This window comes from Streptomyces sp. NPDC017676 (assembly GCF_044329325.1).
Classification (GTDB): Bacteria; Actinomycetota; Actinomycetes; order Streptomycetales; family Streptomycetaceae; genus Streptomyces.
This window is the reverse complement of the sequence record NZ_JBIRJA010000013.1, coordinates 57307-112393: the sequence shown is the minus strand read 5'-3', so window position 1 is coordinate 112393 and position 55087 is coordinate 57307. Positions and strand designations below refer to the sequence as shown.

Annotated in this window: 56 protein-coding genes, 1 pseudogene and 1 riboswitch (2 of these 58 running past the window's edge); of the genes and pseudogenes, 26 read left to right on the top strand and 31 right to left on the bottom strand. The window is 71.0% G+C overall.

Annotated features, from left to right (window positions below; translation table 11 throughout):
• From ACH4LD_RS27470 to ACH4LD_RS27460, 3 genes are all read right to left on the bottom strand, one after another.
• On the bottom strand, window positions 1–828 hold the 5' end (the start) of the coding sequence (locus ACH4LD_RS27470; RefSeq protein ID WP_398056094.1) for a trypsin-like peptidase domain-containing protein. 1740 nt of this gene lie to the left of the window's left edge; only the first 828 of its 2568 coding nucleotides appear in the window; its start codon is at window positions 826–828; the stop codon falls past the left edge of the window.
• On the bottom strand, window positions 825–1235 hold the full coding sequence (locus tag ACH4LD_RS27465) for a CU044_2847 family protein (protein ID WP_398056095.1): 411 nt from the start codon (window positions 1233–1235) through the stop codon (window positions 825–827). Before ACH4LD_RS27465 ends, ACH4LD_RS27470 begins: the two co-directional genes overlap by 4 nt.
• A gap of 135 nt (window positions 1236–1370) precedes the next feature.
• On the bottom strand, window positions 1371–1550 hold the full coding sequence (locus tag ACH4LD_RS27460; RefSeq protein ID WP_014674941.1) for a DUF6104 family protein: 180 nt from the start codon (window positions 1548–1550) through the stop codon (window positions 1371–1373).
• A gap of 266 nt (window positions 1551–1816) precedes the next feature.
• On the opposite strand from ACH4LD_RS27460, the gene ACH4LD_RS27455 reads away from it, so the two are divergent.
• Together ACH4LD_RS27455 and ACH4LD_RS27450 are read left to right on the top strand one after the other, a co-directional pair.
• Window positions 1817–2797, top strand: a complete 981-nt coding sequence (locus ACH4LD_RS27455; RefSeq protein ID WP_398056096.1) for a DUF4097 family beta strand repeat-containing protein — start codon at window positions 1817–1819, stop codon at window positions 2795–2797.
• A gap of 1 nt (window position 2798) precedes the next feature.
• The gene (locus tag ACH4LD_RS27450; protein WP_398056097.1) at window positions 2799–3821 is read left to right on the top strand and encodes a PadR family transcriptional regulator; all 1023 of its coding nucleotides are present in this window, start codon (window positions 2799–2801) and stop codon (window positions 3819–3821) included.
• A 139-nt stretch (window positions 3822–3960) separates the two neighbouring features.
• Here the strand turns inward: ACH4LD_RS27450 and ACH4LD_RS27445 are convergent, their stop codons facing one another.
• From ACH4LD_RS27445 to ACH4LD_RS27430, 4 genes are all read right to left on the bottom strand, one after another.
• On the bottom strand, window positions 3961–4536 hold the full coding sequence (locus ACH4LD_RS27445) for a Clp protease N-terminal domain-containing protein (RefSeq protein ID WP_398056098.1): 576 nt from the start codon (window positions 4534–4536) through the stop codon (window positions 3961–3963).
• Window positions 4536–4745 (bottom strand): helix-turn-helix domain-containing protein, encoded by a 210-nt coding sequence (locus ACH4LD_RS27440; protein ID WP_014674937.1) that lies wholly within the window; start codon window positions 4743–4745, stop codon window positions 4536–4538. Before ACH4LD_RS27440 ends, ACH4LD_RS27445 begins: the two co-directional genes overlap by 1 nt.
• 154 nt (window positions 4746–4899) lie before the next feature.
• Entirely contained in the window at window positions 4900–5865 is a 966-nt protein-coding gene (locus ACH4LD_RS27435) for a zinc-binding dehydrogenase (RefSeq protein ID WP_030992977.1), read from the bottom strand.
• A 242-nt stretch (window positions 5866–6107) separates the two neighbouring features.
• Window positions 6108–7331, bottom strand: a complete 1224-nt coding sequence (locus tag ACH4LD_RS27430) for an NADP-dependent malic enzyme (protein WP_132788604.1) — start codon at window positions 7329–7331, stop codon at window positions 6108–6110.
• Window positions 7332–7918: 587 nt separating this feature from the next.
• On the opposite strand from ACH4LD_RS27430, the gene ACH4LD_RS27425 reads away from it, so the two are divergent.
• Genes ACH4LD_RS27425 through ACH4LD_RS27415 form a run of 3 tightly spaced genes read left to right on the top strand, consistent with a single transcriptional unit; the run spans window position 7919 to window position 10644 of the window.
• Window positions 7919–8878: an ABC transporter substrate-binding protein gene (locus ACH4LD_RS27425; protein ID WP_398056099.1), complete on the top strand. Its 960-nt coding sequence runs from the start codon at window positions 7919–7921 to the stop codon at window positions 8876–8878.
• 36 nt (window positions 8879–8914) lie between these two features.
• Window positions 8915–9850, top strand: coding sequence for an amino acid ABC transporter permease (locus tag ACH4LD_RS27420; protein WP_014674933.1), 936 nt, complete (start codon window positions 8915–8917; stop codon window positions 9848–9850).
• Between the two features lie 41 nt (window positions 9851–9891).
• Window positions 9892–10644 (top strand): amino acid ABC transporter ATP-binding protein, encoded by a 753-nt coding sequence (locus ACH4LD_RS27415; RefSeq protein WP_398056188.1) that lies wholly within the window; start codon window positions 9892–9894, stop codon window positions 10642–10644.
• Window positions 10645–11015: 371 nt separating this feature from the next.
• On the opposite strand, the gene ACH4LD_RS27410 is transcribed toward ACH4LD_RS27415, so the two are convergent.
• Entirely contained in the window at window positions 11016–11774 is a 759-nt protein-coding gene (locus ACH4LD_RS27410; RefSeq protein ID WP_132788602.1) for a class I SAM-dependent methyltransferase, read from the bottom strand.
• A gap of 100 nt (window positions 11775–11874) precedes the next feature.
• Between ACH4LD_RS27410 and ACH4LD_RS27405 the strand changes: the two genes are divergently transcribed.
• Window positions 11875–12504: a CGNR zinc finger domain-containing protein gene (locus tag ACH4LD_RS27405; protein ID WP_132788601.1), complete on the top strand. Its 630-nt coding sequence runs from the start codon at window positions 11875–11877 to the stop codon at window positions 12502–12504.
• Here ACH4LD_RS27405 and sodX read toward each other — a convergent pair.
• The gene (sodX, locus tag ACH4LD_RS27400; RefSeq protein ID WP_132788722.1) at window positions 12408–12842 is read right to left on the bottom strand and encodes a nickel-type superoxide dismutase maturation protease; all 435 of its coding nucleotides are present in this window, start codon (window positions 12840–12842) and stop codon (window positions 12408–12410) included. The two genes, ACH4LD_RS27405 and sodX, sit on opposite strands and share 97 nt — an antisense overlap.
• Before the next feature lie 145 nt (window positions 12843–12987).
• Here sodX and sodN point away from each other — a divergent pair, with 145 nt between their 5' ends.
• On the top strand, window positions 12988–13383 hold the full coding sequence (gene sodN / locus ACH4LD_RS27395; RefSeq protein ID WP_014674929.1) for a superoxide dismutase, Ni: 396 nt from the start codon (window positions 12988–12990) through the stop codon (window positions 13381–13383).
• Window positions 13384–13513: 130 nt separating this feature from the next.
• On the opposite strand, the gene ACH4LD_RS27390 is transcribed toward sodN, so the two are convergent.
• Both ACH4LD_RS27390 and ACH4LD_RS27385 read right to left on the bottom strand, forming a co-directional pair.
• Entirely contained in the window at window positions 13514–13738 is a 225-nt protein-coding gene (locus ACH4LD_RS27390) for a hypothetical protein (protein WP_398056100.1), read from the bottom strand.
• Between the two features lie 16 nt (window positions 13739–13754).
• The gene (locus ACH4LD_RS27385) at window positions 13755–14909 is read right to left on the bottom strand and encodes an anion permease (RefSeq protein ID WP_398056101.1); all 1155 of its coding nucleotides are present in this window, start codon (window positions 14907–14909) and stop codon (window positions 13755–13757) included.
• Between the two features lie 103 nt (window positions 14910–15012).
• Here ACH4LD_RS27385 and ACH4LD_RS27380 point away from each other — a divergent pair, with 103 nt between their 5' ends.
• From ACH4LD_RS27380 to ACH4LD_RS27370, 3 genes are all read left to right on the top strand, one after another.
• Complete coding sequence (locus ACH4LD_RS27380; RefSeq protein ID WP_398056102.1) at window positions 15013–15414, top strand: helix-turn-helix transcriptional regulator; 402 nt, start codon at window positions 15013–15015, stop codon at window positions 15412–15414.
• 34 nt (window positions 15415–15448) lie between these two features.
• Window positions 15449–15865, top strand: coding sequence for a VOC family protein (locus tag ACH4LD_RS27375; RefSeq protein WP_132788597.1), 417 nt, complete (start codon window positions 15449–15451; stop codon window positions 15863–15865).
• A gap of 92 nt (window positions 15866–15957) precedes the next feature.
• On the top strand, window positions 15958–16725 hold the full coding sequence (locus ACH4LD_RS27370; RefSeq protein ID WP_398056103.1) for a VOC family protein: 768 nt from the start codon (window positions 15958–15960) through the stop codon (window positions 16723–16725).
• 44 nt (window positions 16726–16769) lie between these two features.
• Here ACH4LD_RS27370 and ACH4LD_RS27365 read toward each other — a convergent pair whose 3' ends face one another.
• From ACH4LD_RS27365 to ACH4LD_RS27350, 4 genes are all read right to left on the bottom strand, one after another.
• Window positions 16770–17102: a DUF952 domain-containing protein gene (locus tag ACH4LD_RS27365; RefSeq protein ID WP_398056104.1), complete on the bottom strand. Its 333-nt coding sequence runs from the start codon at window positions 17100–17102 to the stop codon at window positions 16770–16772.
• Window positions 17103–17138: 36 nt separating this feature from the next.
• Entirely contained in the window at window positions 17139–17393 is a 255-nt protein-coding gene (locus tag ACH4LD_RS27360; RefSeq protein ID WP_398056105.1) for a hypothetical protein, read from the bottom strand.
• Window positions 17394–17593: 200 nt separating this feature from the next.
• Complete coding sequence (locus ACH4LD_RS27355; protein WP_398056106.1) at window positions 17594–18739, bottom strand: family 2 encapsulin nanocompartment cargo protein polyprenyl transferase; 1146 nt, start codon at window positions 18737–18739, stop codon at window positions 17594–17596.
• A 112-nt stretch (window positions 18740–18851) separates the two neighbouring features.
• A complete protein-coding gene (locus ACH4LD_RS27350; RefSeq protein ID WP_103812525.1) occupies window positions 18852–20258 on the bottom strand; it encodes a family 2B encapsulin nanocompartment shell protein in 1407 nt (468 codons plus the stop codon).
• A gap of 298 nt (window positions 20259–20556) precedes the next feature.
• On the opposite strand from ACH4LD_RS27350, the gene ACH4LD_RS27345 reads away from it, so the two are divergent.
• Complete coding sequence (locus ACH4LD_RS27345) at window positions 20557–21150, top strand: N-acetylmuramoyl-L-alanine amidase (protein ID WP_132788592.1); 594 nt, start codon at window positions 20557–20559, stop codon at window positions 21148–21150.
• 411 nt (window positions 21151–21561) lie between these two features.
• Window positions 21562–22482 (top strand): 1-aminocyclopropane-1-carboxylate deaminase/D-cysteine desulfhydrase, encoded by a 921-nt coding sequence (locus ACH4LD_RS27340; protein WP_398056107.1) that lies wholly within the window; start codon window positions 21562–21564, stop codon window positions 22480–22482.
• Here ACH4LD_RS27340 and ACH4LD_RS27335 read toward each other — a convergent pair.
• Window positions 22479–24062, bottom strand: coding sequence for a Na+/H+ antiporter (locus ACH4LD_RS27335; protein ID WP_398056108.1), 1584 nt, complete (start codon window positions 24060–24062; stop codon window positions 22479–22481). The two genes, ACH4LD_RS27340 and ACH4LD_RS27335, sit on opposite strands and share 4 nt — an antisense overlap.
• A gap of 61 nt (window positions 24063–24123) precedes the next feature.
• Here ACH4LD_RS27335 and ACH4LD_RS27330 point away from each other — a divergent pair, with 61 nt between their 5' ends.
• The 3 genes from ACH4LD_RS27330 to ACH4LD_RS27320 all read left to right on the top strand — a co-directional run bounded on the left by ACH4LD_RS27330 (window position 24124) and on the right by ACH4LD_RS27320 (window position 26305).
• Window positions 24124–24384, top strand: a complete 261-nt coding sequence (locus tag ACH4LD_RS27330; protein WP_132788589.1) for a UBP-type zinc finger domain-containing protein — start codon at window positions 24124–24126, stop codon at window positions 24382–24384.
• A 377-nt stretch (window positions 24385–24761) separates the two neighbouring features.
• Entirely contained in the window at window positions 24762–25178 is a 417-nt protein-coding gene (locus ACH4LD_RS27325; protein WP_009190566.1) for an anti-sigma regulatory factor, read from the top strand.
• A gap of 17 nt (window positions 25179–25195) precedes the next feature.
• On the top strand, window positions 25196–26305 hold the full coding sequence (locus ACH4LD_RS27320; RefSeq protein WP_398056109.1) for an RNA polymerase sigma factor SigF: 1110 nt from the start codon (window positions 25196–25198) through the stop codon (window positions 26303–26305).
• Between the two features lie 57 nt (window positions 26306–26362).
• On the opposite strand, the gene ACH4LD_RS27315 is transcribed toward ACH4LD_RS27320, so the two are convergent.
• Window positions 26363–26833: a hypothetical protein gene (locus ACH4LD_RS27315; RefSeq protein ID WP_132788587.1), complete on the bottom strand. Its 471-nt coding sequence runs from the start codon at window positions 26831–26833 to the stop codon at window positions 26363–26365.
• A gap of 136 nt (window positions 26834–26969) precedes the next feature.
• Between ACH4LD_RS27315 and ACH4LD_RS27310 the strand changes: the two genes are divergently transcribed.
• Together ACH4LD_RS27310 and ACH4LD_RS27305 are read left to right on the top strand one after the other, a co-directional pair.
• On the top strand, window positions 26970–27938 hold the full coding sequence (locus tag ACH4LD_RS27310) for a diacylglycerol kinase family protein (RefSeq protein WP_132788586.1): 969 nt from the start codon (window positions 26970–26972) through the stop codon (window positions 27936–27938).
• A 321-nt stretch (window positions 27939–28259) separates the two neighbouring features.
• Entirely contained in the window at window positions 28260–28517 is a 258-nt protein-coding gene (locus ACH4LD_RS27305) for a WhiB family transcriptional regulator (RefSeq protein WP_003992873.1), read from the top strand.
• A gap of 191 nt (window positions 28518–28708) precedes the next feature.
• On the opposite strand, the gene ACH4LD_RS27300 is transcribed toward ACH4LD_RS27305, so the two are convergent.
• Together ACH4LD_RS27300 and ACH4LD_RS27295 are read right to left on the bottom strand one after the other, a co-directional pair.
• Entirely contained in the window at window positions 28709–30184 is a 1476-nt protein-coding gene (locus ACH4LD_RS27300; RefSeq protein WP_398056110.1) for a sensor histidine kinase, read from the bottom strand.
• 325 nt (window positions 30185–30509) lie between these two features.
• A complete protein-coding gene (locus ACH4LD_RS27295; protein ID WP_398056111.1) occupies window positions 30510–31139 on the bottom strand; it encodes a TetR/AcrR family transcriptional regulator in 630 nt (209 codons plus the stop codon).
• 93 nt (window positions 31140–31232) lie between these two features.
• On the opposite strand from ACH4LD_RS27295, the gene ACH4LD_RS27290 reads away from it, so the two are divergent.
• From ACH4LD_RS27290 to mctP, 5 genes are all read left to right on the top strand, one after another.
• Entirely contained in the window at window positions 31233–31985 is a 753-nt protein-coding gene (locus ACH4LD_RS27290) for an SDR family oxidoreductase (RefSeq protein ID WP_398056112.1), read from the top strand.
• A 211-nt stretch (window positions 31986–32196) separates the two neighbouring features.
• Window positions 32197–32982 carry a glucosamine-6-phosphate deaminase gene (gene nagB, locus ACH4LD_RS27285; RefSeq protein WP_398056113.1) on the top strand — a complete coding sequence of 262 codons (786 nt, stop codon included), beginning with the start codon at window positions 32197–32199 and terminating at the stop codon, window positions 32980–32982.
• 231 nt (window positions 32983–33213) lie between these two features.
• Window positions 33214–33975: a GntR family transcriptional regulator gene (locus ACH4LD_RS27280; RefSeq protein WP_398056114.1), complete on the top strand. Its 762-nt coding sequence runs from the start codon at window positions 33214–33216 to the stop codon at window positions 33973–33975.
• Between the two features lie 137 nt (window positions 33976–34112).
• Window positions 34113–34376: a DUF3311 domain-containing protein gene (locus ACH4LD_RS27275; RefSeq protein WP_207928520.1), complete on the top strand. Its 264-nt coding sequence runs from the start codon at window positions 34113–34115 to the stop codon at window positions 34374–34376.
• Window positions 34373–36001: a monocarboxylate uptake permease MctP gene (gene mctP / locus ACH4LD_RS27270; protein ID WP_398056115.1), complete on the top strand. Its 1629-nt coding sequence runs from the start codon at window positions 34373–34375 to the stop codon at window positions 35999–36001. Before ACH4LD_RS27275 ends, mctP begins: the two co-directional genes overlap by 4 nt.
• A gap of 20 nt (window positions 36002–36021) precedes the next feature.
• Here mctP and ACH4LD_RS27265 read toward each other — a convergent pair whose 3' ends face one another.
• The gene (locus ACH4LD_RS27265; RefSeq protein WP_398056116.1) at window positions 36022–39642 is read right to left on the bottom strand and encodes an ATP-binding protein; all 3621 of its coding nucleotides are present in this window, start codon (window positions 39640–39642) and stop codon (window positions 36022–36024) included.
• Window positions 39643–39794: 152 nt separating this feature from the next.
• On the opposite strand from ACH4LD_RS27265, the pseudogene ACH4LD_RS27260 reads away from it, so the two are divergent.
• From ACH4LD_RS27260 to ACH4LD_RS27250, 3 genes and pseudogenes are all read left to right on the top strand, one after another.
• Window positions 39795–40153 (top strand): annotated as a pseudogene (locus ACH4LD_RS27260) (GNAT family N-acetyltransferase); the annotation flags it as partial.
• A gap of 22 nt (window positions 40154–40175) precedes the next feature.
• A riboswitch (cobalamin riboswitch) is annotated at window positions 40176–40331 on the top strand.
• 122 nt (window positions 40332–40453) lie between these two features.
• The gene (locus ACH4LD_RS27255; RefSeq protein WP_398056117.1) at window positions 40454–42829 is read left to right on the top strand and encodes a ribonucleoside-diphosphate reductase subunit alpha; all 2376 of its coding nucleotides are present in this window, start codon (window positions 40454–40456) and stop codon (window positions 42827–42829) included.
• Window positions 42829–43842: a ribonucleotide-diphosphate reductase subunit beta gene (locus ACH4LD_RS27250; RefSeq protein WP_398056118.1), complete on the top strand. Its 1014-nt coding sequence runs from the start codon at window positions 42829–42831 to the stop codon at window positions 43840–43842. Before ACH4LD_RS27255 ends, ACH4LD_RS27250 begins: the two co-directional genes overlap by 1 nt.
• A gap of 7 nt (window positions 43843–43849) precedes the next feature.
• Here ACH4LD_RS27250 and ACH4LD_RS27245 read toward each other — a convergent pair whose 3' ends face one another.
• Window positions 43850–44635 carry a hypothetical protein gene (locus ACH4LD_RS27245; RefSeq protein WP_398056119.1) on the bottom strand — a complete coding sequence of 262 codons (786 nt, stop codon included), beginning with the start codon at window positions 44633–44635 and terminating at the stop codon, window positions 43850–43852.
• Between the two features lie 69 nt (window positions 44636–44704).
• Window positions 44705–44920, bottom strand: coding sequence for a hypothetical protein (locus ACH4LD_RS27240; RefSeq protein ID WP_132788576.1), 216 nt, complete (start codon window positions 44918–44920; stop codon window positions 44705–44707).
• Between the two features lie 92 nt (window positions 44921–45012).
• Between ACH4LD_RS27240 and ACH4LD_RS27235 the strand changes: the two genes are divergently transcribed.
• Complete coding sequence (locus ACH4LD_RS27235; RefSeq protein WP_398056120.1) at window positions 45013–45975, top strand: GlxA family transcriptional regulator; 963 nt, start codon at window positions 45013–45015, stop codon at window positions 45973–45975.
• Window positions 45976–45997: 22 nt separating this feature from the next.
• Here ACH4LD_RS27235 and ACH4LD_RS27230 read toward each other — a convergent pair whose 3' ends face one another.
• From ACH4LD_RS27230 to ACH4LD_RS27190, 9 genes are all read right to left on the bottom strand, one after another.
• Window positions 45998–47395 carry a cytochrome P450 gene (locus ACH4LD_RS27230; protein WP_398056121.1) on the bottom strand — a complete coding sequence of 466 codons (1398 nt, stop codon included), beginning with the start codon at window positions 47393–47395 and terminating at the stop codon, window positions 45998–46000.
• Window positions 47392–48477 (bottom strand): epi-isozizaene synthase, encoded by a 1086-nt coding sequence (cyc1, locus tag ACH4LD_RS27225; RefSeq protein WP_398056122.1) that lies wholly within the window; start codon window positions 48475–48477, stop codon window positions 47392–47394. Before cyc1 ends, ACH4LD_RS27230 begins: the two co-directional genes overlap by 4 nt.
• A gap of 291 nt (window positions 48478–48768) precedes the next feature.
• Window positions 48769–49419: a peptide deformylase gene (gene def / locus ACH4LD_RS27220; protein WP_103812504.1), complete on the bottom strand. Its 651-nt coding sequence runs from the start codon at window positions 49417–49419 to the stop codon at window positions 48769–48771.
• Between the two features lie 64 nt (window positions 49420–49483).
• A complete protein-coding gene (locus ACH4LD_RS27215; RefSeq protein ID WP_103812503.1) occupies window positions 49484–50464 on the bottom strand; it encodes a hypothetical protein in 981 nt (326 codons plus the stop codon).
• Between the two features lie 99 nt (window positions 50465–50563).
• On the bottom strand, window positions 50564–51847 hold the full coding sequence (locus tag ACH4LD_RS27210) for an HD-GYP domain-containing protein (protein WP_398056123.1): 1284 nt from the start codon (window positions 51845–51847) through the stop codon (window positions 50564–50566).
• Entirely contained in the window at window positions 51844–53148 is a 1305-nt protein-coding gene (locus tag ACH4LD_RS27205; protein WP_398056124.1) for an HD-GYP domain-containing protein, read from the bottom strand. The genes ACH4LD_RS27210 and ACH4LD_RS27205 overlap by 4 nt, the downstream gene beginning before the upstream one ends.
• Before the next feature lie 111 nt (window positions 53149–53259).
• Window positions 53260–53571: a mycothiol system anti-sigma-R factor gene (gene rsrA, locus ACH4LD_RS27200; RefSeq protein WP_398056125.1), complete on the bottom strand. Its 312-nt coding sequence runs from the start codon at window positions 53569–53571 to the stop codon at window positions 53260–53262.
• Window positions 53568–54263: an RNA polymerase sigma factor SigR gene (gene sigR, locus ACH4LD_RS27195; protein WP_014674890.1), complete on the bottom strand. Its 696-nt coding sequence runs from the start codon at window positions 54261–54263 to the stop codon at window positions 53568–53570. The genes rsrA and sigR overlap by 4 nt, the downstream gene beginning before the upstream one ends.
• A 255-nt stretch (window positions 54264–54518) precedes the next feature.
• Window positions 54519–55087, bottom strand: the 3' portion of a protein-coding gene (locus ACH4LD_RS27190) for an alpha/beta family hydrolase (RefSeq protein WP_398056189.1). The gene runs 70 nt beyond the window's last position; the window shows 569 of its 639 coding nt (coding positions 71–639); its start codon lies beyond the right edge, outside the window — the gene reads right to left on this strand; its stop codon occupies window positions 54519–54521.

The window sequence follows — 55087 nt, the reverse complement described above, 5'->3', positions numbered from 1 at the left end:
CGGCAGGTGGGCGAGATGACCGTGGAGCCGTGTGCGCAGTTCGGTGCTGATCCCGGAGACGGAGGGCGCGTGCCCGGGCAGGGTGGCCTGGACGGCGGTCCAGTGGGGGTACGGCGCGGGGGCGCCGAGGAGGCTCGCGTGATGGAGGTCGTGGGCGCGCAGCACCTCGCGCACCGTGCGCCCGGCCTCGCGCGAGTCCAGCAGTTCGTACAGCGCGGTGACCGGGACGGCGACGCCCTCCTCCCGCCGGCGCCCTTTGATCACGCCGATGACGGAGCCGTGCCGCAGGTCGAGCACCGGCCCGCCGGAGAGTCCGCCGATGGGGAGGATGCCGGTGAGCAGCAGGGCGCGGGCGTCGGAACCGGCCAGTTCGCCGCTGCCCTGCCGGATGCCCAGCTCACCGGTCTGCACCGACCAGCCGTAGAGCCCGAGCGGGGTGCGCGGGCCGGCTTCCCGGTCGCCCAGCCACAGGCAGCGCACCTCGTCGGCGCCGGTCACCCGGACGAGCGCGAGGTCGGGGAACGGCCAGGGGTCACGCGCCGGCCGTCCGGCCTCGGGCCGGGGCGCGACGACGACGGCCGTCCCGGTGCCGCCGCGCGGCTCCCAGGCGCCGTCGGCGGTGCGCTCCTGCCAGGTCACGCTCAGGGCGCTCTGCCCTCGGCACACCGCGGCTCCCCCCTTCCCCACGACGTGGGCGCAGGTCAACAGCCAGCCCGGGGCTATGAAGAACCCCGACCCCCAGTACGAGTCACGGTCCGTTGCATACCCGTCACCCGGTGCGCCGATGCGCGCGAGGGAGGGGCGCACCATCTCGTCGAAGGCGCTCATACGGCGCCGGGAGCCGGGGACTGCGGCGGTACGACCGCGCCGCCCGCCGTCGCCGGGTCCGCGCCGTCCGCCGTCGTGGCCGGTTCGGTCCAGGTCAGGGACACGGTGAGGGAGGATCTGCCGCCGCCCTCGGCGATGGCGCTCACGATCTTGCCGGACTGCGCCGTCAGTTCGATACCGAAGCTGACGGAGACCTCGACGGGTGCGGGCGTGTCCAGACCGGCGCGCAGGGAGCGCACGACACCACCGACCGTGCCGGCCAGTCCCTCCGCCATGTCGATGACCCGGTCGCCCAGCCCGGTGTCCCAGTAGCCGTCCTCGTCCAGCGCCTCCTCGGCGGCGGCGCTGATCCTGGCCCAGACGACGGTTCCGTCGTCCAGACGCACGCGTTCGATTCCTTCAGCCATGACGCCCCCGTTCGCCGATGGGAGGAGAAGGCTAACTCCCGGGGAGGGAGAGGGGGAGGGGAAGAGGGGTGCCGGCGAAGGATACGGCCGGCGATCGCCCCACCCGTCCTGCTCGCCCTCCTCGCCCCGCTCGTCCTACTCGTCCTCCTCGTCGTCGAGCCGCGCGAGCCAGGTGGCCAGGCGCTCCACGGGCACCTCGAAGTCCGGGTTCAGGTCCACGAACGTACGCAACTGCTCCGCCAGCCACTCGAAGGTGACCTCTTCCTCGCCACGCCGCTTCTCCAACTCCTCGATACCGCGGTCGGTGAAGTACATCGGTGCCCATCTCCAGCAGATACATCGGCCTGACAACAACTCCCACCAGCCTATGTCGCCACCGTGTCCCGTCCGGGACCAGCCGGGCAGCCGAGCAGCCGAGCTTCCGGGCAGCCCGAGGGGAGCCGGCCGGGGCAGCCGGGCCCCCACCGCGGGGATCCCCGAAAGGGGTGTCTTGACTTCCGGTGGCCACGATATATCGTGAATCTCGTGGGAACGCGATATGGCGTGTCCCGACACGTGCCCTGGCCAGCCGAGGAGGCCCCATGCCCGAGTGGACCGTCACCGAACCCCAGAAGCTGACCTTCGACACCCCCGTGCGCGACCTCCAGGTCCGCATCGTCAACGGCACGGTGAACGTGGTGGGCACGGACGAGGGCTCGGCCCGCCTGGAGGTCTCGGAACTGGAAGGCCCGCCCCTGATCGTCACCCGGAACGGCACCACGCTCACCGTGGCCTACGAGGACCTGCCCTGGAAGGGGTTCCTCAAGTGGCTCGACCGGAAGGGCTGGCGCCGCAGCGCCGTCGTCTCCCTCGCGGTCCCCGCCGACACGCGCGTGGAGGTGGGCGTGGTCGGCGCCGCCGCGGTCGTCTCCGGCATCCGCGGCCCCGCGGTGGTCAAGGGAGTGACGGGCGACACCACCCTGGTCGGGGTCTCGGGCCCGGTCCGCGCGGACACCGTGTCGGGGAGCCTGGAGGCCCAGGCGGTCACCGGCGACCTGCGGTACCACTCGGTCTCCGGCGACCTGACCGTGGTGGAGGGCTCCGGCTCCTCCGTGCGGGCCGACACCGTCAGCGGCTCCATGATCGTCGACCTGGACCCGGACGGCCCGACGGACATCGGCCTCACCAGTGTCTCGGGCGAGATCGCGATCCGCCTGCCGCACCCGGCCGACGCCGAGGTGGAGGCCAACACCGCGAGCGGCACGATCTCCAACGCCTTCGACGGCCTGCGGGTGCACGGCCAGTGGGGCGCGCACAAGATCACCGGCCGCCTCGGCGCCGGCACCGGCAAGCTGCGCGCCACCACGGTCTCCGGCTCGATCGCCCTGCTGCGCCGCCCACCCCGGGACGACGACAACACCCCCTGGGACCCCGAGCCGCACCCGGCCGGCCACTCCCCCGGCGCCCCGGGAGACAATTCCGTCTCCGGCCGGGAAGCCGCCGGGGACACCACCGGCACCACCGATGCCGACGCTTCCACCGGCGACCCGGCCGACGGCACGACCGACAAGAAGGTGCTCTGACATGCCTCCCGTCTTCGCCCACGGCCGCCTCCGCCTCTACCTGCTCAAGCTGCTCGACGAGGCCCCGCGTCACGGCTACGAGGTCATCAGGCTTCTTGAGGAGCGCTTCCAGGGCCTCTACGCCCCCTCGGCCGGTACGGTCTACCCCCGCCTGGCCAAGCTGGAGGCGGAGGGCCTGGTCCGGCACACCACCGAGGGTGGCCGCAAGGTGTACGCCATCACGGACGCGGGCCGCGCCGAACTCGCCGACCGCAGCGGCGAGCTGGCCGACCTGGAACTGGAGATCCGCGAGTCGGTCGCGGAACTGGCCGCCGAGATAAGGGCCGACGTGCGCGGCGCGGCCGGTGACCTGCGCCGCGAGGTGCGCGCCGCCGCCTCCGAGGCCCGCCGCGGCACGAAGGCGTCCGGGGCCGAGCACTCCTTCGGGGAGTACGGCGACATGGGCGAGAAGGAAGCCTGGAAGACCGCCAAGGAGGAGATGCGCCGGGTCAAGCAGGAGTGGAAGGAGCAGGCGCGGCGCGCCAAGGACGAGAGCCGCCGGGCCCGCGAGGAGGCCCAGCGGGCCCGTCGCCAGGCCCAGGAGGCGCAGGCGCGGGCACGGGCCCAGGCGCAGGAGGAGATGCAGCGCATCGCCCGCCGCGTCCAGGACCACTTCACGCGCGGCGACTGGCCGACCGGCGTCCGCGAGGGCCTGACGGAACTGGCCAAGGAGCTCGGGGATTTCGGGAAGGATTTCGGGAAGGACTTCGGCAGGGACTGGACCTTCGGCCGCCCCACCGGGGAACCGCATCACACGTTCCCCCAGGAGGACTTCCCCGCCGACTACGAGCCCTCCTGGGCCCACGAGGACACCACGGGCGATCCGGCCCGCGACCTGGACCGCCTCCTGGACCGCTTCCGCGACGACATCCGCGACGCGGCCCGCGACCACGGCGTCACCCCCACCCAGCTCCGCGAGGCCCGCCACCACCTCTCCTCAGCGGCGGCCCGCATCGCAGCCCTGCTCCACACCCCCCAACCCTGACACCCAGGCCGACCGAGCCGACCGCCCACGGACACCCCCTCCCCGGCCGAGCGAGTCGGGTGGCCGGGCGAACACCGCCGGGGCGAGCGAGTCCGGTGGGCGGGCGGTCGGGCGAACACCGCCAGGGCGAACACGGCGCTCATCCCCCAGCCGACCGGGCCGCAGGACACACCCGCGACACCCCTTCGAACGTCACCCCGTGATCCGCCAACACCTCGCCCGCCACCCCCGGCACCACGGTGAGCGCCAACAGCAGATGCTCATCCCCGATCCCCCGATCATGCCGAGCCAGGGCAACCCGCAACGCCCGCTCCAGCACCCCCTTCGCGCTCCGGCCGAAGCCGGGCCGGCCCCCACCCCGCCCCCGGCCCCCGCCCCGCCCTCGGTCACCGGACATCGCTCCGACGCCGTGTACCTCCTCCACCCGCGCCACGATCTCCGACACGTCGATCCCCAGTCCGGCCAGCGCGTCCGCGTCGGCCCGGGTCAGCCCGGCCCGCCGCCGGGCCTCCCCGACATCGCGCCGTACCCGCTCCCGCGCCTCCGGCTCGGCCAGCCCGAGGGCGGACAGCGCGAAGGACGCCCGGCTGCCCTCCCGGTCGAGGAGCGCGAGCAGCAGATGCTCGGCGTCCACGGACCGCGCCCCTCCGTTCTCCGCGTGCACGAACGCGCCCTCGACCACCGCCCGGGCGTCCTTGGTGAACCGCTCGAACATCAATGCCTCCCGTACTTCTTGTGCACGGCCTGCCTGCTGACACCCAGCTCCGCGGCGATCTCCTGCCACGACCAGCCCTGATTGCGCGCACTGCGCACCTGTACCGCCTCCAGCTGCTCCAGCAGCCGGCGCAGCGCGGCCACGGCCCGCAGTCCGACCCGTGGATCACGGTCACCGGCGCGCTCGGCGAGATCGGTTGCCTCACTCATGCTGTCAATCTAGGTTGACATCCGACAGGCGTCAACCCCAGTTGACAAGTGCGCCATGCGAAAGGCGGGCCCGACTCTCCGGACCCGCCTCTCGACCTCTCAGCCGTTAGACCTCTCAGCCGTTCGGCTCCTCAGCCCGACAACCAGCCGCACCTCAGGAGTTGGTCAGCACGATCTTCCCGAACTGCTCACCGGAAGCCAGCCGTTCGAAGCCCTCCCGGGCCCGGTCCAGCGGCAGCTCCTCGTCGATGACCGGCCGCACCCCCGTCGCGGCGCAGAAGGCGAGCAGGTCCTCCAGTTCGTCCTTGGTGCCCATGGTGGAGCCGACCACCTTCAGTTCCAGGAAGAAGATCCGGGTCAGCTCGGCGTGCGAGGGCCGGTCCCCGCTGGTGGCACCGGAGATGACGAGCGTCCCGCCGGGCCGCAGGGACTTCACGGAGTGGGACCAGGTGGCGGCGCCGACGGTCTCGATGACCGCGTCCACCCGCTGCGGCAGCCGTGCCCCGGGCTCCACGGCCTCCACCGCGCCCAGCTCCAGGGCCCGCTTCCGCTTGGCCTCGTCCCGGCTGGTGGCGAAGACCCGCAGTCCGGCGGCCTTGCCGAGGACGATCGCGGCCGTGGCGACACCGCCGCCCGCGCCCTGCACCAGGACCGAGTCACCGGGTCGTACCCCGGCGTTGGTGAACAGCATCCGGTACGCCGTCAGCCAGGCGGTCGGCAGGCAGGCCGCCTCGGCGAAGGACAGCTCCTTCGGCTTGGGCAGGATGTTCCAGGTCGGCACGGCGACCTGTTCGGCGAAGGTGCCCTGGTACCGCTCGGTGAGGATGGAGCGCGGCTCGTCGGGGCCGACGCCGTGGCCGGTCTGACCGATGACGGAGTGCAGGACGACCTCGTTGCCGTCCGCGTCGACTCCGGCGGCGTCGCAGCCGAGGATCATGGGCAGCCGGTCCTCCGGGAGGCCGACGCCCCGCAGGGACCAGAGGTCGTGGTGATTGAGGGAAGCGGCCCGCACCGTGACGGTGCTCCAGCCGGGACGGGCCTCGGGAGCCGGGCGCTCCCCCAACTCAAGGCCGGTGAGCGGCTGGTCGCGGTCGATTCGGGCGGCGTAGACAGCGAACATGGTGCCGACGATAGGTGCGCGATGCAGCCGGCGGAACCAGGCCCCCCTGTGACACATGCCCTCTTGCGCAACGGCACCCGTGCGGCGCACGACCACCGGCACCCCGGACGGCACCGTCCGAACCCCCGGACCGGCGGGCCCTCGGCCAAAGGAGCGGCCCCGTCCGCACGGACGGGGCCGATCATTACTACCCGGTACTACCCGGTACTACCAAGCGCTGTTCAGCGCTGGGCGGCGCCGTGTCACCGACGAGCCACGCCCTCGGCCCGCGCGGCGGCGGCGACCGCCGCTGTGACGGCGGGAGCGACCCGCTCGTCGAACGGGGACGGGATCACGTAGTCGGCGGCGAGGTCGTCACCGACCACCGCGGCCAGCGCCTCGGCGGCGGCGATCTTCATCCCCTCGGTGATCCGCGTGGCCCGCACCTGGAGCGCGCCCGCGAAGATCCCGGGGAAGGCCAGCACGTTGTTGATCTGGTTCGGGAAGTCGGAGCGCCCGGTGGCGACGACCGCGGCGTACTTGTGCGCGACGTCCGGGTGCACCTCGGGGTTCGGGTTGGCCATCGCGAACACGAAGGCGCCCTCGGCCATGGAGGCGACGGCGTCCTCGGAGACCGTACCGCCGGAGACGCCGATGAAGACGTCGGCGCCCGCGAGGGCGTCCTCCAGCGAGCCGGTGAGGCCGGCCTTGTTCGTGAAGCCGGCCACGTCGCGCTTGACCGGGGTCAGGTCCTCCCGGTCGGCCGACACGACGCCCTTGCGGTCGGCCACCGCCACGTCACCGATGCCGGCCTCGATCAGCATCTTGGCGATGGCGACACCGGCCGCGCCGGCTCCGGAGATGACGGCCCGCAGCTGACCGATCTCGCGTCCGCTGAGCCGCGCCGCGTTCCGCAGCGCCGCGAGCGTCACGACGGCCGTACCGTGCTGGTCGTCGTGGAAGACCGGGATGTCGAGGCGCTCCTGGAGGCGGCGCTCGATCTCGAAGCACCGGGGCGCCGAGATGTCCTCCAGGTTCACTCCGCCGAAGGAGGGAGCGAGCCGGACGACGGTCTCGACGATGTCGTCCACGTCGGTGCAGTCGAGCGCGATCGGCACCGCGTCGACGCCGCCGAACTGCTTGAACAGGATCGCCTTGCCCTCCATCACGGGGAGGGACGCCTGGGGACCGATGTCCCCGAGTCCGAGCACGGCCGTGCCGTCGGTGACGACGGCGACCACGTTGGACTTCCATGTGTAGTCGTTGACCAGCTCCGGCGTTTCCGCGATCGCGGTGCACACGCGAGCGACGCCGGGCGTGTACGCGAGGGAAAGGTCGTCCTTGTCGCGGACCGGCACGGTGGCCTGCACGGCCATCTTGCCGCCGCGGTGCAGCGCGAACGCCGGATCGAAGGAATCGAGGGGCTCCGCCCCGCCGTCCTGGTCCGTTGTGTTGTCGCTGCGAGGATTGACGATCTCCGCTGCCACTTTGTTTTACCCCTTAGGTATGCATGGTTTGAGGGTCGACCACTCCTGGTGAGGGGTGGGCGGGCACCGCGTACGGCTCGATTGCGGATACGTACGAGCTCATACGCGACGGGCGCGCCGCACACGCGCCCTGAGCCCCGGATGAGGGGTGTAAAGAACCTTCTTACCGGACGGACGGCGCCCGCGACGAGTCCAATAGGTGCAAGGTCACATCCCGGAACCGGAAGACGACACGCGGGCGAAGCGCGGACGGCACGCGGATGACGCGCGACGGCGGACCGGAATGGCCCGAAAACGCCCAGGGACGACCGATAGGGGCGGGGGAGGGAGTGACCGCATCCTGAGACATGCTGAAGATTTTCCGGCCGGGGTGCTGGATTCCCGTAGATGGTTCGGTGGGGATGGACCAAGGATGTACCGACCTGATGCGGTTCGGGGGTCACCCGTTATCCGATTTTGACATAGCGACGCCCCTGAATGGCGCAGACCGAATGGCAAGATGCCGTAAACCCACGAGGTCGCGACACCCGAAGGTGTGTGTTTCCGTCGACCCATCGGCAACTCTTCCATCCGCCGGAGGAACCACGATGACCGCAAGCTCCACCCGTCGTACGACCGCAGCGCGCTCCCGTCTGGCCGCGGCCGGTGCGATCGCGGTCGCAGGGGCCCTTCTGATCACCGGCTGCGGTGACCAGACCAAGGACAAGAACGAGAACTCCGGCAGCGCTTCCGCCGGCAGCGCCCCGCTCGCCGACAAGCTCCCGCAGGACATCCGGAGCAAGGGCAAGATCAGGGTCGGTTCGGACATCGCGTACGCCCCGGTCGAGTACAAGGACGCCGCCGGCAAGGTCGTCGGCCTGGACCCCGACCTGGCGGCGGCCCTGGGCAAGCAGCTCGGGGTGACGTTCGACTTCCAGAACGGCACCTTCGACGCCCTGCTCACCGGTCTGCGCTCGGACCGGTACGACATCGCCATGTCGGCCATGACGGACAACAAGAACCGTCAGGAGGGCGTCGACCCGGACACCGGCAAGAAGGTCGGTGAGGGCGTCGACTTCGTCGACTACCTGACCGCCGGTGTCTCGATATACACCCGCAAGGGCGACACCAAGGGCATCACGTCCTGGGACGACCTGTGCGGCAAGAAGCTCGCCGTCCAGCGCGGCACCACCTCCGAGGACCTGGCCAAGCAGCAGGCCAAGAAGTGTCCGAGCGGCAAGAAGCTCGCCATCGAGGCCTTCGACGACAACCAGCAGGCCCAGACCCGGCTGCGTTCGGGCGGCGCGGACGCCGTGTCCGCCGACTTCCCGGTGGCGGCGTACGCGGTGAAGACCTCCGGCGGCGGCAAGGACTTCGAGATCGTCGGCGACCAGGTCGAGGCGGCCCCGTACGGCATCGCGGTCTCCAAGAAGGAGACCCAGCTGCGCGACGCCCTCCAGGCCGCGATGGACGCGATCATCAAGAACGGCGAGTACCAGAAGATCCTCGAAAAGTGGGGCGCGCAGGACGGCGCCGTCAAGGAGTCCGTGATCAACGGCGGCAAGTGACCCGCGGCACCAAGCGGCCACTGAGAGGCAATTCCCGTGACTGACATCGACAAGACGGCGGGGCCGGTGGACACGCCACCGGCCGGCGCGGAGGCCATCAAGGCCATTCCGGTCCGGCACTACGGACGCTACGTCTCCGCCGTCATCGCGATCGCGCTCCTCGTCGCGATCATCTACGCGTTCGGCCAGGGCCGGATCAACTGGCACGCGGTACCGGACTACTTCTTCGACGACCGGATCCTCACCGGCGTCGGCAAGACCCTCCTGCTGACCGTGCTGTCGATGCTGATCGGCATCGTCGGCGGCATCGTCCTCGCGGTGATGCGGCTGTCGAAGAACCCGGTCACCTCGTCCATCGCCTGGTTCTACATCTGGTTCTTCCGCGGCACCCCGGTCCTGGTCCAGCTGTTCCTCTGGTTCAACCTGGGCCTGGTCTTCGAGTACATCAACCTGATGCCGTTCTACAAGGACTACTGGTCGAACTTCATGACGCCGCTGCTGACGGCGTTGCTCGGCCTGGGTCTGAACGAGGCGGCGTACATGGCCGAGATCTGCCGGGCCGGTCTGCTGGCGGTGGACGAGGGCCAGACCGAGGCGGCCCACGCGCTCGGCATGAGTCACGGCAAGACGCTGCGCCGGGTGGTCATCCCGCAGGCGATGCGCGTGATCGTGCCGCCGACGGGCAACGAAGTGATCAACATGCTGAAGACGACCTCGCTCGTGGCGGCCGTCCAGTATCCCGAGCTGTTCCGTTACGCCCAGGACATCGGCCAGAACTCCGGCGCCCCGGTGGAGATGTACTTCCTCGCCGCGGCCTGGTACCTGATCATGACGTCGGTGCTGAGCGTCGGCCAGTACTACATCGAGCGGTACTACGCCCGCGGCTCCAGCCGCCAGCTGCCGCCGACGCCGTGGCAGAAGGTGAAGACCAACATGCTCTCCCTGGGCCGGCCTAAGGGAGGCATGGCATGACCGACAAGCTGAGCAAGACCCCGCCGCAGGACACCGTCCCGATGGTCAGGGCGCAGGGCGTCCACAAGTCCTTCGGCCATGTCGAGGTGCTGAAGGGCATCGACCTGGAGGTCAAGCCGGGCGAGGTGTTCTGCCTCATCGGCCCCTCCGGTTCCGGCAAGTCGACCTTCCTGCGGTGCATCAACCACCTGGAGAAGATCAACGCCGGGCGGCTGTACGTCGACGGCGAGCTGGTCGGCTACCGCCAGCAGGGCGACAAGCTGTACGAGCTGCGCGACCGCGAGGTCGCGATGAAGCGCCGGGACATCGGCATGGTCTTCCAGCGCTTCAACCTGTTCCCGCACATGACGGCCGTGGAGAACGTCATGGAGGCGCCGGTGCAGGTCAAGGGCGCGAACCGGACGCAGGCGAGGGAACGCGCCATGCAGCTGCTGGAGCGCGTGGGCCTGGCCGACCGGGCCGGGCACTACCCCTCGCAGCTCTCCGGCGGCCAGCAGCAGCGCGTGGCGATCGCCCGGGCGCTGGCGATGGACCCGAAGCTGATGCTGTTCGACGAGCCGACCTCGGCCCTGGACCCGGAGCTGGTCGGTGACGTCCTGGACGTCATGCGGGACCTCGCCGAGTCCGGCATGACCATGGTCGTCGTCACCCACGAGATGGGCTTCGCCCGCGAGGTGGGCGACAGCCTGGTGTTCATGGACGACGGCGTGGTGGTGGAATCCGGCCACCCACGGGACGTCCTGACGAACCCGCGGCACGAGCGGACGCAGTCGTTCCTGTCCAAGGTGCTCTGAGACGGGCGCGCTGAAACCGGCGCGGTGAGACGGGCGCGCTGACGCGAGTGCTCCGAAGCGGGTGCTCCGACGCGGCACCGGGCGAGGGCGGTACGGGATCTCCGTACCGCCCTCGCCCGTCGTCAGGGCAGCAGCTGCGGCCTGAGCGCCAGTTGCCGGTGCCCCCGTCGCGCGTGACCGCGTACTCCCCGTCGTAGGGGCCGGGCGTCTTCCCGCCGAGCGGCTTCTTCGTGCCCTTGAGGAGCTCTCTCCCTTTCCGCCGGTCCCCGGATACGGACCGTCTCACCCGTACCAGTGCGGTGGGGACCCTGGGGGACGCGGAAGAGGCGGTACGACTTCTCGTACCGCCTCTGTGTGTGCCGGGCGCCGGTCTACTTGACGGCGAGGAGCAGCGTGTCGGAGGGCGAGCACCACACGGGCCGGGCCTCGCCGAAGCCCTGGGCGAGCAGGGTGCGCGCGTGCCAGGCCGCCGACGGCATGTCCCCGTCCGCGTGTTCGCCGTAGATCTCGAAGCGGCGGGCGGTCGGCTCGGCGAGGACCGGGTCCTGGGCGGCCAGCTGCCACCAGTCCGCCCAGTCCAGGGCGCCGTCCCGCTTGGCCTGATCCATGCGGGCGTGGCGCTGGGCGCGCTCGGCCGCGTTGATCCGGGGCGTGGTGTCGTCGATCATGTGGTCCGCGTTCATGAAGACACCGCCGTCGCGGACCAGCCCCGCGACCTGACCGTAGAGGGCCGCGAGGGGTTCGCTGTGCAGCCAGTGGAGGGCCGTGGCGGTCAGTACGGCGTCGTAGGAGTCGTACGGCAGTCCGGCCGGCCAGTCGGGGTCCTTGAGGTCGGCGGTGACGAGGGTGACCCGGTCGTCGCCGGCGAAGGTGCCGTGGGCGATGGCGAGCAGCGCGGGGTCGAGGTCGACGCCGGTGCTGGTGGCCTCGGGGAAGCGGCGCAGCAGCCGGGCGGTGATGCTGCCGGTGCCGCACGCGAGGTCGAGCACCCGGGGGGCCGTGCCCACGAGCGCCTCGACCATGTCGAGCATGATCCGGAACCGCTCCTCACGGTCCGGCATGTACCACTCCTGCTGCCGGTCCCAGCTCTCCTGCCAAGCCGCCCAGTCGGTTCCGGTACTCGTCGTCATGGAACAGCGACTCCCCTCGGTTCGCGTAATACCCTGGAAGCACGACCGGCTGTTACCCGACCGCAGACCCGACGATAAAGCGCCTTCGTAAGGACTACAAGTGGAACTGGCCTATTACTCGGATTACGCCGTACGTCTCGTGAACAGCGAGGAACCGGCCCGGGGCAGGGACACCCTGACCACGGTCGAGGCCGTCCGCGATCTCTTCGGCGACAACGCGTCGGCGGCCCGCCGCGCCACCGACGCCGACGTCACACGCTTCCGCTCGGTCCGGGCGCGGCTGCGCGGGGTCTTCGAGGCAGCCGACCAGGGCGACGAGACCCTGGCCGTGGACCTGCTGAACTCCCTGCTGCTGGAGTTCCCGGTCAGCCCGCAGATCTCCGGGCACGACCACCGCGACGAGGACGGCCGCCCCCTCTGGCACATGCACCTGGCCGACCACCCGTCCAACGCCACCGCCGGCTACGCGGCGATCGCGGCGATGGGCCTGGCCTTCCACCTCACCGAGTACGGCGTCGACCGGCTCGGCCTGTGCGAGGCCGCCCCGTGCCGCAACGCCTACCTGGACACCTCGACCAACCGCTCCCGCCGCTACTGCTCGGACCGCTGCGCCACCCGCGCCAACGTCGCCGCCTACCGGGCCCGCAAGCGCCTGGAGGCCGACCGGTCGGGCAGCAGCGGCCTCGCCGCCGAGAGCGCCCAGCGCAGCAGCGCGAGCGGCGAGCGCTGACCGGCCCGCAGCGGGCGGAACCGGAACCAGGCCGTCCCAAGGATCAGCTCCTCGGGCACGACCCCGTAGTCCGTGCTGTCCCCGCCCGCGTACGGGTTGTCGCCGAGCACCCACCAGCCGCCCTCGCGCCGCTCCACCGCACGCTTGACGACCAGCAGGTCCTGCTGGAACGGGTGACGCAGGACCACGACGTCCCCGGGCCTGACCGCACCTCCGTACCGCACGATCAGCTGATCCCCGTGGTGCAGCGTGGGCACCATGGACGGGCCGGTCACCTCGGCCAGCCCGAAGGGCGCCACGGCCCTCCCCCGTTCGGTCTCCTGCGACAGCTCCGGCATCCCCGGCACCTCCCCGGTCCGTTCCTCCACCAGTCTCAGTCTCACCCTGGACTTTTGTCCTAAGCCCTGGGGGGCACCCGAGAAATCGCCTTCCACAGGGAGTAATGTCGCACCTGAGAAGACGATCACGAGGAAGGAATGCTCCATGCTTTCCCGCCTGTTTGCCCCCAAGGTCAAGGTCAGCGCCCACTGCGACCTGCCCTGCGGCGTGTACGACCCGGCCCAGGCCCGCATCGAGGCGGAGTCGGTGAAGGCCGTCCAGGAGAAGATGGCCGGAAACGACGACCCCCACTTCCAGGCGCGCGCCACCGTCATCAAGGAGCAGCGCGCGGAGCTGGCCAAGCACCACGTGTCCGTGCTCTGGAGCGACTACTTCAAGGCCCCGCACTTCGAGAAGTACCCGGAGCTGCACCAGCTGGTCAACGACACCCTGAAGGCCCTCTCGGCCGCCAAGGCGTCCACCGACCCGGCGACGGGCCAGAAGGCGCTGGACTACATCGCCCAGATCGACAAGATCTTCTGGGAGACCAAGAAGGCCTGACCCAAGGCCCCTGGATCTCGCACAGAACGCGGAAGCGGCCCGCCCGGATGCCCGGGCGGGCCGCTCTCGCGTGGATTCCGGCCCGCGGCGGCCCGTCGTTCACACGCCGCGCGCCCCGGGGCCTCCTCGCCTAGTGGAACTGCGGCACGATCAGATGGATCCCGTACGCCACCACCGCCGCGCAGGCGAGGAAGCACAACCCCGCCTGGGCCCGGCCGGTGGCGGAGGCGCCGTCACCGGCCTCCTCCGCGCGGGACAGGCCGAGGACGCCCAGAGAGAACACGACGACCACGGCGACCGTGACGCCGAGGCTGACCGCGGCGACGCGGCCGAGGGCGGACCAGTCGACATGCATGAAGGGCTCCCGGGGGTCAGGCGGCCGAACCGACGTTCGTCGGGGCCGGGGTGCGGAGGGTGACCTCGTGGTGGTCGTTGACGTTGTCGGCGTGTACCGGATTGCGCCGGGACGCGGCGACGATGGCCGTGGCCAGGGCCAGCACGACCAGAGCGATGACGACCGTGCCGGCGTTCCCGCCGTGCTTGACCACGCTCGCGGCGAGACCGCCGGCCAGCGCCGCCGCGGGCAGCGTGATCAGCCACGCGAGCACCATCCGGACGGCCACCCCCCAGCGGACCTCGGCGAGCCGCCGGCCGAGACCGGCGCCCAGGATGCTGCCCGAGGCGACCTGCGTGGTGGACAACGCGAAGCCGAGGTGGGCGGAGGTGAGGATCACCGTCGTCGAGGCCGTCTCGGCGGCGAACCCCTGCGGCGACTGGATCTCCGCCAGCCCCTTGCCCATGGTGCGGATGATCCGCCAGCCGCCCAGATAGGTGCCGAGGCCGATCGCGAGGCCGGCCGCGGCGATCACCCAGACCGGCGGGCCGGCGTCATGGCCCAGCGCCCCCGCCGAGATCAGGGTCAGAGTGATCACACCCATGGTCTTCTGCGCGTCATTGGTGCCGTGCGCCAGGGAGACCAGGGAGGCGGAGGCGATCTGGCCGAGGCGGAACCCCTTCGTCACCGAGTCCTGGCGGGCGCGGGCGGTGAGCCTGTAGGCGAGGTACGTGGCGACCAGGGCCGCGAGACCGGCCACCACCGGGGAGACCGCGGCCGGTAGCAACACCTTCTCGACCACCTTGTCGAAGTGCACGCCGTGGGAGCCCGCGCCGACCCAGACCGCGCCGATGAGCCCGCCGAAGAGGGCGTGCGAGGAGCTGGAGGGGAGACCGGCGAGCCAGGTGAGCAGGTTCCACAGGATCGCCCCGACCAGCCCCGCGAAGATCATTCCTGGGCTGACCAGGGTGTCGTCCACGATTCCGCCGGAGATCGTCTTGGCCACTTCCGTGGACAGGAAGGCACCGACGATGTTGAGTAATCCGCTGATCAGGACCGCGGTCCGGGGCTTGAGCGCGCCGGTGGCGATGGAGGTGGCCATCGCGTTCGCGGTGTCGTGGAACCCGTTCGTGAAGTCGAACGCCAGAGCCGTGACGATGACGACCGCCACGAGGAACGTGATGTGGTCCATTCCCCAAGGCAAGCAAGGGCAGGTCAATCCCCGGACAACTGGAGGAGAACGCTCCGTCGCATGGGTGGGATTCTGTTGCGCGGCCCTGTGCGAAGCTGAGCGGGTGACCGCCCTGGAGGACCTGCGACGGCTGCGGCGCGTGCGCGACCGCATGGACCGCGAGTACGCCGAGCCGCTCGACATGACCGAGCTGGCCCGTGACGCCCTCATGTCGCCGGGCCACTTCCAGCGCAGCTTCCGCAGGGCGTTCGGGGAGACGCCGTACAGCTACCTGATGACCCGGCGGATCGAGCGGGCCAAGGCGCTGCTGCGCCGGGGCGATCTCACCGTGACCGAGGTGTGCCTCGCCGTCGGCTGTACCTCGCTCGGCTCCTTCAGCTCCCGGTTCACCGAGCTGGTCGGCGAGACGCCGAGCGCCTACCGCGCCCGCGACCACGAGGAGACCGCGGCGATCCCGCCCTGTGTGGCCCGCCGGCTGACCCGGCCGCGCCGCCGCCCGTACTGAGGCGCGACGCCGTCCCCGACTCTAGGGTGAGTCCATGGACGTGAAACTCGCGCAGTGTTTCCTTGCCGTGGACGACCATGACAAGGCCATCGCCTTCTACCGGGACGTGCTCGGTCTGGAGATCCGCAACGACGTGGGCTTCGAGGGGATGCGCTGGGTGACCCTGGGCTCCCCGCTCCAGCCCGACGTGGAGATCGTCCTGGAGCCGCCGGACGCGAGCCCGGACGCCTCCCCCGCCGACAAGCAGGCGCTCAACGAACTCCTCGCCAAGGGCCTGCTGCGCGGTGTCATCTTCACCACGCCCGACTGCGACGCGCTGTACGAGCGGGTGCGCGAGTCCGGCGCCGACGTCCTCCAGGAGCCGATGGACCAGCCGTACGGGGTGCGCGACTGCGCCTTCCGGGACCCGGCCGGCAACCAGCTCCGCTTCCTCGAACGCCCCACGGGCTGAACCCCGCCCGCTGACTCCGGCCGCTGGCTCCGGCCGCCGAAGTCCCGCTGCCCGTCGCCCGGTTCGGACATGGCTCCGCCTAGACTCCCCGGATGACGATCCGCTGGACGTATGCCTTCGCCGACCGTCCCGCCGCGCGCCTGGCCGACGCGTGCGTCTTCTGGACGGCCGTCACCGGCACCCGGCTTACCGCGTTCCGCGGCGAGCGCGGCGAGTTCGTGACCCTGCTGCCCGAGGGGGCGGACCCCTCCGTGAAACTCCAGGGCGTCACCGAGGGCGACGGCGGCGCCCACCTCGACCTGTGCGCCGAGGACGTACGGCAGTTGACGGCACTCGCCCGGCGACTCGGCGCCGGTCTCGTGGCGGACCACGGCGACTGGGCCGTACTGCGCTCTCCGGCAGGGCAGTTGTTCTGCGCCGTGCCCTGGCACGGGGAGACGGTACGGCCGCCGGTGGTGTCCGGCAGCCGCCTGGACCAGGTGTGCCTCGACATCCCGCCGTCCCGGTACGACACCGAGTCCGCGTTCTGGGCCGCGCTGACCGGGTGGGAGCGGCTGACGGGCTCCCGCCCCGAGTTCGCCGTGCTGCGGCCGCCGACGGGCTTGCCGGTACGGCTGCTGCTCCAGCGGCTCGACGAGGAGCGCCCTGCCTCCGCTCACCTCGACCTGGCCTGCGCGGACATCACCGCCGTCCGTGCGCGGCACGAGGAGCTGGGTGCGGTTCCGGTGCGCGACGGCGCCCACTGGACGGTGATGCGCGACCCGGCCGGCGGCACCTACTGCCTGACCGGCCGCGACCCGGAAACGGGCGGACTGCCGGCCGGCGGTGCCCGCCGTGATCAGGGCACCGGCGCCGGCTGACCGCCACACGGGACCGTGCAGGGCCTGCCGCGCCGCCTCCCGGCTCAGCCCCACGGCTCCACGTCCACCACCGCCTCGACCGGTACGGGCCCGTACACGTGCGGAAACTCCTCCCCGCCCGGCTCGACGGACTCGTACTTCACCGGCGCCCCGACCAGCGCCGGGTCCACGACCAGCACGACCAGCTCGTCCGGGCCGTCGTAACCGCCGTAGAGGAGGTCGGCGATGCGCGGGAGCTGCTCGCGGGTGGAGCAGTGGATGAAGCCCTCCTCCTGGAGGGTGCGGCCCCGGGTGGACATCTCGTAGGCGCCGCTCTCGCGCGCCGCCTCCCACAGGGAGCGCTCGGTGAGGTGCAGGACGTACGGCAGTTTCGGCATGCGCCCACGCTACGGCGCCCCCGCCTGCCCCCGTGTTCAGACGGCGCTGTTCTCGGCGCCCGCCGCCGACGGGTCCCCCGGACCGCTGCCACCGCCCGGCCGGGCCTGCGCACCGGCGGAACGCTCCTGCTCAGCGGGTCGGGAGCCGGTCCCGGTGTACGTCGCGCAGTCGGGATTGCGGCAGGGACCGGGGCCCCAGACCGGCACCCAGGCGCCCAGGGTCTTGTGCCTCTTGACGACCGTTTCCACGGGCTGTCCGCAGACGGGACAGACGTGTTCCTCGCTGTCCATGTCCTCAGGGTAGGCCGGTGGCGCCCTCGGCGCTCCTTCCCGCGACGACCTCGACGTCCGTCGCCGGGTGATCGGCGGGCCCCGCACACTGTGGGAGTGCGCGGGGCCCGCCTGGCCGGAGCCCCCGATGACCGCGCGGGGTCAGGAGCCGCACGGGCCCGGGGGCTCCGGGTTCTGCTCGGCCGCCGGGACGGGCGGCCTCAGCTGGTGCGCCGGGTCACGAACTCGGCGAGTGCCAGCAGACCTCCCGCCGCCTCCGGATCGGGGACCGCGCGGGCCAGCTCCTGCATGGCCCGGGCCATCCGGTCGGCCGCCTCGGCCTGCGCCCAGTCCCGTCCGCCGGCCCGCTCCACCGCCAGCGCCGTACGCGCGATCTCCCCGGCCTCCGCCTCCTCCTCGCGGAACGGCGTCCCGTACAGCGCGGCGAGCTCGGCCGCCGCCGGGGTGTCCGAGGTCAGCGCCGCCACCACCGGCAGGGACTTCTTGCGGGCGGCCAGATCCGCGCCCGCCGGCTTGCCGGTGTGCCGCGGGTCTCCCCATATGCCGATGACGTCGTCGATGAGCTGGAAGGCGAGCCCGGCCTGCCGGCCGAAGCCGTCCAGCGCGGCCACCTCCTCCTCGCCCGCGCCCGCGTACAGCGCGCCGAGCGCGCAGGCACAGCCCAGCAGGGCTCCGGTCTTCGCCTCGGCCATGGCGAGCACCTCGTCCAGGGTGACCGCGTCCGGCGCGCACCGCTCCAGGTCGGTGTCGGCGTGCTGGCCCTCGCACAGCTCCACGACACAGGCCGCGAGCCGGGCCGCGGCCGACACCGAGGCCGGGTGCGGATCCTCGGCGAGCAGCCGCAGGGCCAGCGCCTGGAGGGCGTCCCCGGCGAGGATCGCGTCAGCGTCGCCGAACACGGTCCAGGCCGTCGGCCGGTGGCGGCGGGTGGTGTCCCGGTCCATCACGTCGTCGTGCAACAGCGTGAAGTTGTGGACCAGTTCGACCGCCGCTGCCGCCGGGACGGCCGCCGCCCGGGCCGCCGGGCCGCCGAGTGCCGTGGCGGCCGCCAGCACGAGCGCGGGTCTGATCGCCTTGCCCGCGTTGCCCGCCGCCGGCGTGCCGTCGGCGTGCTGCCAGCCGAAGTGGTAGCTCGCGATCCGGCGCATGGAGCCGGGCAGCGACTCCACGGCCGCGCGCAGCTCCGGGTCGACCAGCGCCCGGGCGCGCTCCAGCTGAACCGCCGCCTCGTGTGCGTCGAGCGGACCGGCGGCGCCGTCCCCGGCCTTCTCGGGTGGCTCCCCCGGTGTGCCGGGACGCGGCACACCGGAGGAACGCTCCTCGGTCTCCGTCATGAACTCGGCCATGCCTCCCCCTCGCCAGGTCCGCGGAGTACGACGTCACCGGCCCGGCCGGACGCGTACCCCGAGGGCCTACCCGCCCCGGGGGGCGGGGACACGGCCGCGACGTGCGGAGACGTCACCTCCATCGACCGATCTCGACGTTCTCCAGTACGCCGAGCGCGTCGGGCACCAGGACCGCGGCCGAGTAGTAGGCCGTCACCAGGTACTTGATGATGGCCTGCTCGTTGATGCCCATGAACCGGACGGACAGGCTCGGCTCGATCTCGTCCGGGATGCCGGACTGCCTGAGGCCGATGACGCCCTGGTCGGCCTCGCCGGTACGCATGGCGATGATGGAGGTCGTGCGGGCCTCGCTGATCGGGATCTTGTTGCACGGGTAGATCGGCACGCCGCGCCAGGTGGGGATGCGGTTGCCGGCGATGTCGATGGTCTCCGGGACCAGTCCCCGTTTGTTCAGCTCGCGCCCGATCGCGGCGATGGCGCGCGGGTGGGCCAGGAGGAGCTTGGTGCCGCGGCGGCGGCTGAGCAGCTCGTCCAGGTCGTCCGGGCTCGGCACGCCGTCGTGCGGCTGGATCCGCTGGTCGTACTCGCAGTTGCTGAGCAGACCGAACTCCGGGTTGTTGACCAGCTCGTGCTCCTGGCGCTCCTTCAGCGCCTCGACCGTGAGCCGCAACTGCTGCTCGGTCTGGTTCATCGGCTGGTTGTACAGGTCGGCCACGCGCGAGTGGATGCGCAGCACGGTCTGGGCGATGCTCAGTTCGTACTCGCGGGGCCGTGGCTCGTAGTCCACGAAGGTGTGCGGGATGTCGGGCTCGCCGGAGTGGCCGGCCGCCAGCTCGACCTCCTTCTCCCCGTACTTGTTGGTCCGCTGCTCGGGGATCGAGCGCAGCCGTTCCAGGTGCGCGCGCAGCGAGTCGGAGCGCTCCGCGACCTGCTGGAAGTCCTGGCGGCTGAGGATCAGCACCGTGGTCGAGGTGTCCGCGCGGACGGTGTACTCCCAGATCGCCTCCGGGTCGAGCAGCGCCTGGTCGCCGAAGTAGGCGCCGTCGGCGAGGACACCGAGGACGGCGTCGTCGCCGTAGGGACCCGTACCGACCTTCTCCACCCGGCCGTGGGCGAGCAGGTACACCTCGTCCGTCTGGTTGCCGAAGTCGGCGATCACCTCGCCGGGCGCGAAGTCGCGCTGCCGGCAGCGGCGGGCCAGCTCGGCCAGCACCTCCCCGTCCTCGTACGACCTCAGGGCCGGCAGCTCGCCCAGTTCGTCCGGGATGACCTCCACCTGGTTACCGGTCTTCACAAAGGTGATCCGGCCGTCGCCGACGGCGTACGTCAGACGCCGGTTCACCCGGTACGTGCCGCCCTGGACGTCCACCCAGGGAAGCGTGCGCAGCAGCCAGCGGGAGCTGATCTCCTGCATCTGCGGAGCGGACTTGGTGGTGGTGGCCAGGTTCCGCGCGGCCGCCGTCCCGAGGGACTGCTGCGGCCTGCCCTGATCCGTGCGGACCTCTTCGCCTACCGACATAGAGAAATGCCCTCCCATGTATGCCCGGTACCGAAGTGCGCCGGGCACCGGTCTCGCATCGAGCGTCCCAGCACACAGCGTGTGCGCGCCATTACCCGAAAGAGCGGGAATGGATCATCGGATTACTGGGCACGATGGGGGACCTCGCTCCGGCCCGCACGGCATGCCCCCTCTGTCCGGATCGGCTCGCACACCGTACGAACGACGCGTTCCGGGACGTCCGGTTTCGGTAGAAACAGGCAGGACATCCGGCAGCCGCGACCGGCGGCCGCACGGGCACGGCACGAAGGAGTCGGGCATGGCCCCACCCATGTCGGCGAGCGGTTTCCTGGACGCGCTCAGGGCGGAGGGCGTCACGGTCGTCGAGGTCGGCGACTGGCAGCACCACAACCGCAACCACAAGGGCCCCTGGGGTCCGGTCCACGGCGTGATGATCCACCACACGGTGACCAAGGGCAGCGCGCGCACGGTGGAGGTGTGCCGGGACGGCCACCCGGACCTGCCGGGGCCGCTCTGCCACGGCGTGATCACCAAGGACGGCACGGTCCACCTGGTCGGCTACGGCCGCGCCAACCACGCCGGGCTCGGGGACGACGAGGTGTTGCGGGCGGTGATCGCCGAGAAGCGGCTGCCGCCGGACAACGAGGCCAACACCGACGGCAACCGGCACTTCTACGGCTTCGAGTGCGAGAACCTCGGCGACGGGGAGGACCCGTGGCCGGACGAACAGCTTGAGGCGATCGAGCGGGTCGCCGCGGCACTGTGCCGGCACCACGGTTGGACGGAACGGTCGGTCATCGGCCACCGGGAGTGGCAGCCGGGGAAGGTGGACCCCCGGGGCTTCGAGATGTCCTGGCTGAGGGAGCGGGTGCGGGAACGGCTGAAGGACTAGGTGTGCCGTCCGGACAGGCCGGTGCCCCCGCGTCCGTACCGGCGGCGGGCAGGTCGGCGACCCGTGACCGCACCGGGCGCCGGGCAGTCCGGTGCCCCCGCCCTCGTCCCCGTCCGTACCGGGCGCCGGACAGATCTACCGGCCGCCGCACAGATCGGTGACCCCGAGCCCGGCTCCGACCCCGCCCGCGTCCGCACCTGGCGCCGGGCAGGTGCGGCCCCGCCCCCCGCCCCCCCTCCGCACCGGGTGCCGCACAGATCGGTGACCCCGGCCCCGACTCCGACCCCGCCCGCGTCCGCACCTGGCGCCGGGCAGGTGTCACCCCACCCCCGTCCCCCCGTCCGCACCCGGCGCCGGACAGCTAGGTGACCCCGCCCCCGCCCCGCGTCCGTACCGGGCGACAATGAAGCCGTGTCCAGCCCCGACCCGCTCAGCCCCCGCCTCCCCTCGCCCTTCCACGAGGTGCGGGACGGCCGGTTCGAGCGCCGCGGCCTGCGGCTGCTGCTCAAGCGGGACGACCTCATCCACCCGCAGCTGATCGGCAACAAGTGGCGCAAGCTGGTGCCCAACATCGCGGCGGCCGACGGCCGTGCCCTGGTCACCTTCGGTGGGGCCTACTCCAACCACCTGCGGGCCACGGCCGCCGCGGGCCGCCTGCTGGGGCTGCCGACCACGGGCGTGGTCCGCGGCCAGGAGCTGGCCGACCGCCCCCTCAACCCCTCCCTGGCCCGGTGCGCGGCCGACGGCATGCGGCTGCACTTCATCGACAGATCGACATATCGCCGCAAGACCGAACCGGAGACCCTGACCGGGATCCTGCGCGCGGCGGGCGCCGAGGACGCGTACGTCGTCCCCGAGGGCGGCAGCAACACCGAGGCGGTGCGCGGCTGCCGCGCCCTCGGCACGGAACTGCGCGGGCGGGCCGACGTCGTCGCGGTCGCCTGCGGCACCGGCGGCACCCTCGCCGGCCTCGCCGCCGGACTCGCGGCCGGCCAGCGCGCGCTCGGCGTACCGGTCCTGAAGGGCGGCTTCCTGGAGGCCGACGTAGCGGCTCTGCAGGAACGCGCCTTCGGCGCCCGCAGCGGCACCTGGACCCTGGACGACCGTTTCCACTGCGGCGGTTACGCCCGCACGACAGCGGAACTTGAGGCGTTCGCACAGGACTTCGAGCAGCGGCACGGGCTGCCCGTGGAGCGCCTTTATGTCGCCAAGTTGCTGTTCGGACTGGTCGCCCTGGCGGAAGAGAACGCCTTCGCGCGCGGGACGGCGATCGCCGCCGTCGTCACGGGACGGCCGTTCCCGGAACCCGCGGCAGCGGCCCCGGAGCGCTAACCGGCCTCCCGGTAGGCCGCCGCCTCCTCCAGGTCCAGGCGTCTGAGCAGCCCGCGCAGCATCTCGTCGTCGATGTAGCGCAGGTCGCGGAGCCTGACGAAGACCTCTCGCTCGGCACTGATCATCTCCCGGGACAGCCGCCGGTAGGTGTCGTCGACGGACTCGCCGGTGACCGGGTTGACCTGCCCGAGCCGTTCCCAGACGGCGTTGCGGCGGCGCTCCAGGACCATGCGGAGCCGGTCGGCGAGCGGCTGCGGCAGCGCGTTGCGGTCGTCGGAGAGGAGTTCGTCGAGCCGGGCCTCGGCGGCCCGGGATGCCTGGGCCTGGGCGTTTGCCTCGGCGAGCGTCTCGGCCTGCCGGTCGCGGCCGGGGAACTTCAGCAGCCGGATCAGCGGCGGCAGTGTCACGCCCTGCACGACGAGGGTGCCGATGACGGTGGTGAAGGTCAGGAAGAGGATCAGGTTGCGCGGGCCGGCGGGCATGCTCGGCGGGATGGCGAAGGCGATGGCCAGGGAGACGACACCGCGCATGCCGGCCCACGAGGTGACCATCGCGCCCCGCCAGGTGGGGTCCTGTTCCCGCTCCCGGATGCGGGTCGACATGATCCGGGGCAGGAAGGTGGCCGGATAGACCCAGACGAAACGGGCCACCACCACGACCAGGAAGACGGCGACCGCGTACCAGACGGCGACGGCGCCCTCGTACTCCCCGAGCCGCTTCAGGACGATCGGCAGTTGCAGACCGATCAGGGCGAACACCGCGGACTCCAGCACGAAGGCGACCATCTTCCACACCGCGCCCTCCTGGAGACGGGTGGCGAAGTCGACCTCCCACGCGCGGTGGCCGAGGTAGAGGGCGACGACCACCACCGCGAGCACCCCGGAGGCGTGCGCCTGCTCGGCGACCCCGTAGGCGACGAACGGGATGAGCAGGGAGAGCGTGTTCTGCAGGAGGGGCTCGGTCAGGTGTGTGCGCAGCCAGTGCAGGGGCGCCATGAGGACGAGACCGATGCCGACCCCGCCGACCGCGGCGAGCGCGAACTCGCGGATGCCGCCCGCCCAGGTGGCCCCCTCCCCGACGGCGGCGCCGAGCGCCACCTTGTAGGCGGTGATCGCCGTGGCGTCGTTCAGCAGGGACTCGCCCTGGAGGATGGTGGTGATCCGGGACGGCAGGCCCACCCGGCGCGCGACCGCCGTGGCGGCGACCGCGTCCGGCGGTGCGACCACCGCGCCCAGCACCAGCGCGGCGGTCAGCGACAGCCCGGGGATGAGCAGGTAGGCGGCCCAGCCGACGACCACGGTCGCGAAGAGCACGTAGCCCACCGAGAGCAGCGCCACCGGCCGCATCTGTGCCCGCAGGTCGAGGTAGGAGCTGTCGCTCGCCGAGGTGTACAGCAACGGGGGCAGCAGCAGCGGCAGGACGATGTGCGGATCGAGGGTGTAGGACGGCACGCCGGGGATGTACGAGACCGCCAGACCGACCGCGACCAGCAGCAGGGGCGCCGGCGCCGGGGTACGCCGGGCCGCCGCGGCCACCGCGGCACTGCCCGCCACCAGCACCAGCAGGGGCATCACGTCCATGGTCCTCGCCCACCCTCGTCTTTCGCGCGGCAACCCGCACAACCGTCGTAATCTGGCAATCATGAAACAGTGCACGCATGCCGACGCGCTGCCGCACCCGGAACCGGAGCCGCTCGACGAGACCTGTCCGGAGTGCCTGCGGGACGGCACGAACCCGGTCCAGCTGCGGCTGTGCCTCACCTGCGGCCACGTCGGCTGCTGCGACTCCTCGCCGGGGCGGCACGCGACGGAGCACCACGCGCAGTCCGGTCACCCGGTGATGCGCACGTTCGAGCCGGGCGAGGACTGGCGGTGGTGCTTCGTGGACCACGTGCTCGTCTGAGCCTGTCACGACCGCTCCCGGGCGCCCCGCGAGCACCGTCCGGGACCGCCCTTCGACCCCGTCCACGAGAGCGTTCTCGCCGAGAGCGTCCCGTCCGACCGCGTTCTCGTGTGACACTGCATGCGGCGGCTGCCGCACGACGGTTCGAGCGTCTGACGTCTGGGTACGTCAACCCGGCGCGCGCTCTTCCCATTTGGGCCCGCAAACCCTCTAGACACGGAGCGTATCCACAGCTTTACTGTGAGTGACGCCAGGGGGTTGGGGTCCCGGGGACAGAAACGTTCGGAGCGCGATAGCGTCACCGCTTGAACCACGTACGCGTTACCCCGGGGGGCGACCCTCGGCCCCGTAAAGCTTGTACCACCATGGAGGTGAGGGTGTCCCAGATCGCAGGCGAGCCCGCGGCGAACCAGGACTTCGTGGAAGTCCGGCTGCCGGCTGCGGGTGCCTACCTGTCGGTGCTGCGGACGGCCACGGCCGGTCTCGCGGCCCGCTTGGACTTCACCCTGGACGAGATCGAGGACCTGCGCATCGCCGTGGACGAGGCCTGCGCGATCCTGCTCCAGCAAGCCGTGCCCGGCTCGGTGCTCAGCTGTGTCTTCCGGCTCGTCGACGACTCACTGGAAGTCACCGTGTCGGCGCCGACCACGGACGGCCACGCCCCCTCGCGGGACACCTTCGCCTGGACCGTGCTGTCGGCCCTCGCGGGCAAGGTCTCGTCCGCCGTGGACGAGGACAAGACGGTGTCGATCAGCCTCTACAAACAGCGTGGCGCCGGCCCCGGGCCGGCGTGAGGAACGGGGACGGGCCGGTGCGGGACGAAGAGCGCGGCACACGGGAGCTGCCGACCGGGGACGGGGGTGCCTCCTGGTCGGGCGACGCCGAGACCCCCGGGGCGGGCCCCCGGGACGGTTCCCGGCGCATGGCGGACGGCATCGACGGCATCCCCGAGCAGGCCAGACCGCACCCGGAGGACGACTCCGCGCGGGTCGACGGTGACGGTGCCACTGGCACGCCACCGAAGGCACGCGGCGGCGCCGGACCCGCCGTCCGCGCGGGGGGCAGGGCTCGGGGAAGGGCTACGGGCGGGACGATGAGCGAGCACGAGCGACACGCCGAGGACGACGCGCTGGGCACGGAGGCCGCGCAGGCCGTGCAGCACGACGTCCAGGACCGTAGCGGGGCGCGGGCGATGTTCGTCGAGCTGCGCACCCTGCCGGCAGGCAGCACGGAGTACGCCGAGCTGCGCAACCAGCTGGTCCGTATGCACCTGCCGCTCGTGGAGCACCTGGCACGCCGGTTCCGCAACCGCGGCGAGCCGCTGGACGACCTCACCCAGGTCGCCACGATCGGTCTCATCAAGTCCGTCGACCGCTTCGACCCCGAGCGTGGCGTGGAGTTCTCCACCTACGCCACACCGACCGTCGTCGGCGAGATCAAGCGGCACTTCCGCGACAAGGGCTGGGCGGTCCGCGTGCCGCGCCGGCTCCAGGAGCTGCGGCTCGCGCTGACCACCGCGACGGCCGAGCTGTCCCAGCTGCACGGCCGGTCCCCGACGGTCCACGAGCTGGCCGAGAAGCTCGCCATCTCCGAGGAGGAGGTCCTGGAGGGTCTGGAGTCGGCGAACGCGTACTCCACACTGTCCCTGGACGTCCCCGACACGGACGACGAGTCTCCGGCGGTCGCCGACACCCTGGGCGCCGAGGACGAGGCGCTGGAGGGTGTGGAGTACCGCGAGTCCCTCAAGCCGCTGCTGGAGGACCTGCCGCCGCGCGAGAAGCGGATCCTGCTGCTGCGCTTCTTCGGGAACATGACCCAGTCGCAGATCGCACAGGAGGTCGGCATCTCGCAGATGCACGTCTCCCGCCTGCTGGCCCGCACCCTGGCCCAGCTCCGCGAGAAGCTCCTCGTGGAGGAGTGAGCGGGCAGTGAGCCCCGCCCGGCGAGACCCTGTGCGAACAGCCCCGCCCGATGCGCCCTACTCGTCCCGGCCCGGTCCCTTGATCCCGAGGGCCCGGGTCGTCTCGCCGTTGACGAGGAGCACCAGCGCCACCACGGCGACCAGCCCGAGCGCGATACCGGCCGGAATGGCCATGCTGTCGGCCCGCAGCAGGTTGTAGGCCACGGGAAGGGCCATGAGCTGGGTGATCAGCGCGGGCCCCCGGCTCCAGCCGCGCCGCAGCAGCAGACCGCGCGCGGCGAGCAGCGGCAGCAGCGCCAGGACGACCAGGGTGATCCCCAGGGTCACGGCCTGCTGCCGGTCGTCCGGGTCACCGGTGAGCCCGAGGACGAGCACCCACAGGCCGCCGGCCACCAGCGCCGCTCCCTCCAGCGCGGCCAGCGCCGCCGCGTACGTCAGCCGGCGCGGGCGCGGCCCGGCGGCCGGGTCGGCTGCGTCGGCCGTGGCGGCTTCGGCGGTGTGCGGGGCGGGCTTCTGCTGACTGCTCACCTCAGCAGGGTAGCCCTCCCCCTCCGGCGCGCCGCCGCGCCCCGCGCCCCCGAGTGTCCAGGCTCACGCCGCGCTCTCTTACCGGATCCCTAACTCGGTCTGGGCCGAGTACCCCCCAGTAGGTACGCTGCCATGCATGCGTGCACTTCTCGTGGTCAATCCGGCGGCAACCACCACAAGCGCACGCAGACGTGACGTACTGATCCATGCGCTGGCGAGCGAGATGAAGCTGGAGGCGGTCACCACCGAGTACCGCGGCCACGCTCGCGACCTCGGCCGGCAGGCGGCGGAGAGCGACGACATCGACCTGGTGGTGGCGCTCGGCGGCGACGGCACGGTCAACGAGGTCGTCAACGGCCTCCTGCACGCCGGTCCCGCCCCGGACCGCCTCCCCGGTCTCGCCGTCGTCCCGGGCGGCTCCACGAACGTGTTCGCCCGCGCGCTGGGGCTGCCCAACGATCCCGTCGAGGCCACCGGAGCCCTGCTGGACGCGCTGCGCGACGGCACCGAGCGGGTCGTCGGCCTCGGCCTGACCTCGGGCACGCCGGGCACCGAGGACGAGGCGGTGCCGGCCCGCTGGTTCACCTTCAACGCCGGACTCGGCTTCGACGCGGGTGTGGTGGGCCGGGTCGAGCAGCAGCGCGAGCGCGGCAAGAAGTCGACGCACGCGTTGTACGTCCGTCAGGTCATCCGGCAGTTCCTCGGCGAGCCGAACCGCCGGCACGGCACGATCACGCTCGAACAGCCCGGCGCGGACCCGATCGAGGATCTGGTCGTCGCCATAGTCTCGAACACGTCCCCGTGGACGTATCTCGGCAATCGCCCGATGTACACGTCACCTAAAGCCTCGTTCGACACGGGCATCGACGTGCTCGGCCTCAGCCGTCTGTCCACGGCCGCGGTTGCCCGGTATGGCACCCAGTTGCTCACTTCGTCCCCCGAGCGGGGACCGCAGGGGAAGCACGCCGTCTCACTGCACGACCTGGACCAGTTCACCTTGCATTCGAAGGTGCCCCTGCCCCTCCAGATGGACGGTGACCATCTCGGGCTGCGTACGAGCGTGACGTTCACAGGCGTACGCCGTGCACTGCGTGTGATTGTGTGAGCGGAACGGGCGAAAGTCCTTTCACTCGAACGTTTAGACCAGGGTCCACCCCATGGAAGTACGGCTGTGACCTAGTCGACACCGAGGAATCAAAAAAAACTTTCCGGAAGGGGTTGTATCCGCCGCTGAGGTTTGCGAGTCTCTACGTGGCGATCGGGACGGCCCGCAACACCGGCCTCCGCTGATCACCAGAACCCCTCTTCAAACACAGGACCACGCCGGGTGAAGACTCGGCGGTCGGCCCTTCACTTGTTGAGGGATTCGTGAAAGCGTTCACATTCACAAGCAACCTGCACGTAATACCAAGGAGAGGTAGCAGCCATGGACTGGCGTCACAACGCCGTTTGCCGCGAGGAAGACCCCGAGCTCTTCTTCCCCATCGGCAACACCGGTCCTGCGCTGCTGCAGATCGAGGAAGCCAAGGCCGTCTGCCGTCGCTGCCCGGTGATCGAGCAGTGTCTGCAGTGGGCGCTTGAGTCCGGTCAGGACTCCGGCGTCTGGGGTGGTCTCAGCGAGGACGAGCGCCGCGCCATGAAGCGCCGCGCCGCCCGCAACCGGGCTCGTCAGGCCTCCGCCTGACATACCCACCCCTACTGACAGCCTGAGCTTGGCGGCGCGCACAGCACGTACGCATCTCCCGCCCCCGAGCCGCAGCGCGCAGTTCCCCCGATGCGCTTAGCGATACAAGCAGAGCAGCAACGAGCATCAGCCTCGGACCAAGGACGGTCCGGGGCTTTTTGCTGTGCCCGCTCCCCGGTGGGCCCGCCGGCTCACTTCTGCGCCCGCACCGGAATGTCGAGGATCACCCGCGTCCCGCGCTCCGGCGCCGGCACCATGTCGAACGATCCGCCCAACTCGCCTTCCACCAGCGTCCGTACGATCTGCAGACCGAGGTTGCCCGAGCGGTGCGGGTCGAAGCCCTCGGGCAGTCCGACGCCGTCGTCCTGGACGGTGACCAGCAGCCGGGCCTCCTTGGTGGTGCCGCCACGCACCGCGGAGACTTCGACCGTGCCGGTGTCGCCCTCACGGAAACCGTGCTCCAGGGCGTTCTGCAGGACCTCGGTGAGGACCATGGACAGCGGGGTGGCGACCTCGGCGTCGAGTATCCCGAACCGCCCGCTGCGCCGGCCCGCCACCTTGCCCGGCGAGATCTCGGCCACCATCGCCAGCACCCGGTCGGCGATGTCGTCGAACTCCACGCGCTCGTCCAGGTTCTGAGACAGCGTCTCATGGACGATCGCGATGGAGCCGACCCGGCGGACCGCCTCCTCCAGGGCCTCCCGGCCGCGTTCGGACTCGATGCGCCGGGCCTGGAGCCGGAGCAGGGCGGCGACCGTCTGGAGGTTGTTCTTCACCCGGTGGTGGATCTCCCGGATGGTGGCGTCCTTGGTGATCAACTCGCGTTCGCGGCGCCGCAGTTCGGTGACGTCCCGGAGCAGCACGAGCGAACCGATGCGCGTGCCCTTGGGTTTGAGCGGGATGGCCCGGAACTGGATGACCCCGTCGTGGGCCTCGATCTCGAACTCGCGCGGCGCCCAGCCGCTGGCCACCTTGGCCAGCGCCTCGTCCACCGGCCCCCGGGTGGGGGCGAGTTCGGCGGTGGTCTGGCCGAGGTGGTGGCCGACGAGGTCGGCGGCGAGGCCGAGCCGGTGGTAGGCGGACAGGGCGTTCGGGGAGGCGTACTGGACGATGCCGTCCGCGTCGAGCCGGATCAGGCCGTCGCCGACGCGCGGGGAGGCGTCCATGTCGACCTGCTGGTCCGGGAAGGGGAAGGAGCCGGCCGCGATCATCTGCGCGAGGTCGGAGGCGCTCTGGAGGTAGGTCAGCTCCAGGCGGCTCGGGGTGCGCACGGTGAGCAGGTTGGTGTTGCGGGCGATCACGCCGAGGACGCGGCCCTCGCGCCGTACGGGGATGGACTCGACCCGCACGGGGACCTCTTCGCGCCACTCCGGGTCGCCCTCGCGCACGATCCGGCCCTCGTCCAGCGCCGCGTCCAGCATGGGACGCCGACCGCGCGGGACCAGGTGGCCGACCATGTCGTCCTGGTAGGAGGTCGGGCCGGTGTTGGGGCGCATCTGGGCGACCGAGACGTACCGGGTGCCGTCCCGGGTGGGGACCCACAGCACCAGGTCGGCGAAGGAGAGGTCGGAGAGCAGCTGCCACTCCGAGACCAGCAGGTGGAGCCACTCCAGGTCGGAGTCGTCGAGGGCGGTGTGCTGGCGTACGAGTTCGTTCATGGAGGGCACGTCTGCGAGCGTACCCGGGGCCTCGCGGGTGGCCGAAAAACACCCGCGGGCCGCGGCGCCTGGAAGGGACCCTCAACCCTCCCGGCACCGCAGCCCGGAGCATCATCGGCCGTGGGGTGTGCGGTCCCGGTCGGCCGAAGGCCGAGGAGCCGGGGCAGTCAGGGCAGAGAGCGCCGGTTCCTCGATCCGCCTTCCTGTGCGGGGAGGGCGGAAGCGTGTTGTACTCGATTGTGGACTAGACCACGACGGCGTGTCCATGGTGTGGGGGGCGTCCGCGCTCCTGGGAGCACCGGCACGCGATGCCACGCAGCCTAGCCCGCCCGGGTCAGTCGTGGGGCCAGACGGCCATGGCAATTTCCGCGAGTGCTTCCAGTTCCTCCCGGCGTGCGCCGTCGCGGGCCTGCTGGGACATGCCCTGGATCATCGCGCCGGTGTGCCGGGCGAGGGCGGCGGCGTCGGTGCCGGCCGGCAGCAGCCCGGCCGCGATGTCCGCCCGGATCCGGGCTTCGACGGCGGCGATGTTGGCGTTGCGCATGTCCCGCAGCAGCGTCTCCACCTCGGGGCTGGTGCAGTTGGTGGCCGCGTGGACGATCAGGCAGCCGTGCGGGTGGCAGGGGTCGGTGTACTCGGCGGCGGCCTCGCGGAGCATGCGGGCGACGCCCGCCCGGGCCGTGGGCTCCTCGGCGAGGGCGCGGTCGGTGAAGGCGCCGTGCGAGCCCGCGTAGACCCGGACGACCTCGTCGAAGAGGGTCCGCTTGTCACCGAAGGCCGCGTACAGACTGGGCGCGCCGATGCCCATGAGCCGGGTGAGGTCGGACACCGAGGTGGCCTCGTACCCGCGCTCCCAGAAGGCCATCAGCGCCTTCTCCAGCGCGGTGGCCCGGTCGAAGGATCGCGGCCTGCCCCGCGTCCGGCCCGTGCCGCCCTGCGCTCGTGTGTCCTGACCCGTCGCCATGGCGTCTATTTTATAGCGCCCCCTAGAAAATTGTCGGCGGGGTGGTGTACGGTTTTTTTGTAGCGACCGCTAGACAAGTCTGGAGGGGCGGACATGGGCGTGCTCAGGGGGAAGACGGCACTGGTCACGGGCGCGAGCCGGGGCATCGGGCGGGGGATCGCCGAACGGCTGGGCCGCGACGGGGCGCGGGTGGCGGTGCACTACGGGCGCGACGAGACCGCCGCGAAGGAGACGGTCGCGGCGGTCGAGGCCGCCGGCGGCTCGGCGTTCCCGCTCGGGATGGAGCTCGGGACACCCGGGGACGCCGAGCGGCTGTGGGCCGAGTTCGACCGGCACGCGGACGGGCTGGACATCCTCGTGCACAACGCCGGCATCGGCACCACCCGCCCGTTCGCGGAGATCGACGAGGAGGAGTACGACCGGCTCTTCGCGGTGAACGTGAAGGCCCCGTTCTTCCTCACCCGGCTCGGAGCTCGGCGGCTGCGGGACGGCGGGCGGGTCGTGACCATATCCTCCGGCCTCTCCCGGACCGCCGCGATGCCCGACCTGATGGCGTACTCGATGACGAAGGCAGCCCTGGACGTCTTCACCCGGGACCTGTCCAAGGTGCTCGGCCCCCGCGGGATCACGGTGAACTCGGTGGCGCCAGGCATCGTGGACACCGACGTCAACGCCGCCTGGCTGCGCGCGAGCGACGAGGCGTGGCAGCGGGCGGCCGGCTACTCGGCGCTGGGCCGGGTGGGCACGCCGGCGGACATCGCCGACGCGGTGGCCTTCCTGGTCTCGGAGGACGGCCGCTGGGTGACCGGGCACTGGCTGGACGCCACGGGAGGCTCTCTCACCTGAGAGCTCCCCGGTGAGGACTCCCCGACCTCTCCGCGACCTCTCCCGCCCCTCCCCCGCCTGCTCCGTCCGACCGGCACTTCGGCCCGCTCCTCCCGCGCACCCTTCCCCGCCCCCCTGCCCGTCTTCCCCGCGCCCCCGAACGTCGATACTGTTAGATTGGTCTAAACCACATAGAGACGCACAGAGCCCTCTTCAGAACGGCAGGCCCAGCGTGGAAGTTGTCATCGTTCCGGACGCCGCGGCGGGCGGCGAGCTGATCGCCGAGGCCATGGCACAGCTGCTGCGACGCAAGCCCGACGCCCTGCTCGGCGTGGCCACCGGCTCCACCCCGCTGCCCATCTACCAGGCGTTGGCCGCCAAGGTGCGCTCCGGCGCCGTGGACGCCTCACGGGCGCGGATCGCCCAGCTCGACGAGTACGTGGGGCTGCCCGCCGACCACCCCGAGTCCTACCGCTCCGTGCTGCGCCGCGAGGTGCTGGAGCCGCTGGGCGTGGGCATGGAGGCGTTCATGGGGCCGGACGGCACTGCGGAGGACGTCCAGGCCGCGTGCGAGGCGTACGACCGCGCGCTCGCCGAGGCCGGCGGCGTGGACCTGCAACTGCTCGGCATCGGGACCGACGGGCACATCGGGTTCAACGAACCGTGCTCCTCGCTCGCCTCGCGCACCCGGATCAAGACGCTGACCGAGCAGACCCGCATCGACAACGCCCGCTTCTTCGACGGCGACATCGACCAGGTCCCGCACCACGTCATCACGCAGGGCATCGGGACGATCCTGGAGGCCCGCCACCTGGTGCTGCTGGCGACCGGCGAGGGCAAGGCGGACGCGGTCGCCGCGACCGTGGAGGGCCCCGTCGCGGCCGTCTGCCCGGCCTCCGCGCTCCAGCTCCACCCGCACGCCACGGTGGTCACCGACGAGGCCGCCGCGTCCAAGCTGAAGCTGGCCGACTACTTCCGGCACACCTACGCCAACAAGCCGGACTGGCAGGGGCTCTAGCCCGCAGCGCCCGACGGGAGGGCGCGCCAGGTCCCGCGGGTACCCGCGTCCCACGGACTCCCGCCCGGCTCACCCTCCCGATGGACTAGACCAACAGCGGGCGCAACGGTATATAGAGGAGATCACGGAGCGTGCGGGTGGAGTGCTGACACGACAACCCGTGCCACGATGTGAGCCGTGGCCGATGGGGATGTCGGTCGCTTTCGGCATCAGGAGCCGGGAAGGCAGAGCATGAGCACCGACGTCAGCAGTGCGGAGAACCAGGCCGGCACCACCCGTACCGCGCGCGTGCCGAAGTACTACCGCTTGAAGAAGCACCTGCTCGACATGACGGAGACGCAGGCGCCGGGCACCCCGGTCCCGCCCGAGCGCACGCTGGCCGCCGAGTTCGACACCTCCCGCACCACGGTGCGCCAGGCCCTTCAGGAACTGGTCGTGGAGGGCCGGCTCGAACGCATCCAGGGCAAGGGCACCTTCGTGGCCAAGCCCAAGGTCTCCCAGGCGCTGCAGCTCACCTCCTACACGGAGGACATGCGCGCCCAGGGCCTGGAGCCGACCTCACAGCTGCTGGACATCGGGTACGTCACCGCCGACGACCGGCTCGCCGAGCTCCTCGACATCACGGCCGGCGGGCGCGTGCTGCGCATCGAGCGGCTGCGCATGGCCAACGGCGAGCCGATGGCCATCGAGACCACCCATCTGTCGGCCAAGCGCTTCCCGGCCCTCAGGCGCTCGCTGGTGAAGTACACCTCCCTGTACACGGCGCTCGCCGAGGTCTACGACGTCCACCTCGCCGAGGCCGAGGAGACCATCGAGACCTCCCTGGCCACGCCGCGCGAGGCGGGGCTGCTCGGCACCGACGTGGGCCTGCCCATGCTGATGCTCTCCCGGCACTCGCTGGACCGCGAGGGCAAGCCGGTGGAGTGGGTGCGCTCGGTCTACCGCGGGGACCGGTACAAGTTCGTGGCCCGGCTCAAGCGGCCGGCGGACTAGGCGCCACCCGGCACGTGTCCGGCACGTTCGCTGAATCGATATACCGATATGCGGACGAGGTCTTCCACTCCCGCGACACCGTCACCTAGATTGCCTGCTCATTACACAGGTGATCAGCGAGGGGACGGAGCCGTGGCATGTCGGAAACGCCAGAAGTGAGACCACCGGTGGTGACACCGGTCAGGGTGGTCATCGCCCTGTGTCTTGTCGCGCCCTTCGTGGCGATGCTGTGGGTCGGCTCGTACGCCAAGACTGATCCCGCGTTCATCGGGATCCCGTTCTTCTACTGGTACCAGATGCTCTGGGTGCTGATCTCCACCGCACTCACGATTCTGGCGCACCAGCTCTGGAAGCGTGACCAGCGTGCCCGCAAGGACACGAACGGGGGTGCGGTGAAGTGAAGGACGGCGTCAACGGCGTCGCGCTCGGCGTCTTCATCTTCTTCTTCCTGGCCGTCACGGTCATGGGCTTCCTGGCCGCGCGCTGGCGCAGGGCCGAGAACGAGCACTCCCTGGACGAATGGGGTCTGGGCGGCCGGTCCTTCGGCACGTGGGTCACCTGGTTCCTGCTCGGCGGTGACCTGTACACGGCATACACCTTCGTCGCCGTACCGGCGGCGATCTACGCGGCGGGGGCGGCCGGGTTCTTCGCGGTGCCGTACACGATCCTGGTGTACCCGCTGATCTTCACCTTCCTGCCCCGTCTGTGGTCGGTCTCGCACAAGCACGGCTACGTGACCACGTCGGACTTCGTGCGCGGCCGGTTCGGCTCGAAGGGCCTGTCGCTGGCGGTGGCGGTGACCGGCATCCTGGCGACGATGCCGTACATCGCGCTCCAGCTCGTCGGCATCCAGGCGGTGCTGGACGTGATGGGCGTCGGCGGCGGCGAGAACACCAACTGGTTCGTGAAGGACCTGCCGCTGCTCATCGCCTTCGGTGTGCTGGCGGCCTACACCTACTCGTCCGGTCTGCGCGCCCCCGCCCTGATCGCTTTCGTCAAGGACACCCTGATCTACATCGTCATCGCGGTGGCGATCATCTACATCCCGATCAAGCTGGGCGGGTTCGACGACATCTTCGCCAAGGCGGGCGAGGCGTTCAGCCAGGTGAATCCGGCCACCGGCAAGCCGCGCGGGGCGCTGGCGCCGGGCGAGGCGAGCCAGTGGACGTACGCCACGCTGGCGCTCGGCTCCGCGCTCGCGCTGTTCATGTACCCGCACTCGATCACCGCGACCCTGTCGTCCAGGAGCCGTGACGTCATCCGCCGCAACACCACGATCCTGCCGCTGTACTCCCTCATGCTGGGTCTGCTGGCGCTGCTGGGCTTCATGGCGATCGCGGCCGGCGTGAAGGTCACCAACGGCCAGCTCGCCATCCCGCAGCTGTTCGAGGACATGTTCCCGGACTGGTTCGCGGGCGTGGCGTTCGCGGCGATCGGCATCGGCGCGCTGGTCCCGGCGGCGATCATGTCCATCGCGGCGGCCAACCTCTTCACCCGCAACATCTACAAGGACTTCATCAAGCCCGACGCGACGGCGGAGCAGGAGACCAAGGTCTCCAAGCTGGTCTCGCTGCTGGTGAAGGTCGGCGCGCTGGTCTTCGTCCTCACCATGGACAAGACGGTCGCCATCAACTTCCAGCTCCTGGGCGGCATCTGGATCCTGCAGACCTTCCCGGCGCTGGTGGGTGGCCTGTTCACCCGCTGGTTCCACCGCTGGGCGCTCATCGCCGGCTGGGCGGTCGGCATGATCTACGGCACGGCCGCGGCCTACGGCATCGCCTCGCCGACGCAGAAGCACTTCGGCGGCAACGCCAAGGAGATCCCCGGCATCGGGGAGATCGGCTACATCGGTCTGACGGCGTTCGTCCTGAACGTCCTGGTGACCGTGGTCCTCACCGTCGTGCTGAAGGCCGTGAAGGCCCCCGAGGGCATCGACGAGACCAAGCCGGAGGACTACACGGCGGACGCCGGCGACCCCGGTGTCCAGGTGGAGCTGCCGCCGGCCACCGCGGGCAGCGCTCACTAGCCCACGTCCCGGCCGGGCGCTCAGTCACGCGTGCGCCCGGCCATCGCGTCCCAGAAGCCGTCCAGTTCACGGACTCGCATGCTCACCCACGGGGGTGTCTTGCGGTGCACGGTCCTGGGCAGCTTTCGGCGTATCGGACCGGGCAGGAGGACCTGCTGCTGGCGGCAGAAGGGCTCACGGATCTCGCCCCGGGGGACACCGCCCCGGGGCGGGTACGGGCAGAGCTGGAACTTGCAGTCGGGCAGACAGGCGCTGCCCGGCGGGGGCGGGGCGGCGGTGCCGGGCCGCAGATCGGGCCGTAGCGGTTCGCGGTTCGTGCCGATGCACGGCGGGAGCGGCATGCCCGGCCGCTCGGCGCGGAGCATGCGCTCCTCGACCTCGCCCGGATAGCCGTCCCGCTCGACCAGGTTCAGCATGATCAGCACGTCGGCGACGAGGCGCTGGGCGCGCCCGTCGAGGGTGCTCCAGCCGGCGGAGGGCGGGATCCACAGGTTGTGCTTGCGGTAGCCACGGCTGTTTCCGGTGCGCGAGCCGATGTTGTCGGTGACGGTCTTCTCGTCGATCCACAGGAAGCGTTCGGGCTGCCCGGTCTCCAGTGCCATGGCCGCCAGGTCGCCCGCCTCGGCGACGAACGGATGCAGGACCCGCTGGGGCGCGTCGCCGTTGCCGCCGGGCCAGACGGGCACCGTGTTCACCGTGCCCGCCATCGACAGCCAGCGCTGCACCGTCTGCACCGCGTTGCTCCCGCCGATCGCCCGGGACGGCTCGCCGGAACCGTCGACGTCGTCCTCCCGCCATACCGCGCTGTCCGCGTCCTTCTCATGACGGCCGACGCTGTCCGGGAGCTCCCACAGGCACAGCGCCTGAAGCAGCATCACCTGGGTGTACCAGCAACGTGACTGCTGCAGCACGGTCTCCGCCTGCCGGATCAGATCGGCCCGGCTGCCCGGGTACGAGTGGGGGTGGCGTTTGCGCCGGTTGGCCGCGAACTTGAAGCCCTGGGCCAGCGCGGTCTCCAGCGGGAGGGGGAGGTCGGGGCTGCCGTGCGTGTCCTTCGGATCGAGGTGGCGCAGCCACTTGGTGAGGCGGTCCCGGGCCTCGTCACGGTGGGCGTCGTCGACGGAGCCCAGCAGCATGGGGAGCATCCAGGCGCGCATCATGAACTCTCTGGACAGCTCGACGCGGGCCTTGCGGTACCGCTGCTTGATCTCCTTCCGCTCCTCCTGGAGCCGATCGACCTCCGCCGACGACTGGTCCCGCGAGGAGGCACGGGAGGCCACCGCCTTCCGCATCCTGCCCGTCCAGTCCTGGTACCGGTCCCTCTTGTGGGCTCTCAGCTTGCCGACCTCGTTGTTGTACTCCCTGATGGGGTCGGTGTTCAGGCCGATCTTGTCCCGGATGAAGGCGAACGCGTCGTTCCCGCCGCTGCCGAACTCCTGGGCGACCACCAGGCGTACGGAGTACGAGGGCTCCGCCTTGCCGATGTGGAAGAGGTGGTCGTAGAGCTGCATGGTGTCGGTCTTCTCCGAGGCCGCGCGCAGTGCCGTGCCGAGCTGCTTGAGCAGTGCGAGCTTCGCGTCCTCGACGGTGCGGCGGTCGCCCTTGATGTCGGACCAGCGGCTGTGCACCCGCTCGACGATGTCCCACAGCAGCCGTGGCCGGCGCTCCACGCTGTCGACCTCCAGGGCCGCCGCGTACAGGTCGAGGGCCTTGGGATCGTCGGCACGATGGTTCGCGGCCATGAACAACCGCTCGGCCAGGGGGTGGCCGTACACGGGGGCGCGCCGCACCAGCTCGGCCCGGGTCTTGTGCCATTCGGCCCCCATACTGCCTCCCTTGGCCTTCAGCTTCGCCGCCCGGTGACGGGAGAGCAGCACCGCGGCGATGAGCAGCTCGCGGCTGGGGCCCGGCGGCCGCAGCGCCTGCTTGATCAACTCGCCGGCGTCACGCTCGTCGAGGTGCCGCAGCAGGCGGAAGCCGAAGTAGGCCTGGATGATGCTGTGCGGGAAGCGCACTCTCTTCTCGAAGCTCTCCACCAGCTGGAGCTTGTTCGCGTTGGCCGCCAAGTGGGCGAGCGCGGTCTGGCACTGGCCCATGTCGCCCTTGGTCAGACGCTCTCTCTGTTCCTGGCTCAGATGGGCGCAGAGCGTGTCCCAGATCCGCTCCCGGTGCCACTCCGTGAAGGCGTTTCCCCGCTTGTCGTACTGGTCGAAACGGGGTCTCTTGGCCCACAGGTGCTCCGCCCGGGCCCGAGTCCGCCGTGCCGGACCGGGGTGTACGTCGTCGTCCAGCAGCTCGGCGAAGCCGACCTCCAGCTTGTCCTGGAGCAGTCCTGCGCAGGCGAGTGCGGAGACCACCTCCAGCGTGTCGCGGCGCTCCGGCGGGTCCAGCTCGACCTCCCCGCGCAGTCGGCCCTCCCGCACGGCGAGATCCCATGTCTCCAGCAGCCACAGCCGCAGCGTGCTGCGGTCCCAGCTACGGGTGTCCAGCCGGTCCTTGTCGATGCGCGGACGGTCGCGTTCCAGGTCTCCGTGGTGGTGCAGTTCGCGGGCGATCTGCAGATAGATGGGCGACTCCGTGACCTCCGCGGTCTCCACGATCCAGTCCACGCGGCGCTCGTCCGTCTCCGGGATCCGGGCCTCGACGAAGTACAGCGCCTCCTCCTCGCTGAGCGGTTCCAGCTCCACGATCGCGGCGGGGGTGCTCTCCAGCGGACTGTGCGGCCGGGACGCGATGACCAGCGGCAGTTTGTCCTCGTGGGCGCGCTCGATGGCCCGGCGGATGATGTTGTCCCTGTCCTCCTGGAGGCGCTCGTCGAGGACCGCCTCCTCCAGGCCGTCGGCGATGACGACCACCTTGTCGTCGGCGAGCAGTTGCTGCCAGACCCGGTCGTTCTTGGTGCGTGCCAGGATGCCGCGGGGCGCTTCCTCGGCGAACCGTTCCCTGGCCATGCGCTCGAAGTTGAGATCGGCGCCGGTGGCGTCCCGCAGCCGGATCGGCACGGGAACGGCGTGCTGCCGGGCGAGCAGTTCGGTGAGCCGCACCAGAACGGCCGTCTTGCCCGTGCCCACACCGCCGACGAGCAGATACGGCCTGCGGGTGTCACGCTGCCGCAGCCGTTGGGCGAGGACCCGGACGATCTCCTCGCGGCCCACGATCTCGGCGATGTCGGGGCCGGCGGTGGGCACCAGTCTGCGAGGGTGCTTGCGCGCCTTCGCGAGGTAGCGCCGCTTGGTCCACCAGTACCAGAAGAACAGGAAGAGGGCGGCGGCGATCGAAGCGGAGAGGACCGGACCGACGAAGCGGAGAAGGGCGTCGAAGCCCTGGTTGTTCTTCCGCCACGACTCGAACCCCGTCGTGTGGTGCGAGATCAGGATGTACACGCCCTCGCCGACCCACGCGAGGACGGTGAGCGCGGCAAGGGCCCAGACAACCCGGTTCACGTTGGTGTACGAGGCCCATCTGCGCCAGTTCCGGGGGCGGGTGGTGTCGAGGCGGGCCTCCGACCTGATGGTCAGATGGTGCCAGTAGGCCAGGAGGAATCGTCTGACCCGGCGCCACGCCCGTCTCGCGTACAGCGTCGCCATCGGCGCGTTGCGTGGCCGCTCCTTGCCTGGTGGGTGACGGACGATGCGCGTCATGGTGCGTTCTCCTTCCGAGACCAGCTTTCGGCACGGAGGACCCCACGAAGCACCTACTTCCATGAAAACATGGGCATTCCGCCCCGCAACCCGGCAGGCGCCCCGTCGGATTCCGAGGGATCCTCGCCGTGTCCCCCGGGCGGACTCGGTGGGCCGGCGCCGCGGAGGTCCTCGCGGCCGTTCGTGACGGCGTCCTCCTGGTGGGGCACCTTCGTCCGCGCCGGTGGCCCCATGACCGACATCGCGGGCCCGGGAGAGGCAGAGATCCGGCTGCTCGCGGTCACCCCGGCGGCCCGGGGCCAGGTGCCGGCGAGGCCGCTGGTGCGGGCCCGCGTCGAGCGCGCGGGCCACCGCGGGCCGGGTGCGCGTGGTCCTCCCCACCCGGCGGACCACGCACACCGCCCACCGCATCCACGCCCGCCTCGGTTTCGTCCGCGCCCCCGAGCGGGACCGGCATCCCCTCCCGGGCCGGGACGACATCGCACTCCTCGCGTACGAGTTGACCCTCTGAGGCCGGGTCGACACTACATCTGGGGGTGCCATGGCAGCCCGGCACTAGATGTATGCTCTGTCTCGCTGTCGTCGCAGGGGAATCCGGTGCGAATCCGGAACTGTCCCGCAACGGTGTACTCGCGTGCCCCCGCACGCGGTGTCGAGTCCGAAGACCTGCCGGCGGTGCACCCGGCCGCCCAGGCCCGGGTGGTTCTGACGTCCGGGCCTCGTGGAGTGGGCCGGTGGACGCGACGCCGTGCGCGCTCGTGGCTGCCCCTGCCTTCCGCCAGGCCCCGTGCCGAGCGAGGGAGAGCCCCACGTGACCATCGCGCCAGCCGACCCGGCTTCAGTCAGCGAGCTGGAGACCGACGGTCCCGGTGCCGCGCTGCTGCGGACCCTGACCGAGCTGACCGCCGACCTGCCTGACGCCGACCCGGGGCGGGTCGCCGCCGCCGCGCTGCGCGGCCGGTCCGCTCGGGCCGACGAGGCGGAGCTGCGGGAGCTGGCCACGGAGGCTGCCGCCGGGCTCATCTCCGAGGACCCCGCCTACTCCAGGCTGGCCGCCCGGCTGCTGACCCTGGCCATCCGGGACGAGGCCGCCTCGCAGGGCGTGACGTCCTTCACCGGGTCCGTCGCGGTCGGCCACCGCGAGGGCCTGATCGCCGACCGCACCGCCGAGTTCGTGCGACTGCACGCCGAGCGCCTCGACGCGCTGGTCGACCGCACGGCCGACGACCGGTTCGGCTACTTCGGCCTGCGCACCCTGCACAGCCGCTACCTGCTGCGCCACCCGGTCACCCGCAAGGTCGTGGAGACGCCCCAGGACTTCCTGCTGCGCGTGGCGAGCGGACTGGCGGAGGACGACACGCCCCGCTCCGTGGACGAAGTCGCGGCCCTGTACGGGCTGATGAGCCGCCTGGACTACCTGCCGTCCTCCCCCACCCTCTTCAACTCCGGTACGCGGCACCCACAGATGTCGTCCTGCTACCTGCTCGACTCGCCCCTGGACGAGCTGGACTCCATCTACGACCGCTATCACCAGGTCGCCCGGCTGTCGAAGCACGCCGGCGGCATCGGCCTGTCCTACTCCCGCATCCGCTCGCGCGGTTCGCTGATCCGGGGCACGAACGGGCACTCCAACGGGATCGTGCCGTTCCTGAAGACCCTGGACGCCTCCGTGGCCGCGGTGAACCAGGGCGGCCGGCGCAAGGGCGCGGCAGCGGTCTACCTGGAGACCTGGCACTCCGACATCGAGGAGTTCCTGGAGCTGCGGGACAACACCGGTGAGGACGCCCGCCGCACCCACAACCTCAACCTCGCGCACTGGATCCCGGACGAGTTCATGCGCCGGGTCAACGCCGACGAACAGTGGTCGCTGTTCTCCCCCGCCGACGTCCCCGAGCTGGTCGACCTGTGGGGCGAGGAGTTCGACACCGCCTACCGCAGGGCCGAGGCGGCGGGCCTGGCGAAGAAGACCATCGCGGCCCGCGACCTGTACGGCCGCATGATGCGCACCCTCGCCCAGACCGGCAACGGCTGGATGACCTTCAAGGACGCCGCCAACCGCACCGCCAACCAGACCGCCGAACCCGGCAACGTCATCCACTCCTCCAACCTCTGCACCGAAATCCTCGAAGTCACCAACGACGGCGAGACCGCCGTCTGCAACCTGGGCTCGGTCAACCTCGGCGCCTTCGTGGATGCGGCGACCGGTGACATCGACTGGGAACGGCTGGACGAGACCGTCCGCACGGCCGTCACCTTCCTGGACCGCGTGGTCGACATCAACTTCTACCCCACCGAGCAGGCGGGCCGCTCCAACGCCAAGTGGCGCCCGGTCGGCCTGGGCGCGATGGGCCTGCAGGACGTCTTCTTCGCACTGCGCCTGCCCTTCGACTCCCCCGAGGCCAAGGCCCTCTCCACGCGGATCGCCGAGCGGATCATGCTCGCCGCCTACGAGACCTCCGCCGACCTCGCCGAGCGCAACGGCCCCCTGCCCGCCTGGGAGAAGACCCGCACCGCCCGGGGCGTCCTCCACCCCGACCACTACGACGTCGAGCTGTCCTGGCCCGAGCGCTGGAACGCTCTCCGCGAGCGGATCGCACAGACGGGCATGCGCAACGCGCTGCTCCTCGCGATCGCGCCGACGGCCACGATCGCGTCGATCGCTGGGGTGTACGAGTGCATCGAGCCGCAGGTCTCCAACCTGTTCAAGCGCGAGACGCTCTCGGGTGAGTTCCTCCAGGTCAACTCCTACCTCGTGCAGGACCTGAAGAACCTCGGTGTCTGGGACGCCCGCACCCGCGAAGCCCTGCGCGACTCCAACGGCTCCATCCAGGACTTCCCCTGGATCCCCGAGGACGTCCGCGCCCTGTACCGCACGGCCTGGGAGATCCCCCAGCGCGGCCTGATCGACATGGCCGCAGCCCGCACCCCCTTCCTCGACCAGGCGCAGTCCCTCAACCTCTTCATGGAGACGCCGACGATCGGCAAGCTCTCCTCGATGTACGCCTACGCCTGGAAGTCCGGCCTGAAGACGACGTACTACCTGCGCTCCCGCCCGGCGACGCGCATCGCCCGCGCCGCCCAGGGCCAGGCGCAGGCCGCCAAGCCCATCCCCGTGCAGCAGGCCGCCGACCCCGACGCGATCGCCTGCTCCCTGGAAAACCCCGAGTCCTGCGAGGCCTGCCAGTAATGACCACCCGAAACCAGAACCTGCTCGACCCGGGCTTCGAACTGACGCTCCGCCCGATGCGCTACCCCGACTTCTACGAGCGTTACCGGGACGCCATCAAGAACACCTGGACCGTGGAGGAGGTGGACCTCCACTCGGACGTCGCCGACCTCGCGAAGCTGACGCCCGAAGAACAGCACCTCATCGGCCGGCTGGTGGCGTTCTTCGCGACGGGCGACTCGATCGTCGCGAACAACCTGGTGCTGACGCTGTACAAGCACATCAACTCGCCGGAGGCGCGGCTCTACCTGTCGCGGCAGCTGTTCGAGGAGGCCGTCCACGTCCAGTTCTACCTGACCCTCCTGGACACCTACCTCCCCGACCCCGACGACCGCGCCGCCGCCTTCGCCGCCGTGGAGAACATCCCCTCCATCCGCGAGAAGGCCGAGTTCTGCTTCAAGTGGATCAACGAGGTCGAGAAGATCGACCGCCTGGAGACCCAAGCGGACCGCCGCCGCTTCCTGCTCAACCTCATCTGCTTCGCCGCCTGCATCGAAGGACTCTTCTTCTACGGCGCCTTCGCCTACGTCTACTGGTTCCGCAGCCGCGGCCTGCTGCACGGTCTCGCCACCGGCACCAACTGGGTCTTCCGCGACGAGACCATGCACATGAGCTTCGCGTTCGACGTCGTCGACACCGTCCGCAAGGAAGAACCCGACCTCTTCGACGACCAGCTCCGGCAACAGGTCACCGACATGCTGCGGGAAGCCGTCGAAGCCGAGCTCCAGTTCGCCCGCGACCTGTGCGGCGACGGCCTGCCCGGCATGAACACCGACTCCATGCGGCAGTACCTCGAATGCGTCGCCGACCAGCGCCTCACCCGCCTCGGCTTCGCCCCCCTCTACGGCTCCGAGAACCCCTTCTCCTTCATGGAACTCCAGGGCGTCCAGGAACTCACCAACTTCTTCGAACGCCGCCCCTCGGCCTACCAGGTCGCGGTGGAGGGCACCGTCGACCTGGACGAGGACTTCTGACCGGCCGTTACTTCAGCTTCACCGCGTCCCCGGCCGACACGACCCGCGCGGTCGTCGTCGTGCCGGGGAAGTACCAGCGCCAGCTCCCCGCCGCGGTGGCGGTGACCTTGGTGCTGAGCTTTCCGGCGTCGCCCGTGCGCACGGTCTTCACCGTGCGGTACTGGGCGGCGCCGACCGCCTTGAACTGGAGCTTGACGTCCTGCCCGGTGAACCCGTGGTACTTCAGGTCCTCCCAGTTCGCCCGGGACAGCTTGCCGGTGACGGTCAGCTTGGCACCCTTGGCGACGGGCTCGGGCGAGGCGTCCGTGGTCAGCCGCGAGGCCCGCTTCACCTTGTACTCGGCGATCCGGTCGGAGATCCAGTAGTCACCGTCGTTCGCCTTGACGGTGGCGTTGACCTGCCAGACGCCGGCCAGCTTGTTGCTGTCCATGTCGTCGCTGTCGCGGATCCAGGCCGGGGCGACCGTCATCATGACCGTGCACACCGACGTGGTGTGGGACTTCTTCACGCACGAGGTGCCGGCCCGCTCGAAGAAGCCCCAGCCGTAGGTCGTGTTGAAGGTGCTGGCATCGGTCACCCCCTTCACACCCGAGTTGTCCTTGATCGTGAGGTCGATGGGGAACGTGACCTTCTTCGATGTCCCGACGATCACGTTCCCGCCCTTGTTGACGACGGTCTTCACGACGCGGATGTCTCCCCTGCCCTCAGCGTGGGCACCCGTCGCCGTCAGCAGCGTCAGGGCCGCGGCCCCGCCCGCCAGGGCCCAGGCCGTTCGAGCCGTTCTGCCTCGCATGTTCCCTCCCCTTGTGATGTGAGAGGAGAGGTTACACAGCGGGCGGACAGGCCCCGCACACGGTTTCCGTCAGGCGGGACGGGCCGCACCGTGGCGGCTCCTGCGGGGCTGGGGCTCTTGTACCGGTTCGGTGGGCCCGGGTGTCCCCGGCCGCTCGGCCGCCCTGAGCTGGCGGTCGATGCGCCGGTCGCGCACGATGCCGAGCACGGACGGGAGGACCAGGAGGACCAGGATCCCGAGGGTGACGATCATTCCGATCAGGCCTTCGATCTGGTTTCCGTTCATGACACCACTGTCGCGCCGGACACCCCTTACCGGGAGTGGCAGGACTGCCGTAGAGGCTCGAATTACTGCCACTGCCGAGGCACACTGGCAGCATGCTGAAGAACGTGGCCGCCGTGCTGCTGGACGGGGTGCATCCCTTCGAGCTGGGTGTCGTGTGCGAGGTTTTCGGCATCGACCGCAGCGACGACGGGCTGCCCGTGTACGACTTCGCCGTGGTGTCGGCGGAGGGGCCCGAACTGAGCACCCACTGCGGGTTCACCGTGTCCACGCCGTACGGCCTGGAGCGGCTGGAAGAGGCCGATCTGATCGCCGTACCGGCCGGTGAGACCTACACACAGCGCGAGTATCCGGAGGAGCTGCTGGCGGCGCTGCGGCGGGCCGTGGACCGGGGCACCCGGGTGCTCAGCGTCTGCTCCGGGGTGTTCGTGCTGGCCGCGGCCGGGCTGCTCGACGGACGGCGGTGCGCGGCGCACTGGCACAACGCCGAGCAACTGGCCCGGCGCTATCCGCGGCTCACGGTCGAGCCGGACGTGCTGTACGTGGACGAGGACCCGGTCATCACCTCGGCCGGCACCGCCGCCGGGATCGACGCCTGTCTGCATCTCGTGCGCAAGGAGCAGGGGCCGGAGGTGGCCAACAAGATCGCCCGTCGGATGGTGGTGCCGCCGCACCGGGACGGCGGGCAGGCGCAGTTCATCGAGCGGCCCCTGCCGAAGGCGCCCTGCGACACGGTCGGGGAGGTGCTCGCCTGGATGGAGGCCCACCTCGACCAGGAGGTGACCGTCGAGCAGCTCGCCGCCCGCGCCCATATGGCGCCGCGCACCTTCGCCCGGCGCTTCCAGCAGGAGACGGGGACCACGCCGTACCGGTGGATCCTTCGCCAACGGGTGCTGCTGGCACAGGAGTTGCTGGAGGGCACGGACGAGACCATGGACGCCATCGCCTGGCGCACCGGGTTCGGTACGGCCGCCGCGCTGCGCCACCAGTTCGTCCGGGCGCTGGGGACGACCCCGAACGCCTACCGGCGCGCGTTCCGGGGCCCTGAGGCCGCCTGAGCGCACGCCGGTACCAGGTGGTCTACCAGGGCATCGCCCGCAGCAGCAGGTTCTGCGGGCGGAGCGTGATGCCCACGCGGGTGGTGTCGTCGGATCCGCTGACCTGCTCGAAGCGGTACTTGGCGGAGATCGCCGCGGTGATCAGGCTCAGCTGGGTCATGGAGAAGTGGTCGCTGGGGCACTTGCGGTTGCCCACGCTGAACGGGCTCATCGCGTACTTCGGCACCTCCTTGGCCCGCTCGGGCAGCCAGCGGTCGGGGTCGAAGTCGAGGTGGCGGGCGTAGGAGCGGGCGTCGCGCTGGATGGCGTACGGGCTGTAGACGATGTCCGCCCCGGCCGGAATGCGATAGCCGCCGAGCGCGGTGTCGCTCACCGCGCGCCGCGTCAATATCCATACCGCGGGCCGGAGTCGCATGGCCTCGACGACGACATTGTTGGTGTGCGTGAGTGAGCGGACGTGCTCGAATCCGACCGGTCGACCACCGGTCACGGATTCGACCTCGGTCCGTACCTTCTCGGCGTGTTCCGGGTGTGCGGCGAGGACCTGGAGCAGCCACATGATCGTGGACGCGACTGTTTCGCTGCCGGGGGTGAGTATGGCGACGACCTGGTCGTGGATCTCCTGTTCCCCGATGGGGTCGCCATTGTCGTCCTTCGCCTCCAGCAATGCCGTCAGCAAATCGTCCGGCTTTTGACCAGATGCCCTCCGCTCGGCGACGATCTCGTCCACCAGCAGATGCAAATCGGCCAGCGCCCGGTTGAATTCACGGTTGGCCGGGAACGGCAGCCGGTAGAGCGGGCCCAGCGGGATCACCATCCGGCGGTACATACCACGGAAGACGGTGGCGAGATCGATGCTGAGCCGTTCCGCGCGCTCGTCCATGCAGTCGCCGCGCAGCAGGCAGCGGGCCGCGATACGGACGGCGACCCGGAAGGCCTCGGAGGTGCAGTCGACGGTGCCGCCGGGTTTCCAGCGGTCGGTCAGCGCGTGCGCCTCCTCCTCCATGATCGGCCCGTAGCCGGGTATCGCGTCGAGCCGGAAGGCGGGTTGTATGGTGCGCCGCTGCCGGCGGTGCCGGGGGCCGTTCGCGGTGGCCACGCCCTCCTTGCCGAGCAGGCCCTCCAGGGACTCCCACAGCGGGCCGTCGATCTTGAAGTCGGGGTTCAGGGCCAGTGCTCCGGTGAGCGCCGGGGTGGTGACGGCGTACACCGTCTTGGGGCCGAGTTTCAGGCGGACGACGTCTCCGTGGTCGCGCAGTCCGGACATGAACGCGAGCGGGTCGCGGACCAGTTTCAGACCGTGCCCGAGGACCGGTACGGCGCCTCCGGCCAGGGGCGGTTCACGCAGGTCGGGCGTCTCGGGGATCTCGCGCGTACCGGGGGTCCCGGGGTTCGCGGGCTGTACCGACTCGACGGTCATTTCTCACCTGCCGCTTCGTTCGTGACGTACGGGGGCGTGGAGCGGTCGTCCCAGCTGTCGACCATGTACCGGCCGGACTCGTGGTGGAACCAGTAGACGGAGCTGAACCAGTTGCGCATATTGCCGACACAGGTCTGGACCGCCGTGCTCAACTCTTTTCCGCGGACCGTTCCGTCGTCGATCTCCCGGGCGAACCTCAGGGCGTCCCGCTCCGCTTCGAAGAATTCGCTGATGCATTCCTCGACCCGTCGCCGGACGTCGTCCACCGCTTCTTCGAGGGTCAGCCCCCTGTGGGTGATGAGGCTGATTCCGAGATTGTGCACCTCGTCGCCCGCTATTTCCTTCGGGAGCGAGCAGAGGTCGTTGTACCAGGCGGCGAATTCCTGACTGAGGAGGGCCGCCCGGCGGTATGCCGGGTTTTTCCGCACTGCGTCCGGGAGTTCACATCCGGCGCTGGGTTCGAGCAGGTCCGTCCATATCCAGTGCGCGAAGGTGAGCCGGCGCAGCGCGAGGTATTCCTCGACGCCGGGTATGTATCCCTCGGTGCGGTTGCGGAATTCACGGTCGTAGGCCTCGATGACCGCGTGGAAGTGCCGGGCGAACCGGTGGTTCCAGGTGGGCGACAGGAAGCCGTAGAGCCGCAGCACACTGTCCGCGAACCCCGCCACCAGCGGGTCGGGGTGGTGCAGATGGTGCCTGGGTGAATCCAGAGCCGCGTGCAGCCGGTGCCGCAGCCGCCGCCAGTCGCCCGCCCGGCCGTGCACGATGTCGCGGTCATGGCGGTCGTCCCAGACGAAGAACCAGGCGCTGTAGTCGGCTATGGCCTGCAGGACCTCGTCGGGGGCACCGGCGTAGTAGCCCGCCATGAGGTCGGTGTAGCACAGGCCATCGGCATATTCCCGAACCTTGGCCGACGGCATGAGCCGATTTTCCAGGAGCCAGAGCCGGGTCTTCTCCTGGAGCCGTGGCCAATACGGATGCAGTTGCCGGGGAAAGGCGGACTCGATCACCGGGAGTGCCAGTGAGGGTGGGACTACGACCGCCGTCTGCGTCGCTGTGGTGCTGTGTGGGAAAGCTTGCACGAACAAACCCCTCTCAGCCGCCAGGAGCGCACACCCCTCCCGTTGTGCCGGGCGTGCGCCGTTGCGTATCCCGCACTTCCATTCAGCACCACAACTGAGCGCCGTGGGAACGGATTTGCTCCATTCACCACCCCAAGGTGCCGCGAATCTCCCCCTGTCTGACTGGTTAAGGATCACCAGGAGCGCAGAAGGGACCGGTTGTACGACGCACGCACGAGCGAAGCACGGCGACACGAAGGCGCCCCGGCCGGGAAGGATCCCGGCCGGGGCGCCCCAAGTGCCCGGCGTCGCTCAGTCGTTGGCGACCACGGGGTAACGTGGCTCGTTCTCCGCCATCTGCCGCAGCGCGTCCTTGCGGTCCCGCTTCGAGAGCCGGTCGATGTACAGGTAGCCGTAGAGGTGGTCGGTCTCGTGCTGCAAACAGCGTGCGAAGTAGCCGGTGCCGCGGACCTTGATCGGGTTGCCCTGCTCGTCCTGGCCGGTCACCTCGGCGTAGTCGGGACGGGCGAGCGACGCGTACGCCGTGGGCACGGACAGGCAGCCCTCGTTGCTGTCGTCCAGCCGGCGCTTCTCGGCGGGCAGGTCGACCAGCTTCGGGTTGCAGACCACGCCGACGTGCCGGACGCCCTCGTCGTCCGGGCAGTCGTAGACGAAGACCTTCAGGTCGACACCGATCTGGTTGGCGGCCAGGCCCACGCCCTCGGCGGTGCGCTGGCTGGCGAACATGTCGGCGACGAGTTGCTGGAGCTCCTCGCCGAACTCGGTGACGTCCTTGCACTCCTTGTGCAGCACCGGGTTGCCGACGACCGTGATCGGCCGGGAGGTGCCGCGCTCGCGCCAGGCCCTCTCGCGCTCCTCGCAGTCCTCCGTGTCGACGACATAGCCCTCGTCGTCGACAGGGAGCACGCCCGCGTGCTGCTGATCGGTGTCCTGCTGCGCCATGACCGACGTACGCCTTCCTCAAAGAACAGGGAGAGATGTTGCTGATACAGGGTACGGCGCCTGGTCAGCAGACCTCTTCCAGATCGCGCCAGTCCCGTGAGTCCGGGCTGTCCGCGACCCACCCGTCGAGCAGCCCCCGCACGAGCGACGCCGGGGCGGCGACACCGCACTCCCGCTCCGGCACCCAGAGCTGTCCGTCCGTCCGGTGCCCGAGCGGCCCGGGGTGACCCGGCTCGCTGTGGTCGTGCGGGTCCAGGTGCACCCCCTCGCCCTCGTCGGAGGGCATGCGGGACTCGCTGCACATCCGGCACAGCAGCCGTACCGACGACGACCAGTCCTCCGCCGCGAACCCCGCGTCCGCGGCCAGTTGCTCCAGCGCGTCCCGGTCGGCCTCGGTGGCCGCCTCCAGCAGGACCACCCAGGTGGGGACGGGCGACGGCGCCCACAGCTCGATCTCGTCGAAGACCGGGTAGGAGTGCCCGGTCGAGGTGGTGCGCTCGCCGTGCGGGACGCCGTCGTGCAGCACGACCTCACCCCAGCGCCGCCCGGAGGAGGGCAGCGGGATCGACAGCACCTCCATCCGCGCGGGGTCCAGCCGGCGGCCCCACACCACCTCGGCCTCCCCCTCCGGGGAGAGCCGTACGGCCGCGCTGCCCAGCTCCATGCCGACCGGCTCCGCGGAGGCCGCGGCACCCCCGGGCACCTTCAGCCCGTACGCCTGCCAGGCGCGGCGGGCCAGCGGCCAGTCCTGCAGCGCGGTCGCGGCGATGCCGACGTTCCACCAGTCGGGCGCCCCGGTCTCCCGGTCGAGCAGGGCCACCGCGCGCAGTCCGGCCGCGCGCGCCTGCTCCCAGTCGTGCCGGAACTTGTGCAGCAGGGCGAGGTTGAACCAGGACTCCGACAGCCAGGGTTCCAGATCGGCGGCGCGTGTCAGCAGCTCGCCCGCGTCCTCGTACCGGCCGTCGCCGATGAGTGTGAACGCCCGGTCGGTGGCCTGCCGCCAGGAGGCGGAGGGCCGGTGCCGTCCCTTGCCGAAGATCCTCACGATTCCCGCCTGCCAGTTCCATTTCCCGCTGTGGGCTGGCTTGTGCCCCCGGACACCCTCTCCCTCGCATCCAACCACGTGCCGTGGGAAAGGCGCTCATTACCCATGGGTTACCCCGCCGGGCGCGGGGTCAGACAGTCCTGTTCGTCGCACCGGCACGCGCTCCCGGACGCCGGGAGGCCTGGCCAGCACCCGGGCGAGCGACTCCACGACCTCCGGAGCGTAGTCCCCGGCGGTGCCGAGTCGCAGCTCCTCCAGTGCGCGCAGCGGGCCTTCCGGACCGGCGTCCCGGGTCTTCTCCTCGTAGGCGTTCACGGCCCGGACGATCCGGGCGGCGAGCGGCTGTTCCCGGTAGGGGTCGGCCTGCCGTTCCACGACGACGGCGACGGCCGCGTCCACGCCGGTCTGCCGGACGACGGCACCGCCGAGCAGGGCGATGCGCCGCTGCTCCGCGGCGGGCAGGCCGGCGGTGGCGCCGGCCGGGACCGGGTCGACCAGGCTGAGCTGGCCGATGTCGTGCATCAGGGCCGCGTGCTCCAGGACGGTCAGTTCGGGCCCGCTCAGGCCGAGGTCCCGGCCGACGGCGAGGCTGAGCGCGGCGACGCGGTGGGCGTGCCCGGCGGGGGTGCAGCCGGCGATCTCGGTCGCGCGGGCGAGGGAGGCGATGGTCTGCCGGTAGGTGGCGCGGACGGCCGCGTAACGACGCAGGGAGAGCTGGACGAGCAGCATGGGCAGGCAGAACACGGGCAGCGCCCACAGGCCGACGACGGCTACCGCGAGTGCCATCACGGCGCCGGTCGCACAGATCGCGGAACCGATGCCGAGCAGTCCGCGCAGTTCCTCGCGCAGCAGCGGGCCGAACGGCCAGCGGGTGCGGCAGTGGGCGAGCGCGGCGGCCAGGACCGCCCCGCACAGGGAGGTGAGGGCGAGCAGGGTGAGCAGCAGGAGGGCGTAGGCGGGGCCGACCCAATGGGCGAAGACGCCCTGGCTGTAGAGCGGTTGGAAGCAGACGGCGGCGAATCCGACGGTGAGGACGCGGCGGGTCAGGTGGTCGGTGGTGGGGCCGCGGCCGGACCAGATGTGCGGGACGGCACCGAGCACGGTGGCGACGAGGACGACGGTGACGACCTGGGCGGCTCCGTGCTGGCCCGGCCGTCCGGCGTCGGCGCCCAGCAGGGCGTACGACAGGGCGCCTGCGGCACCGAGGGGCGCGGCCTGCCGCTGCCCCTGCTCGTCGCTCCAGCGGGTCAGTTCGCCGACGGCTATGAGCACGCCGAAGGCGAGCGCGACGCCCCGGTCGTGCAGGCCGGTCCGGAGAGTGACGGCGAGGGAACCGGCCGCGACGAGGGCGGCGGCGCCGTGGATCAGCCGCAGGGCGGTCATCGGGGCGCCCCGGTGCCGGTGGTCCGCTCCGCGGGCGGGGTGCCGTACGCCGGTTCGTCGGCGGTGACCGCCGGGTGCCAGCCGGAGCGGCGCAGGGCGCGCACGAGCGCGCCGACCATGCGGGGGTCGAAGTGCGACCCGGCGCAGCGCTCCAGTTCGGCGACGGCGGCCTCGACCGGGCGGGCCCTGCTGTAGCAGCGGGTGGAGGTCATGGCGTCGAAGGCGTCGGCGACGGCGACGATCCGGGCGCACTCGGGGATCTGGCCGCCCGCCAGGCCGTACGGGTAACCGCTGCCGTCGAGCCGTTCGTGGTGGTGGAGGATGGCCGCACGGGCCTCGCCGAGGAAGGAGATCCCGCGGACCATCTCGTGGCCGTACTCGGGGTGCAGCTCGATGATCCGCCGTTCCTCCGGGGTGAGCGGGCCGTCCTTGCGCAGCAGCCGGGTGGGCACGCCCAGCTTGCCGACGTCGTGCAGGATGCCGGCGAAGCGCAGCACCTCGACGCGGTCGTCGTCCATGCCGAGTTCGCGGGCGATCAGCACGGAGGCCTGTCCGACGCGTTCGCTGTGGCCGCGGGTGTAGCCGTCCTTGATGTCGACGGCCTGGACGAGGGCGCGGATGGTGGCCTGGTGGGCCGCCCGTTCACGGTGGTACAGCGCGAAGACCCACCAGGAGACGCCCATCGGCAGCAGCACGAGGAGCGCGGCGACCGGGCCGTAGGGGCTGCGCCACAGGACGGCCATCATCAGCCCGGCGAGTCCGTGCACCGCGACCGGGGCGAGCGAGCGCGCCAGCAGCCCGCGCCAGGCCCGCCGCAGTGGCACCAGCCCGGCCGCCGCGCGCAGGCCGCCGTCGAGCGCGGTGAGCACCAGGCAGAACGCGAGGACGGCCGCGCCCGCGGGCAGCAGCGCGGAGGGGAAGTCGGAGCCGACGACGGCGTCCTCGCCGCCGAGCGCGCAGTGCGTCCGGGCGGCCGCCCACACGGCGAGCGCGGGCTGCGCGGCCCGCCACACGCGCCGGAGCAGGGCGGGCGGGTGCTCGACCGGGGAGAGCAGCGCGGCGGGCACCGGGACGAGCGCGGCTGCGGCCGGGGGCAGCAGGAACGCACCGGCGAGCAGCACGGGGTAGAAGGTGCCGCCGAAGCGGCGGCGTACGGCGTGCTCGCAGACCGCGTAGAGCGCGGCGAGCAGGGCCGGCTCCCCCCAGGGGGTGCGTGTCGTCGGCAGGGGCAGCAGGCAGAGGACGGCCGACAGGGCGACGGCGGCGACATAGCCGCGTGCCCTTGCCGGTACCGCGTCCATCACGCCCCTCCCCGACCGTGCCTCCTCCAGGCTCGGAGCCTAGGGCGGAGTCGGGGGATGCGGGGCTTATGACCTGAGGATTAGCACGTTCGGGTGATATGTCCCGGCGTGTCAGGACTCCCGCGGGGCCGCGGGGGCCTTGGCCACGTCGTGCTCCGGCACGGTCTGCCCGGAGCGGATCAGCTCGATCCGCCCCATGACCTTGGCCCGGAGGTCGGCGGGCACGTCGTCATGCCCGCAGCACCGCTTCACCAGCTTCTTCACGGCCTGCTCCAGGCCGTACTTCTCCAGGCACGGCGAGCATTCCTCGAAGTGGTGCTGGAACTTGTCGCGGTCGATGTCCGGCATCTCGCTGTCGAGGAACTCGTACAGGTGGTCGAGGACCTCACTGCAGTCCGTCTCGTGCGGCTCTCCGCAGCTCATGAGCCCGAGCCTTTCGCTTCGTTCGACTCTCCGGCGCCGGCCGGGACCAGCCCGCGCTCACGGGCGTAGTCCTCCAGCATGCCGCGCAGCTGACGGCGGCCCCGGTGCAGCCGGGACATCACCGTACCGATGGGTGTCCCCATGATGTCCGCGATCTCCTTGTAGGCAAACCCCTCGACGTCCGCGAGATAGACGGCGATGCGGAACTCCTCGGGGATCGCCTGGAGCGCGGCCTTCACGTCCGAGTCGGGCAGGTGGTCGAGCGCCTGCGACTCGGCGGAGCGCAGACCCGTCGACATGTGCGACTCGGCACGGGCGAGCTGCCAGTCCTCGATCTCCTCCGCGGCGGAGCGCTGGGGCTCGCGCTGCTTCTTGCGGTAGGAGTTGATGAAGGTGTTCGTGAGGATGCGGTACAGCCACGCCTTGAGGTTGGTGCCCTCGCGGAACTGGTGGAAGGACGCGTACGCCTTGGCGTACGTCTCCTGCACCAGGTCCTCGGCGTCGGCCGGGTTGCGCGTCATGCGCAGCGCGGCCGAGTACATCTGGTCGAGGAATTCGAGCGCGTCCCGCTCGAAGCGCGCGCTGCGCTCCGCGGTCGACTCATCGGACGCGTCCGCGCTGACGCCCTGGCCCTCGGGCAGCTCCGCCTGGCCGTTGTCGGTCCCTGCGTCGGTACCGGTGACCGGACCCACCTCCTCAAGATCACGGGCGGGACCGAAGCCGATCCCACTCGTTTCGGAGGATAGAACACGACCCGTGCCTGCCGCCGCTCGAATAGGAGCGGTCTTGGCCGCGTGCAGCACGGACCAGTCCAGGTCAGTGCGGCTGCTGCGGGCCGGGCAGATGGTCGAACCCATGCGGCGGACTTCCTCTCCTGCGACGTCGGTGCCGAAGCCGTCGGCACTTCCGGTCGCGTCAACAGCGGCCCACCGCACAACATTCCCGGGTCACCCGAGTGACGCGATCCACTCCCGTACCGCGCCGGTGACGGTCTCCAGCGCCCGCTCCTGGGTGGTCTCCGCGCGCTTGGGCACGGCGAACCCGTGATCGCCGTACGGCACCTCGACGAGCCGGAAGTCACCCTCCGGGAACTCCGCCGGCTTCCCGAAGGGGTCGTTGCCGCCCTGGACGACCAGCGTGGGCACCCCGGCCCCCAGCAGCTCGTCCGCCCGGGACTTCTCCGGCTTGCCCGGCGGGTGCAGCGGGAAGCTCAGCGCCAGCACCGCGTGCGCGCCCAGCCCGGCCGCCGTGCGGCAGGCGACCCGGGCACCGGCGCTGCGGCCCCCGGAGACCACCGGCAGGCCGGGTTCCGCGAGCGCGGGCCACACGCCCCGCCACCCGGTGTCCAGGGTCTTCGGCGCGGGAGCGACCTTCTTGCCGGCGACCCGCCAGGGCTGTTCGACGAGGGCGACGGTCACGCCGTCGGCGGGCAGCGCGGCCGCGAGCGCCTGGAGGTCGCGTGCCTCGATGCCGCCGCCGGCGCCGTGGCCGACGGCCAGCACCAGCCGTGCCTTCT

Excerpts from the sequence above, each read along its gene's own strand:
- ACH4LD_RS27375 (WP_132788597.1), top strand. The coding sequence starts at position 15,449 with ATGGACGTGAAACTCGCGCAGTGTTTCCTTGCCGTGGACGACCATGAC.
- ACH4LD_RS27230 (WP_398056121.1), bottom strand. The coding sequence starts at position 47,395 with ATGACCGTCGAGTCGGTACAGCCCGCGAACCCCGGGACCCCCGGTACG.
- ACH4LD_RS27345 (WP_132788592.1), top strand. The coding sequence starts at position 20,557 with ATGGCCCCACCCATGTCGGCGAGCGGTTTCCTGGACGCGCTCAGGGCG.
- ACH4LD_RS27245 (WP_398056119.1), bottom strand. The coding sequence starts at position 44,635 with ATGCGAGGCAGAACGGCTCGAACGGCCTGGGCCCTGGCGGGCGGGGCC.
- ACH4LD_RS27445 (WP_398056098.1), bottom strand. The coding sequence starts at position 4,536 with ATGTTCGAGCGGTTCACCAAGGACGCCCGGGCGGTGGTCGAGGGCGCG.
- ACH4LD_RS27210 (WP_398056123.1), bottom strand. The coding sequence starts at position 51,847 with ATGACCGCCCTGCGGCTGATCCACGGCGCCGCCGCCCTCGTCGCGGCC.
- ACH4LD_RS27330 (WP_132788589.1), top strand. The coding sequence starts at position 24,124 with ATGAAACAGTGCACGCATGCCGACGCGCTGCCGCACCCGGAACCGGAG.
- ACH4LD_RS27335 (WP_398056108.1), bottom strand. The coding sequence starts at position 24,062 with ATGGACGTGATGCCCCTGCTGGTGCTGGTGGCGGGCAGTGCCGCGGTG.
- ACH4LD_RS27205 (WP_398056124.1), bottom strand. The coding sequence starts at position 53,148 with ATGGACGCGGTACCGGCAAGGGCACGCGGCTATGTCGCCGCCGTCGCC.
- ACH4LD_RS27410 (WP_132788602.1), bottom strand. The coding sequence starts at position 11,774 with ATGACGACGAGTACCGGAACCGACTGGGCGGCTTGGCAGGAGAGCTGG.
- ACH4LD_RS27455 (WP_398056096.1), top strand. The coding sequence starts at position 1,817 with ATGCCCGAGTGGACCGTCACCGAACCCCAGAAGCTGACCTTCGACACC.
- ACH4LD_RS27435 (WP_030992977.1), bottom strand. The coding sequence starts at position 5,865 with ATGTTCGCTGTCTACGCCGCCCGAATCGACCGCGACCAGCCGCTCACC.
- rsrA (WP_398056125.1), bottom strand. The coding sequence starts at position 53,571 with ATGAGCTGCGGAGAGCCGCACGAGACGGACTGCAGTGAGGTCCTCGAC.
- ACH4LD_RS27465 (WP_398056095.1), bottom strand. The coding sequence starts at position 1,235 with ATGGCTGAAGGAATCGAACGCGTGCGTCTGGACGACGGAACCGTCGTC.
- ACH4LD_RS27365 (WP_398056104.1), bottom strand. The coding sequence starts at position 17,102 with ATGCCGAAACTGCCGTACGTCCTGCACCTCACCGAGCGCTCCCTGTGG.
- ACH4LD_RS27280 (WP_398056114.1), top strand. The coding sequence starts at position 33,214 with ATGAGCACCGACGTCAGCAGTGCGGAGAACCAGGCCGGCACCACCCGT.
- ACH4LD_RS27240 (WP_132788576.1), bottom strand. The coding sequence starts at position 44,920 with ATGAACGGAAACCAGATCGAAGGCCTGATCGGAATGATCGTCACCCTC.
- ACH4LD_RS27265 (WP_398056116.1), bottom strand. The coding sequence starts at position 39,642 with ATGACGCGCATCGTCCGTCACCCACCAGGCAAGGAGCGGCCACGCAAC.
- ACH4LD_RS27385 (WP_398056101.1), bottom strand. The coding sequence starts at position 14,909 with ATGGACCACATCACGTTCCTCGTGGCGGTCGTCATCGTCACGGCTCTG.
- ACH4LD_RS27460 (WP_014674941.1), bottom strand. The coding sequence starts at position 1,550 with ATGTACTTCACCGACCGCGGTATCGAGGAGTTGGAGAAGCGGCGTGGC.
- ACH4LD_RS27360 (WP_398056105.1), bottom strand. The coding sequence starts at position 17,393 with ATGGACAGCGAGGAACACGTCTGTCCCGTCTGCGGACAGCCCGTGGAA.
- ACH4LD_RS27235 (WP_398056120.1), top strand. The coding sequence starts at position 45,013 with ATGCTGAAGAACGTGGCCGCCGTGCTGCTGGACGGGGTGCATCCCTTC.
- ACH4LD_RS27440 (WP_014674937.1), bottom strand. The coding sequence starts at position 4,745 with ATGAGTGAGGCAACCGATCTCGCCGAGCGCGCCGGTGACCGTGATCCA.
- def (WP_103812504.1), bottom strand. The coding sequence starts at position 49,419 with ATGGCGCAGCAGGACACCGATCAGCAGCACGCGGGCGTGCTCCCTGTC.
- ACH4LD_RS27310 (WP_132788586.1), top strand. The coding sequence starts at position 26,970 with ATGCGTGCACTTCTCGTGGTCAATCCGGCGGCAACCACCACAAGCGCA.
- ACH4LD_RS27290 (WP_398056112.1), top strand. The coding sequence starts at position 31,233 with ATGGGCGTGCTCAGGGGGAAGACGGCACTGGTCACGGGCGCGAGCCGG.
- sodX (WP_132788722.1), bottom strand. The coding sequence starts at position 12,842 with ATGCCGGAGCTGTCGCAGGAGACCGAACGGGGGAGGGCCGTGGCGCCC.
- ACH4LD_RS27350 (WP_103812525.1), bottom strand. The coding sequence starts at position 20,258 with ATGTCGGTAGGCGAAGAGGTCCGCACGGATCAGGGCAGGCCGCAGCAG.
- ACH4LD_RS27450 (WP_398056097.1), top strand. The coding sequence starts at position 2,799 with ATGCCTCCCGTCTTCGCCCACGGCCGCCTCCGCCTCTACCTGCTCAAG.
- ACH4LD_RS27295 (WP_398056111.1), bottom strand. The coding sequence starts at position 31,139 with ATGGCGACGGGTCAGGACACACGAGCGCAGGGCGGCACGGGCCGGACG.
- ACH4LD_RS27390 (WP_398056100.1), bottom strand. The coding sequence starts at position 13,738 with ATGCATGTCGACTGGTCCGCCCTCGGCCGCGTCGCCGCGGTCAGCCTC.
- ACH4LD_RS27305 (WP_003992873.1), top strand. The coding sequence starts at position 28,260 with ATGGACTGGCGTCACAACGCCGTTTGCCGCGAGGAAGACCCCGAGCTC.
- ACH4LD_RS27370 (WP_398056103.1), top strand. The coding sequence starts at position 15,958 with ATGACGATCCGCTGGACGTATGCCTTCGCCGACCGTCCCGCCGCGCGC.
- sodN (WP_014674929.1), top strand. The coding sequence starts at position 12,988 with ATGCTTTCCCGCCTGTTTGCCCCCAAGGTCAAGGTCAGCGCCCACTGC.
- ACH4LD_RS27250 (WP_398056118.1), top strand. The coding sequence starts at position 42,829 with ATGACCACCCGAAACCAGAACCTGCTCGACCCGGGCTTCGAACTGACG.
- ACH4LD_RS27275 (WP_207928520.1), top strand. The coding sequence starts at position 34,113 with ATGTCGGAAACGCCAGAAGTGAGACCACCGGTGGTGACACCGGTCAGG.
- ACH4LD_RS27425 (WP_398056099.1), top strand. The coding sequence starts at position 7,919 with ATGACCGCAAGCTCCACCCGTCGTACGACCGCAGCGCGCTCCCGTCTG.
- ACH4LD_RS27415 (WP_398056188.1), top strand. The coding sequence starts at position 9,892 with ATGGTCAGGGCGCAGGGCGTCCACAAGTCCTTCGGCCATGTCGAGGTG.
- ACH4LD_RS27355 (WP_398056106.1), bottom strand. The coding sequence starts at position 18,739 with ATGGCCGAGTTCATGACGGAGACCGAGGAGCGTTCCTCCGGTGTGCCG.